Source organism: Crossiella cryophila, assembly GCF_014204915.1.
Classification (GTDB): domain Bacteria; phylum Actinomycetota; class Actinomycetes; order Mycobacteriales; family Pseudonocardiaceae; genus Crossiella; species Crossiella cryophila.
The window spans coordinates 9,597,908-9,655,076 of the sequence record NZ_JACHMH010000001.1 but is presented as its reverse complement, the minus strand read 5'-3'; the positions used below and the strand labels follow the sequence as shown (position 1 = coordinate 9,655,076).

Annotated in this window: 53 protein-coding genes (1 of these 53 only partly in view); 41 read left to right on the top strand and 12 right to left on the bottom strand. The window is 71.0% G+C overall.

Annotation, left to right across the window (positions count from 1 at the left end):
- Positions 1–81 precede the first annotated feature (81 nt).
- From HNR67_RS41460 to HNR67_RS41450, 3 genes are read left to right on the top strand one after another with little or no spacing between them, the layout of a single operon-like run.
- Positions 82–861: a lysophospholipid acyltransferase family protein gene (locus tag HNR67_RS41460; RefSeq protein WP_312989301.1), complete on the top strand. Its 780-nt coding sequence runs from the start codon at positions 82–84 to the stop codon at positions 859–861.
- Positions 861–1,868, top strand: a complete 1,008-nt coding sequence (locus HNR67_RS41455) for an NAD(P)H-dependent glycerol-3-phosphate dehydrogenase (protein WP_185009203.1) — start codon at positions 861–863, stop codon at positions 1,866–1,868. Before HNR67_RS41460 ends, HNR67_RS41455 begins: the two co-directional genes overlap by 1 nt.
- Positions 1,865–2,992 carry a cystathionine gamma-lyase gene (locus tag HNR67_RS41450; protein ID WP_185009201.1) on the top strand — a complete coding sequence of 376 codons (1,128 nt, stop codon included), beginning with the start codon at positions 1,865–1,867 and terminating at the stop codon, positions 2,990–2,992. The genes HNR67_RS41455 and HNR67_RS41450 overlap by 4 nt, the downstream gene beginning before the upstream one ends.
- A gap of 19 nt (positions 2,993–3,011) precedes the next feature.
- Here HNR67_RS41450 and HNR67_RS41445 read toward each other — a convergent pair whose 3' ends face one another.
- Positions 3,012–3,671 carry a type 1 glutamine amidotransferase domain-containing protein gene (locus HNR67_RS41445; protein WP_185009199.1) on the bottom strand — a complete coding sequence of 220 codons (660 nt, stop codon included), beginning with the start codon at positions 3,669–3,671 and terminating at the stop codon, positions 3,012–3,014.
- Positions 3,672–3,778: 107 nt separating this feature from the next.
- On the opposite strand from HNR67_RS41445, the gene HNR67_RS41440 reads away from it, so the two are divergent.
- Together HNR67_RS41440 and HNR67_RS41435 are read left to right on the top strand one after the other, a co-directional pair.
- Entirely contained in the window at positions 3,779–4,687 is a 909-nt protein-coding gene (locus tag HNR67_RS41440; protein WP_185009197.1) for a LysR family transcriptional regulator, read from the top strand.
- A 219-nt stretch (positions 4,688–4,906) separates the two neighbouring features.
- Complete coding sequence (locus HNR67_RS41435) at positions 4,907–5,386, top strand: cysteine dioxygenase (protein WP_185009195.1); 480 nt, start codon at positions 4,907–4,909, stop codon at positions 5,384–5,386.
- On the opposite strand, the gene HNR67_RS41430 is transcribed toward HNR67_RS41435, so the two are convergent.
- Complete coding sequence (locus tag HNR67_RS41430; protein ID WP_185009193.1) at positions 5,359–6,054, bottom strand: pyridoxamine 5'-phosphate oxidase family protein; 696 nt, start codon at positions 6,052–6,054, stop codon at positions 5,359–5,361. The two genes, HNR67_RS41435 and HNR67_RS41430, sit on opposite strands and share 28 nt — an antisense overlap.
- A gap of 43 nt (positions 6,055–6,097) precedes the next feature.
- Here HNR67_RS41430 and HNR67_RS41425 point away from each other — a divergent pair, with 43 nt between their 5' ends.
- The gene (locus tag HNR67_RS41425) at positions 6,098–7,492 is read left to right on the top strand and encodes an aminotransferase-like domain-containing protein (RefSeq protein ID WP_185009191.1); all 1,395 of its coding nucleotides are present in this window, start codon (positions 6,098–6,100) and stop codon (positions 7,490–7,492) included.
- Positions 7,493–7,677: 185 nt separating this feature from the next.
- The gene (locus tag HNR67_RS41420) at positions 7,678–8,778 is read left to right on the top strand and encodes a D-alanine--D-alanine ligase family protein (RefSeq protein ID WP_185009189.1); all 1,101 of its coding nucleotides are present in this window, start codon (positions 7,678–7,680) and stop codon (positions 8,776–8,778) included.
- Between the two features lie 4 nt (positions 8,779–8,782).
- On the opposite strand, the gene HNR67_RS41415 is transcribed toward HNR67_RS41420, so the two are convergent.
- Together HNR67_RS41415 and HNR67_RS41410 are read right to left on the bottom strand one after the other, a co-directional pair.
- On the bottom strand, positions 8,783–9,370 hold the full coding sequence (locus HNR67_RS41415; RefSeq protein WP_312989295.1) for a DUF3515 domain-containing protein: 588 nt from the start codon (positions 9,368–9,370) through the stop codon (positions 8,783–8,785).
- A gap of 80 nt (positions 9,371–9,450) precedes the next feature.
- Positions 9,451–9,687: an Lrp/AsnC family transcriptional regulator gene (locus HNR67_RS41410; protein WP_185009185.1), complete on the bottom strand. Its 237-nt coding sequence runs from the start codon at positions 9,685–9,687 to the stop codon at positions 9,451–9,453.
- 96 nt (positions 9,688–9,783) lie between these two features.
- Between HNR67_RS41410 and HNR67_RS41405 the strand changes: the two genes are divergently transcribed.
- The 5 genes from HNR67_RS41405 to HNR67_RS41385 all read left to right on the top strand — a co-directional run bounded on the left by HNR67_RS41405 (position 9,784) and on the right by HNR67_RS41385 (position 13,349).
- Positions 9,784–10,755 carry a thiamine-phosphate kinase gene (locus HNR67_RS41405; protein ID WP_185009183.1) on the top strand — a complete coding sequence of 324 codons (972 nt, stop codon included), beginning with the start codon at positions 9,784–9,786 and terminating at the stop codon, positions 10,753–10,755.
- A gap of 67 nt (positions 10,756–10,822) precedes the next feature.
- A complete protein-coding gene (locus tag HNR67_RS41400) occupies positions 10,823–11,314 on the top strand; it encodes a GNAT family N-acetyltransferase (RefSeq protein ID WP_185009181.1) in 492 nt (163 codons plus the stop codon).
- A gap of 15 nt (positions 11,315–11,329) precedes the next feature.
- Positions 11,330–11,851 carry a gamma carbonic anhydrase family protein gene (locus HNR67_RS41395; RefSeq protein WP_185009179.1) on the top strand — a complete coding sequence of 174 codons (522 nt, stop codon included), beginning with the start codon at positions 11,330–11,332 and terminating at the stop codon, positions 11,849–11,851.
- 122 nt (positions 11,852–11,973) lie between these two features.
- Positions 11,974–12,630, top strand: coding sequence for a hypothetical protein (locus HNR67_RS41390; protein ID WP_185009177.1), 657 nt, complete (start codon positions 11,974–11,976; stop codon positions 12,628–12,630).
- Positions 12,631–12,674: 44 nt separating this feature from the next.
- On the top strand, positions 12,675–13,349 hold the full coding sequence (locus HNR67_RS41385; protein WP_185009175.1) for a uracil-DNA glycosylase: 675 nt from the start codon (positions 12,675–12,677) through the stop codon (positions 13,347–13,349).
- Between the two features lie 962 nt (positions 13,350–14,311).
- Here the strand turns inward: HNR67_RS41385 and rpmB are convergent.
- A complete protein-coding gene (rpmB, locus tag HNR67_RS41380; protein WP_185009173.1) occupies positions 14,312–14,503 on the bottom strand; it encodes a 50S ribosomal protein L28 in 192 nt (63 codons plus the stop codon).
- Between the two features lie 200 nt (positions 14,504–14,703).
- Here rpmB and HNR67_RS41375 point away from each other — a divergent pair, with 200 nt between their 5' ends.
- Both HNR67_RS41375 and recG read left to right on the top strand, forming a co-directional pair.
- Positions 14,704–16,305, top strand: coding sequence for a DAK2 domain-containing protein (locus HNR67_RS41375; RefSeq protein WP_312989294.1), 1,602 nt, complete (start codon positions 14,704–14,706; stop codon positions 16,303–16,305).
- A gap of 28 nt (positions 16,306–16,333) precedes the next feature.
- A complete protein-coding gene (gene recG, locus HNR67_RS41370) occupies positions 16,334–18,544 on the top strand; it encodes an ATP-dependent DNA helicase RecG (protein WP_185009171.1) in 2,211 nt (736 codons plus the stop codon).
- Here recG and HNR67_RS41365 read toward each other — a convergent pair.
- On the bottom strand, positions 18,541–18,993 hold the full coding sequence (locus HNR67_RS41365) for a hypothetical protein (RefSeq protein WP_185009169.1): 453 nt from the start codon (positions 18,991–18,993) through the stop codon (positions 18,541–18,543). The genes recG and HNR67_RS41365 overlap by 4 nt on opposite strands.
- Before the next feature lie 235 nt (positions 18,994–19,228).
- Here HNR67_RS41365 and HNR67_RS41360 point away from each other — a divergent pair, with 235 nt between their 5' ends.
- Positions 19,229–22,606: a pyruvate carboxylase gene (locus tag HNR67_RS41360; protein WP_185009167.1), complete on the top strand. Its 3,378-nt coding sequence runs from the start codon at positions 19,229–19,231 to the stop codon at positions 22,604–22,606.
- 594 nt (positions 22,607–23,200) lie between these two features.
- On the opposite strand, the gene HNR67_RS41355 is transcribed toward HNR67_RS41360, so the two are convergent.
- The gene (locus tag HNR67_RS41355) at positions 23,201–23,617 is read right to left on the bottom strand and encodes a helix-turn-helix domain-containing transcriptional regulator (protein ID WP_185009165.1); all 417 of its coding nucleotides are present in this window, start codon (positions 23,615–23,617) and stop codon (positions 23,201–23,203) included.
- 82 nt (positions 23,618–23,699) lie between these two features.
- Between HNR67_RS41355 and rsmD the strand changes: the two genes are divergently transcribed.
- The 3 genes from rsmD (at position 23,700) to coaD (ending at position 26,481) form a co-directional block, all read left to right on the top strand.
- Positions 23,700–24,254: a 16S rRNA (guanine(966)-N(2))-methyltransferase RsmD gene (rsmD, locus tag HNR67_RS41350; protein ID WP_185009164.1), complete on the top strand. Its 555-nt coding sequence runs from the start codon at positions 23,700–23,702 to the stop codon at positions 24,252–24,254.
- 240 nt (positions 24,255–24,494) lie between these two features.
- A complete protein-coding gene (locus HNR67_RS41345; protein WP_185009162.1) occupies positions 24,495–25,859 on the top strand; it encodes an RNA polymerase sigma factor in 1,365 nt (454 codons plus the stop codon).
- A 121-nt stretch (positions 25,860–25,980) separates the two neighbouring features.
- Positions 25,981–26,481 carry a pantetheine-phosphate adenylyltransferase gene (gene coaD / locus HNR67_RS41340; protein ID WP_185009160.1) on the top strand — a complete coding sequence of 167 codons (501 nt, stop codon included), beginning with the start codon at positions 25,981–25,983 and terminating at the stop codon, positions 26,479–26,481.
- On the opposite strand, the gene HNR67_RS41335 is transcribed toward coaD, so the two are convergent.
- Positions 26,478–26,939, bottom strand: coding sequence for a GNAT family N-acetyltransferase (locus HNR67_RS41335; RefSeq protein ID WP_185009158.1), 462 nt, complete (start codon positions 26,937–26,939; stop codon positions 26,478–26,480). The genes coaD and HNR67_RS41335 overlap by 4 nt on opposite strands.
- 74 nt (positions 26,940–27,013) lie before the next feature.
- On the opposite strand from HNR67_RS41335, the gene HNR67_RS41330 reads away from it, so the two are divergent.
- From HNR67_RS41330 to mutM, 6 genes are all read left to right on the top strand, one after another.
- Positions 27,014–27,433 (top strand): ribonuclease domain-containing protein, encoded by a 420-nt coding sequence (locus tag HNR67_RS41330; RefSeq protein WP_185009156.1) that lies wholly within the window; start codon positions 27,014–27,016, stop codon positions 27,431–27,433.
- A 108-nt stretch (positions 27,434–27,541) separates the two neighbouring features.
- A complete protein-coding gene (locus HNR67_RS41325) occupies positions 27,542–28,297 on the top strand; it encodes an SPFH domain-containing protein (RefSeq protein WP_185009154.1) in 756 nt (251 codons plus the stop codon).
- Between the two features lie 82 nt (positions 28,298–28,379).
- On the top strand, positions 28,380–28,958 hold the full coding sequence (locus tag HNR67_RS41320) for a YceD family protein (protein ID WP_185009152.1): 579 nt from the start codon (positions 28,380–28,382) through the stop codon (positions 28,956–28,958).
- A 2-nt stretch (positions 28,959–28,960) separates the two neighbouring features.
- The gene (rpmF, locus tag HNR67_RS41315; protein WP_185009150.1) at positions 28,961–29,143 is read left to right on the top strand and encodes a 50S ribosomal protein L32; all 183 of its coding nucleotides are present in this window, start codon (positions 28,961–28,963) and stop codon (positions 29,141–29,143) included.
- 14 nt (positions 29,144–29,157) lie between these two features.
- Positions 29,158–29,952 carry a ribonuclease III gene (rnc, locus tag HNR67_RS41310; RefSeq protein WP_185009148.1) on the top strand — a complete coding sequence of 265 codons (795 nt, stop codon included), beginning with the start codon at positions 29,158–29,160 and terminating at the stop codon, positions 29,950–29,952.
- Positions 29,953–30,191: 239 nt separating this feature from the next.
- The gene (gene mutM / locus HNR67_RS41305) at positions 30,192–31,061 is read left to right on the top strand and encodes a bifunctional DNA-formamidopyrimidine glycosylase/DNA-(apurinic or apyrimidinic site) lyase (RefSeq protein ID WP_185009146.1); all 870 of its coding nucleotides are present in this window, start codon (positions 30,192–30,194) and stop codon (positions 31,059–31,061) included.
- 155 nt (positions 31,062–31,216) lie between these two features.
- Here the strand turns inward: mutM and HNR67_RS46050 are convergent, their stop codons facing one another.
- On the bottom strand, positions 31,217–31,543 hold the full coding sequence (locus tag HNR67_RS46050) for a LysR family transcriptional regulator (protein WP_086787003.1): 327 nt from the start codon (positions 31,541–31,543) through the stop codon (positions 31,217–31,219).
- A gap of 259 nt (positions 31,544–31,802) precedes the next feature.
- On the bottom strand, positions 31,803–33,641 hold the full coding sequence (gene asnB / locus HNR67_RS41295; RefSeq protein ID WP_185009144.1) for an asparagine synthase (glutamine-hydrolyzing): 1,839 nt from the start codon (positions 33,639–33,641) through the stop codon (positions 31,803–31,805).
- A 160-nt stretch (positions 33,642–33,801) separates the two neighbouring features.
- Between asnB and HNR67_RS41290 the strand changes: the two genes are divergently transcribed.
- From HNR67_RS41290 to HNR67_RS41260, 7 genes are read left to right on the top strand one after another with little or no spacing between them, the layout of a single operon-like run.
- Positions 33,802–34,044: a hypothetical protein gene (locus HNR67_RS41290; RefSeq protein WP_185011826.1), complete on the top strand. Its 243-nt coding sequence runs from the start codon at positions 33,802–33,804 to the stop codon at positions 34,042–34,044.
- Entirely contained in the window at positions 34,041–34,139 is a 99-nt protein-coding gene (gene kdpF, locus HNR67_RS41285; RefSeq protein WP_185009142.1) for a K(+)-transporting ATPase subunit F, read from the top strand. Before HNR67_RS41290 ends, kdpF begins: the two co-directional genes overlap by 4 nt.
- Positions 34,139–35,800: a potassium-transporting ATPase subunit KdpA gene (kdpA, locus tag HNR67_RS41280; protein WP_185009140.1), complete on the top strand. Its 1,662-nt coding sequence runs from the start codon at positions 34,139–34,141 to the stop codon at positions 35,798–35,800. Before kdpF ends, kdpA begins: the two co-directional genes overlap by 1 nt.
- Positions 35,797–37,938 (top strand): potassium-transporting ATPase subunit KdpB, encoded by a 2,142-nt coding sequence (gene kdpB, locus HNR67_RS41275; protein ID WP_185009138.1) that lies wholly within the window; start codon positions 35,797–35,799, stop codon positions 37,936–37,938. The genes kdpA and kdpB overlap by 4 nt, the downstream gene beginning before the upstream one ends.
- An 11-nt stretch (positions 37,939–37,949) precedes the next feature.
- Positions 37,950–38,561: a potassium-transporting ATPase subunit C gene (locus HNR67_RS41270; protein WP_185011720.1), complete on the top strand. Its 612-nt coding sequence runs from the start codon at positions 37,950–37,952 to the stop codon at positions 38,559–38,561.
- Entirely contained in the window at positions 38,561–41,152 is a 2,592-nt protein-coding gene (locus HNR67_RS41265) for a DUF4118 domain-containing protein (RefSeq protein WP_185009136.1), read from the top strand. The genes HNR67_RS41270 and HNR67_RS41265 overlap by 1 nt, the downstream gene beginning before the upstream one ends.
- Entirely contained in the window at positions 41,149–41,829 is a 681-nt protein-coding gene (locus HNR67_RS41260; protein ID WP_185009134.1) for a response regulator, read from the top strand. The genes HNR67_RS41265 and HNR67_RS41260 overlap by 4 nt, the downstream gene beginning before the upstream one ends.
- A gap of 81 nt (positions 41,830–41,910) precedes the next feature.
- Here the strand turns inward: HNR67_RS41260 and HNR67_RS41255 are convergent, their stop codons facing one another.
- Positions 41,911–42,465, bottom strand: coding sequence for a PIN domain-containing protein (locus HNR67_RS41255; protein ID WP_185009132.1), 555 nt, complete (start codon positions 42,463–42,465; stop codon positions 41,911–41,913).
- Position 42,466: 1 nt separating this feature from the next.
- Positions 42,467–42,925 carry a helix-turn-helix domain-containing protein gene (locus HNR67_RS41250; protein ID WP_185009130.1) on the bottom strand — a complete coding sequence of 153 codons (459 nt, stop codon included), beginning with the start codon at positions 42,923–42,925 and terminating at the stop codon, positions 42,467–42,469.
- Positions 42,926–43,439: 514 nt separating this feature from the next.
- Between HNR67_RS41250 and HNR67_RS41245 the strand changes: the two genes are divergently transcribed.
- The 10 genes in view from HNR67_RS41245 to HNR67_RS41200 are tightly spaced (at most 17 nt apart) and all read left to right on the top strand, a layout consistent with a single transcriptional unit that may run on beyond the window.
- Complete coding sequence (locus HNR67_RS41245) at positions 43,440–45,332, top strand: phage tail sheath family protein (RefSeq protein ID WP_185009128.1); 1,893 nt, start codon at positions 43,440–43,442, stop codon at positions 45,330–45,332.
- An 8-nt stretch (positions 45,333–45,340) separates the two neighbouring features.
- Positions 45,341–45,865, top strand: coding sequence for a phage tail protein (locus HNR67_RS41240; protein ID WP_185009126.1), 525 nt, complete (start codon positions 45,341–45,343; stop codon positions 45,863–45,865).
- A 4-nt stretch (positions 45,866–45,869) separates the two neighbouring features.
- Positions 45,870–46,589: a hypothetical protein gene (locus HNR67_RS41235; protein WP_185009124.1), complete on the top strand. Its 720-nt coding sequence runs from the start codon at positions 45,870–45,872 to the stop codon at positions 46,587–46,589.
- Positions 46,582–47,262 (top strand): hypothetical protein, encoded by a 681-nt coding sequence (locus tag HNR67_RS41230; protein WP_185009122.1) that lies wholly within the window; start codon positions 46,582–46,584, stop codon positions 47,260–47,262. The genes HNR67_RS41235 and HNR67_RS41230 overlap by 8 nt, the downstream gene beginning before the upstream one ends.
- The gene (locus HNR67_RS41225; protein WP_185009120.1) at positions 47,259–48,479 is read left to right on the top strand and encodes a DUF4255 domain-containing protein; all 1,221 of its coding nucleotides are present in this window, start codon (positions 47,259–47,261) and stop codon (positions 48,477–48,479) included. The genes HNR67_RS41230 and HNR67_RS41225 overlap by 4 nt, the downstream gene beginning before the upstream one ends.
- A 17-nt stretch (positions 48,480–48,496) precedes the next feature.
- Positions 48,497–50,389, top strand: a complete 1,893-nt coding sequence (locus HNR67_RS41220) for an ATP-binding protein (protein ID WP_312989281.1) — start codon at positions 48,497–48,499, stop codon at positions 50,387–50,389.
- Entirely contained in the window at positions 50,380–50,628 is a 249-nt protein-coding gene (locus HNR67_RS41215) for a hypothetical protein (RefSeq protein ID WP_185009118.1), read from the top strand. The genes HNR67_RS41220 and HNR67_RS41215 overlap by 10 nt, the downstream gene beginning before the upstream one ends.
- Positions 50,625–56,459, top strand: coding sequence for an eCIS core domain-containing protein (locus HNR67_RS41210; RefSeq protein WP_185009117.1), 5,835 nt, complete (start codon positions 50,625–50,627; stop codon positions 56,457–56,459). Before HNR67_RS41215 ends, HNR67_RS41210 begins: the two co-directional genes overlap by 4 nt.
- On the top strand, positions 56,456–57,055 hold the full coding sequence (locus HNR67_RS41205; protein ID WP_185009115.1) for a HEAT repeat domain-containing protein: 600 nt from the start codon (positions 56,456–56,458) through the stop codon (positions 57,053–57,055). Before HNR67_RS41210 ends, HNR67_RS41205 begins: the two co-directional genes overlap by 4 nt.
- Positions 57,052–57,169 carry the 5' portion of a hypothetical protein gene (locus HNR67_RS41200; protein WP_185009113.1) on the top strand. The gene runs 521 nt beyond the window's last position, so 118 of the gene's 639 nt are visible here — the first part of the coding sequence; it begins with the start codon at positions 57,052–57,054; its stop codon lies beyond the right edge, outside the window. Before HNR67_RS41205 ends, HNR67_RS41200 begins: the two co-directional genes overlap by 4 nt.

The following is a 57,169-nucleotide window of genomic DNA, read 5'->3' as shown; positions in this document are numbered from 1 at the left end:
CCTCCCAACTGGACCTTCACCACCCTCGCGGGGAAGACTCACGGCGGCAACACGCACCGGTGAGACGAAGGAGACAACAGGGTGGCCAAGAAGGAGAAGGGCGGCTTCTGGGTCGGGCTGGCCGCGGCGATCTTCTTCCCGATGACCAGGATCCTGGCCAGGCGGAAGTTCGTCGGACTCGAGCACATCCCGTTCGACCGGCCGGTACTGGTGGTCGCCAACCACATCTCCTACCTGGACCCGGTCTACAGCGCGGTGTTCGTGCGCAGCGCCCGCCGGGTGCCCCGGTTCCTGGCCAAGGCCAGCCTGTGGAAGATCCCGGTGCTCGGCCAGATCCTCAAGGGCTCCGGCCAGATCCCGGTGCACCGCGGCTCGGTGGACGCCCGGCGCAGCCTGCAGTCCGGCCTGGAGGCCCTCGGCGACGGCAAGGTCGTGGTGATCTACCCCGAGGGCACCATCACCAGGGACCCCGAGGTCTGGCCGATGCACTCGCACGTCGGCGTCGGGCGGCTGGCGGTGGACCACTGTGTCAACGGCGAGGCGATCTGCGTGCCGATGGTGCACTGGAACACCCACCTGGTCTTCGACAAGTACAAGAAGAAGCTGAGCCTGTTCCCCCGCAAGAACGTCACCATCAAGGCCGGGCCGCCGCTGGACCTGTCCCGGTTCCAGGGCCGTGAGGTGGACGCCGACCTGCTGCGCGAGGTCACCGATCACCTGATGGGCGAGGTGCGCACGCTGCTGGCCGAGGTGCGCCAGGAGACCGCGCCGACCGAGTTCTACACCGTGCGCAAGAAGAAGGACGCCGAGCCGGGCGAGGCCGCCGACAAGAACGCGACCCAGAAGGACGGCGAGCAGTGATGCCGCAGCGGATCGCGGTGCTGGGCGCCGGGTCCTGGGGCACCACCTTCGCCAAGGTGCTCGCCGACGCCGGCCGCGACGTGGTGCTGTGGGCCCGCCGCCCCGAGGTGGCCGCGGCCATCACCGACCGCGGTGAGAACCCCGACTACCTGCCGGGCATCCCGCTGCCCGCCACCCTGCGCTCCACAGTGGACCCGCTGGCCGCGCTGGACGGCGCGCAGGCGGTGGTGCTGGCCGTGCCCAGCCAGACCCTGCGGGAGAACCTGGCAGGCTGGCGGCCCGCGCTGCCCGCCGGCGCGACCCTGGTGAGCCTGGCCAAGGGCGTGGAACTGGGCACGCTCAAGCGGATGAGCGAGGTGGTGGCCGAGGTCGCCGGCGTCCCGGCCGGACAGGTCGCGGTGGTCTCCGGACCGAACCTGGCCCGCGAGATCGCCGCCGAGCAGCCCACCGCCAGCGTGGTGGCCTGCCCGGACGCCGAGCGCGCGGTGGCCTTCCAGCGCGCCTGCTTCACCAACTACTTCCGCTCCTACACCAACACCGACGTGGTGGGCTGCGAGCTGGGTGGCGCCTGCAAGAACGTGATCGCGCTGGCCTGCGGCATGGCAGGCGGACTCGGCTACGGCGACAACACGATGGCCGCGCTGATCACCCGCGGCCTGGCCGAGACCGCCCGGCTGGGCGTGGCCCTTGGCGCGGACCCGCTCACCTTCTCCGGTCTGGCCGGACTCGGTGACCTGGTCGCCACCTGTGCCTCGCCGTTGTCCCGCAACCGCTCCTTCGGCGACCGCCTTGGCCGCGGGGAGACCCTGGTGCAGGCCCAGGAGGCCACCAACGGGCAGGTCGCCGAGGGCGTGAAGTCCTGCTCGTCCATCCGCGAGCTGGCCGCCAGGCACGGCGTGGACATGCCGATCACCGACGGCGTGTACCGGGTGTGCCACCAGGGCCTGGAACCGTTGAAGATGGCGGCCGAGTTGCTGGGGCGGGCGCAGAAGGACGAACGCCAGTGAACGAGGAGTGGGGCGACGGCACCCGCTGCGTGCACGCCGGGAGCGTCAAACCCGTGCTGGGTCAGCCGTTGGTGTCCGGGCCGGTGTTCGCCTCGGTCTACCACCTGCAGGACGGCCCGGCCGCGCCGGCCGCGCTCGGCAACACCTACGGCCGCGCGGAGAACCCGACCTGGGAGGTCCTGGAGGAGGCCATCGGCGCGCTCGACGGCGGCCGCGCCCTGGTCTACCCCTCCGGCATGGCCGCCATCGCCGGACTGCTGCGCGCCACCCTGCGTTCCGGCGACACGGTGATCGTGCCCGCGGACGGCTACTACGCCACCCGGCAGCTCGTGCGCGAGGAGCTGGGGCAGTTCGGCGTGCGGATGCGGGAGATCGCCACCCCCGGCCCGTGGACCCCCGAGGTGTTCGACGGGGTGCGGCTGGTGCTGGTGGAAACCCCGTCCAACCCGCTGCTGGACGTCTGCGACCTGATCGCGCTCAGCGATGCCGCGCACGAGCGGGGCGCGATCGTGGCCGTGGACAACACCACCGCCACCCCGCTCGGCCAGCGCCCGCTGGACCTGGGCGCGGACGTGGTGGTGGCCAGCGACACCAAGGCGCTGTCCGGGCACAGCGATCTGTTGCTGGGCCACGTCTCCACCAACGATCCCGAGCTGTACGCCCGGCTCGCCAAGGGCCGCAAGCTCAGTGGGGCCATCCCCGGTCCGTTCGAGACCTGGCTGGCGCACCGCGGACTGGGCACCCTGGACCTCCGGCTGGCCCGGCAGGCGCAGAACGCCGAGGCGCTGGCCACCGCGTTGCGCGCGCACCCGGCCATCACCGACCTGCGCTGGCCGGGCCTGCCCGGCGATCCCGCGCACGAGATCGCCAAGCGGCAGATGACCCGGTTCGGCGGGGTTCTTCGGTTCACCCTGCCGGACAAGGAGACCGTGGCCCGGTTCATCGACGCCAGCGAACTGGTCTCGGCCACCACCAGCTTCGGCGGCCTGCACACCACCGCGGACCGGCGCGCCCAGTGGGGCGACGCCGTGCCCGAGGGGTTCGTGCGGCTGTCCGCGGGGTGTGAGGACACCGCGGATCTGGTCACCGACATCGTGGTGGCGCTGGAGACCGCGGTCCGCTGAGACGGTCCACTGTGGACAATCAGACCAGCTTGGCCACGACGGCCGCAGCGGTGTCCACAGTGGACTGCGGGTTCTGTCCGGTGACCAGTTTCCCGTCCACCACAACGGTGTTGCTCCACGGCTCGCCCGCCTCGATCACCGCGCCGCGCTCGCGCAGCTCGGACTCCACCCACCACGGGGTGTTCTCGCCGAGGGCCTGGCGTTCCTCGGCGTCGGTGAACACGGTCAGCCGCCGCCCGGCGAAGGCGTTGCCCGCGCTGAGCAGTCCGGCCAGGCCGTGGCAGAGCGCGCCGATCACCTTGTCCTGGGCCAGTGCCTCGGTCAGCAACGCGGCCAGGTGCTTGTCGGTGGCCAGGTCGGTCATCGGGCCGTGGCCGCCGGGCAGGTAGATCGCGTCGTAGCCGGCCAGGGACACCGTGGCCAGGTCCAGCGGCTTGGTCAGTTCCTCGCCGAGGCTGTCCAGGTAGGCGACCAGCTCGTCCTGGTCCGCCTTGCTGCCCGGGTCCGCGGTCGGGGTGACGCCGCCGGGGGTGGCGATGTCCACCTCGATGCCCGCCGCGCGGAAGGTACGGTGCGAGGCGGCGGCCTCCTCGACCCAGTAGCCGGTGGGGTGGGCCGAGCCGTCGGCCAGGGTGAGCGAGTCGGCGCCGCTGAGCACCAGCAGGATCTTCTTCGTCATGGCCGCAAAGCTAGGCCCGTCCGGGCTGGTCACGCACATCGTCGCCATCACCTAAGTTATGGCGGCCGTGGAATAGTTCCAGGGTCCGCTGATGACGAGGAGGAGCCGTGCCCGAGCTGGACCTGCTCGCCACCTTCCTGGAGATCCACCGCACCGGCTCGCTCACCGCGGCCGCGGCCCGGCGTGGGCTGTCCCAGCCCGCGGTCAGCGGCCAGCTGGCCCGGCTGGAGCGTCAGCTCGGCGAGGAGCTGTTCACCCGCACCAACCAGGGCGTGCGGCCCACCCCGCGGGCGGACACCCTGGCCGCCCAGGTCGCCTCGCACGTGGACAAGCTGCGCAGTGCCTTCGACCCCGAGGACGAGCAGTGCCTGGTCCGCCAGGGTCAGCTCCGGCTGGGCGGACCGGCCGAGCTGACCACGCTCCGGGTGCTGCCCGCGCTGACCCCGCTCACCGCCTGCGGGCTGCGGCTGCGGGTGCAGTTCGGACTGGCCGAGGACCTGCTCACCGCACTGGTCGAGGAGCGCCTCGACCTGGTGGTCTCGGCGATCCGGCCGACCCAGCGCGGGGTGGCCGCCACCCCGTTCCTGGACGAGGAGTTCCTGCTGCTGGGCGCGCCCGCCTTCGCCCGCACCGTGCGGGCCGAGCTGCTGGCCACCGACCCGGTGCGCGCGCTGGCGCACCTGCCGCTGGTGGCCTACGCCGAGGACCTGCCGATCATCCGCCGCTACTGGCGCACCGCGTTCGGGCGCAGGCCGTCGAACGAGCTGGCCGTGGTGGTGCCGGACCTGCGCGCGGTGCTGACCGCGGTGATCGCCGGGATGGGCGTGTCCGTGCTGCCCCGCTATGTGGCCGAGCCCGCGCTCGCCGCCGGGTCGGTGGAACTGCTGCACGAACTGGAGGTGCCGCCGCTGAACACCGGGTTCCTGGCCACCAGGGTGGGCGGGCTGGCCGATCCGGTGGTGGCCAGGGCGCACGCGCACCTGCTCGAACGAGCGAAGAGCTGGCCCACGCTGTGAGATTCTGCCGGTCGACTTGACCGCCTCCGAGCAGGCTGCTTCCATTCTCTGCGTGTCCAGTCGCGCATCCTCGTGCCAGAGGGGTCCTGTCGGCCTCCTGCGAGTTGCCAGCGCGCTCTGTTGTCCTTCCTGCTGAAACACCCCGCCGCAGTGCATTTTCGGCGTTGCTCCCGGCTGTCCGCCGCGCGCCGACCACCCTCAGCTCGAAGGACCCTCGTCATGTTCGCCGTTCCGCCCAACACCATCGCCGTTGACGCCACCAGGGCCGCCGCCCACCCCGCCCGCATCGCCATGAACGTGGCCGCGGACCGCTCCCGCTGGGGGCACCTGCTGCGCTACGACCCGGCCGAGCGCTACACCGCGCTGCTGGAGCGCACCCCCGACCACGAGATCTGGCTGATGAGCTGGCTGCCCGGCCAGCGCACCGAACTGCACGACCACGGCGGCGCGACCGGCGCCTTCGCCGTGGTCTCCGGCGTGCTGGCCGAGCGGGTCGCCCGGCTCGGCGAGAACGGCCGCCCGGTCGAACTGGTGCACGCCCTCACCGCCGGTCAGACCAGGGTGTTCGGCCCGCACTACGTGCACCAGGTGATCAACGAGGGCCCGGACCCCGCGGTGAGCATCCACGTCTTCGACGGCGAGCGCCGGGACATGCCGCGCTACCGGATGGACTACGCGGTCGGCCCGGTCCGCGACTGAACGTGCGCCGGCGCTTCGGCGTCGGCCGGCAGCAGCGGGCAGGGCTCCGGCTCGCCCCAGGTCCGGCGCAGCGGCAGCACCCCGGCCCACACGCCGGGCGTGCCCAGGTCGGCCTCGTCGTCGCTGGGCGGACCGGTGCGGATCTTCACCGCGGCCTCGGTCAGATCCAGCGCGAGCACCCTGGTCGCGGCCAGTTCCCGCTTGTCGGGCCGGCGGGCATGGTCCCAGGAACCGGGGGCGAGGTGCTCGGTCAGCGTGCGCAGGCCGTGCAGCCGGGCTTCGTCGCCGACCACCGGGACGGCCCGGCCGTGGATCACCGCGCTGCGGTAGTTGACCGAGAAGTGGAACACCGAGCGGGCGTAGACGATGCCGTCCAGCTCGGTCACGCTCACACACACCTCGGTGCCTGCCGCCGCCCGCAGACTGGCCGCGCCGGAGGATCCGTGCAGGTAGAGCGTGTTCCCGTCGCGGCCGTAGCCGGTGGGCAGCACCAGCGGCACGCCGTCGAGCACCACGCCGAGGTGGCACAGCATCGCGCTGTCCAGCAGCGCGTGCAGTTCGGCGCGGTCGGTGCGGGCTCGGTCCTTGCCGCGGCGGATCGTGCTGCGGCCGGTCGGGGACAGCGCGTCAGTGGTCACGGCACCTAGTATTCGAGTGGCAACTGGCATTCCCACAGTGCCAATACCAGGTGAACCTGAGAGGCCACTCACCGTGCTCGACGCCGCGCTGCCCGCCGAACTGCCCATCCTGCTCGACCGCGGCAACGGAACCCCGCTGGCCGTTCAGCTCGCCGACGCGCTGCGCAGGGCCGCGGCCAGCGGTCAGCTCCGGCACGGCGACCGGCTGCCCTCCACCCGCGCGCTGGCCGGGCGGCTCCAGGTCAGCCGGACCGTCACCGCGGCCGCCTACGAACAGCTGCACGCCGAGGGCTGGATCGGCGGCAGGCGCGGCTCCGGCACCTACGTCACCACCACCCCGCCCGCGGTCACCCCCAGCGCCGGACCGGCCAAGCACACCGAGTCCGAGGACACCGGCCTGATCGACCTGATCCCGGGCGCATCCCTGGCCGGTGGCGTGGACCGGGCGGCCTGGCGCCGGGCCTGGCGGGCCGCCGGTGACGTGCCTGCCATGCCCCGCCCGGAACGCGCGGGGCTGCCCGCCTACCGGGAGATCGTGGCCGAGCACCTGCTCCGGCACCGCGGCCTGGTGGTCGGCGCGGGCGCCACCCCGGCCGAGGCGGTGCTGGCCACCCTTGGCACCTCGGCCGCGGTCACCGAACTGGCGGGCGCGCTGTTCCAGCCCGGCGACACGGTGGCCATCGAGGAACCCGGCTACCAGCGCGCGGTCGGCGCGCTGCGCGCCGCGGGCATGCGGGTCATCCCGGCCGAGATCGACGCCGACGGCCTGGTGGTGGACGCACTGCCCAGCGGGATCCGCGCGGTCTACTGCTCCCCGGCGCACCAGTACCCGCTCGGCGGCAGGCTGCCCGCCGCGCGCCGGGTCGAGCTGGTCCGGCGGGCCAGGGCCGAGGGCTGGCTGGTCATCGAGGACGACTACGACGGCGAACTGCGCTACGACGTGGCCCCGCTGCCACTGCTGGCCGCGCTGGCCCCGGACGTGGTGGTGCACCTCGGCACCACCAGCAAGATCCTCTCCGCCAGCCTCGGCGTCGGCTGGATGGTGGCCCCGCCCGAGGTCGCCCGCGCCGTGCTCGACCACCGGCACCGCTGCGGGGTCAGCCCGGCCGCGGCCGGACAGCAGGTCATGGTGCAGCTGGCCCGCAACGGCGATCTCGGCAGGCACCTGCGCCGGCTGCGCCGGGAACTGGCCGAGCGGCGCGAACTCGTGGTCTCCGCACTCTCCGTGGCCGGGGCCCCGGTCTTCGGCGACTCCGCCGGCGGGCACGTGGTGGTGCTGCTGGACTCGCTGGAGACCGAGCGCGCGGTGATCGCCGCCGCCCGCGCCCGCGGCCTGTCCGTGGACGGCCTGGCCCGCCACCACCAGGCCACCCCGCGCTGGCACGGCCTGGCCGTCGGCTACACCAACTGCACCCGCACCCAGCTCACCACCGCCCTCCCCACCCTGGTCGACCTGCTCACCCCCTGACCGCGTGTTGGCCGATCTCGTACCGTGTGTTGGCCGAAATGGGACGGTGTGTTGGCCGAAGTGGACGCCGTGTTGGCCCGAACGGCCGTACAAGTTCGGCCAACACGGCGTACGAGATCGGCCAACACGGCGTACGGGTTTGGGGCGGAATGGTCGCCGTGCGTGCGCGGGTAGGGTCGGGGCCCATGACGCAGCGCAAGACCAGGGTGGCGGTCGTCTTCGGCGGTCGCAGCACTGAGCACACCATCTCCTGTGTGTCCGCAGGCAGCATCCTGACCCACCTGGACCGGGACCGGTTCGAGGTCATCCCGGTGGGCATCTCCCGGGACGGCGCCTGGGTGCTCGGCGCCAGCGACCCCAAGGCGCTGGAGATCCGCGACCGCGTGCTGCCCGAGGTGGACGGCTCCACCGGCGCGCTGGCCCTGCCCGCCGACCCGACCCGGCCGGACCTGGTGCACCTGGGCGCGGACCGTGGCGGCGAGGTGCTCAGCGCGGTCGACGTGGTCTTCCCGGTGCTGCACGGCGCCTACGGCGAGGACGGCACCATCCAGGGCCTGCTGGAGATGGCCGGGCTGCCCTACGTCGGCGCAGGCGTGCTGGCCAGCGCGACCGGCATGGACAAGGAGTTCGCCAAGAAGCTGCTCGCCGCCGAAGGCCTGCGCAACGGCGACTTCGTGGTGCTGCGCCGCGGGGACAAGACCCTCACCGACGCCCAGCGCGAGCGGCTCGGGCTGCCGGTGTTCGTCAAGCCCGCCCGCGCGGGCTCCTCCATCGGCGTCTCCAAGGTCACCGACTGGGACCAGCTCGACGGGGCCATCGCACTGGCCAGGCAGACCGATCCCAAGGTGCTGGTGGAGGCCGGGATCGTGGGCCGGGAGATCGAGTGCGGCGTGCTGGAGTTCCCGGACGGCCGGGTCGAGGCGTCCCTGCCCTCGGAGATCCGGGTGGTCGGCGACACCGAGTTCTACGACTTCGAGTCCAAGTACCTCGACGCCGACGAGGTCTGCGAGTTCGACTTCCCGGCCAAGGTCGACGACGAGGTCTCCGAGGAGATCCGCCGCCAGGCGGTGGCCGCCTTCCACGCGCTGGACTGCCAGGGCCTGGCTCGGGTGGACTTCTTCCTCACCGAGGACAACCAGCTGATCGTCAACGAGGTCAACACGATGCCGGGCTTCACACCGGTCTCGCAGTACCCGCGGATGTGGGCGGTCACCGGGGTGGACTACCCGACCCTGCTGAGCACCCTGATCGACACCGCGATCGCCCGTGGCACCGGCCTGCGCTGATCGACTACTTCGGGGCGGTGCCGGTGTCGACCTTCTGCTGCGGCAACGTGGCGCGGATCGACTCCGACACCCCCTGCAGCGGGCCGGTGCCAGAGGCGGACGGCACGGTGAGCACCACGTAGATCTCCCGGTCCACCGCGACCCAGCTGCTGGCGCCCTGGCCCGGCAGCTCCAGCCACTGCACGCCGGAGATGTCGGCCAGCCTGCTGTCCGGCTTCAGCTCGTCCGGACGGCCGAGGCCGCAGCGCAGGATGACCGGATCCCGTTTCTCGTTGCCCCACACCATGGTGCCCTCCGGTGCGGGCGCGACGATCTCCCTGCGGCCGATCTGCTCGCCGCTGGAGGTCAGCTCCTTGGGCAGTGCCTGGATCAGCCTGCCGCAGGCCGGTGAGGTGGACTGCTCGGCCGGGATCGGCGGCAGCGCGACCGGTCCGGTGCGGATCGGCGCGGGCGTGCTCGAGGTCGGCGCGGCCCCGGAACTGCCGGAGCCGTAGAGCAGACCGAGCGTGCCGACCCCTGCCACCAGCAGCAACGGCAGCGCGATCAGCGCGATCAACAGCGGACGCGGGATGGATCGGTCGTTCGGTGCCACGGAACTAGCCAACCACGACATGCCACCGCGCCCGTCCCCCGGGTCGGGACGGGCGCGGTGGCAGGCCTTCGGTATAGCGCTTACTTGATGTGCACCACAGGGCAGGTCAGCGTGCGGGTGATGCCGTCAACCGCCTGCACCTGGGCGACCACGAGCTGGCCGAGGTCGTCAACGGTGTCCGCCTCCGCGCGCACGATCACGTCGTAGGGCCCGGTCACGTCCTCGGATGTGATCACCCCGGGTATCCCGCCGATGCGCTCGGCCACGGCGGCGGCTTTGCCGACCTCGGTCTGGATGAGGATGTAAGCCTGGACCACGGCGTGCCCCTTCGTCTCGACCGCTGTGCTCGGGGTAGGAATCGTGGGCAGAACTTACCCCAGAGGTGGAAGCAAAGCTCGGAACTGGAGGTCCCTTTGTGCCCGGAGCCGCCGCAGAGTGCGGACACCGTCGCCGATCTGGGTGAGTTCGGGCTTATCCGCCGAGTGACCGATGGCCGTGTGCAACCACCCAGCACCCTGCTCGGTCCGGGCGACGACGCGGCGGTGGTGGCGGCGCCCGACGGACGGGTGGTCGCCTCCACGGACGTGTTGGTCGAGGGCGTGCACTTCCGATTGGACTGGTCCACTCCTGAGCAGGTCGGACGCAAGTCGGTGGCGGTGAACCTGGCCGATGTGGTGGCCATGGGCGCGGTGCCCACCGCGGTGCTCGTCGGCCTGGCCTGCCCGCCCGGCACACCGGTCGCGGTGGCCGAGGGACTGATGGCCGGGATGTGGGAGGAGGCCCGGCTCGCCGGGGCCGGGGTGGTGGGTGGCGACATGGTCACCGCGAAGGAGTTGGTGATCTCCGTCACCGCGCTCGGACACCTGGACGGACTGGACCCGGTGACCCGTTCCGGGGCGCGCCAGGGCGATCTGCTCGCGTACTGCGGACGGCTCGGCTGGGCCGCCGCCGGACTGGCCGTGCTGGGCAGGGGGTTCCGCTCGCCGGTGGCCGTGGTCGGCGCGCAGCGGGTGCCGGAACCGCCGTACGCGGCCGGGGCGCAGGCCGCGCGGGCCGGGGCCACCTCGATGATCGACATCTCCGACGGCCTGCTCGCCGACCTCGGGCACGTGGCCGAGGCATCCGGGGTCGGCCTGGACGTGCGCAGCAAATCCCTTGAGGTGCACCAGCGGCTGCTGGACGTGGCCTCCGCGCTGGGTGCCGATCCACTGCACTGGATGCTCACCGGCGGCGAGGACCACGCGCTGGCCGCCACCTTCCCCGGCGCCGAGGCGGTGCCCGAGGGCTGGACGGTGATCGGGTCGGTGGTGGCCGGTCCGGGGGTGACCGTGGACGGCAGGCCGTACGAGGGCGCGGCGGGCTGGGAGCACTGGCGCCGGGACTGACCTGCGGTGATTGGTCATACAGAAATATGTATTTCCATTCACTCGCGCGGGACGTAAATTGCTTCCCGTGGAACTGCGCACCCTCGCCTACGACCATCCCGACGCCAAGGCGCTGATCGCCGAGGTGCAGCAGGAGTACGTGGTGCGTTACGGCGATGAGGACATCACCCCGGTCACCCCGGCCGAGTTCGCCCCGCCGCGCGGGCTGTTCCTGGTCGGCTACCTCGACGGGGTGCCGATGATCTGCGGCGGCTGGCGCGCGCACGATTCCGACGAGCCCGGCTTCGCCGACGGCGACGCCGAGCTGAAGCGGATGTTCGTGGTGCAGGCCGCCCGTGGCCGGGGCCTGGCCAGGGTGCTGCTGGCCGAGCTGGAACGCACCGCGCTGGCCGCCGGGCGGCGCCGGATGGTGCTGGAGACCGGCACCGAGCAGCCAGAGGCGATCGCCCTCTACAGCTCCAGCGGATACGCCCCGATCGCCAAGTTCGGCGTGTACGCCGGGTATGACAACAGTCGCTGTTTCGGCAAGCGGATCGCCGTTCCGGCGACGGCCGAGTGAACGTTAGAGTTCCGTATGGCCGTCTACGCCCTCGGTGACCTGGAACCGGTAATCCACGAGACCGCCTACGTGCATCCCGATGCCGTGGTGATCGGCAACGTGACGCTCGGCGCGCACGTCTCGGTGTGGCCCACCGCCGTGCTGCGCGGGGACTACGGGCGGATCGAGGTGGGGGAGCGGACGAGTGTGCAGGACGGCACGATCGTGCACTGCACGCACATCCACCCGACCCTGATCGGCGCAGGCTGCGTGGTCGGGCACAACGTGCACATCGAGGGCGCGGTGATCGGCGACGGCTGCCTGATCGGCTCCGGCTCGGTGGTGCTCAACGGTTCGGTGGTCGAGGAAGGCGCGATCGTCGGCGCGGGCGCGGTGGTCTCCAACAACGGCCACGTCCCGGCCCGCAGGCTCGCCGTGGGGGTGCCCGCGAAGATCAAGGAGAACTTCGAGGTGCCGGAGAACGCGGTGCAGCCGGGGGTCGAGCTGTACGTGGCCAACATCAAGGTCTACAAGGACGGGCTGCGCAGGCTCGACTGACAGCCGTACGGGTGACCCCGGCTCCGGTCACCCCCAGAGTGTCGGCCCTCGGCGTAGGCTTGATCGCGGGCGGGCAGTTGTCTGCCCGGACACAGGTGTTCGATGTTTCTGGGGGCAGGAACATGTTGTCGAGGTTCCACGCGCGCTGTGCCGCGCCACTACGGAGTACCGAGTCCAGACCCGCGCTCGCGCTGCAGCGGTTCACCGCTCGCGGTGAGCAGGTGCTGGCCGAGGTGGTGCTGGCCGATCCGACCACCGCCGCGCCACTGGCGTCATTGCCGATCGGCGCGGTCAACGAGGCATTGCCGGTGCACCGGGCGGTGCCGGTGACCATGCACGGCGTTCCCGAGGCAGGCGCGCGGATCAGCGTGCGGCTGGCCGACGGCGAGTCGTTGCCGGCCTGTACCGCGGTGCGGCCCAAGCGGATCCAGCCCAGGCTGGTCGAGTTCAACCCCGGCTACCCGCCCCGGCCGCCTGCCGACGGCAGGCGCTGGGAGGCCGCCTACGCCGTGCCGGTGATCGGCAGCCACGGCCGCTCGCTGGTGCTGGGCGACCCGGTGACCGGCAGCCCGCTGGTCGCGGCCGCGCTCTGCGATGTGGCGGCCCGGCAGCTGGTGGCGGCCGAGGCGGTGCTGGTGGGGTACGACCCGGCCGAGCACACCGACGTCATCAGCGCGGTCACCGAGGACGCCGCCGCGCTGTTCCTGCGGGCCTGGCCACGGCCGTTGCCGTTGCGCCACCGGCAACTCCGGCTGCGGCGACGCACGGTGAGCGCCTGACCCGCTGGTCCGCGCCTGGCGGTACGTCGCTAGGGTCACGTTCCGTGGTTGGACGTCCGCTACACGAGATCATGGAAGCCGGTTGGGCCAAGGCGCTCGACCCGGTTGCCGACCGGATCGGCTCGATGGGGGAGTTCCTCCGGGAGGAGATCGCCGCTGACCGGCGATACCTACCCGCGGGGGAGAACGTGCTACGCGCGTTCAAGCAACCCTTCGACGAGGTGCGCGTGCTCATCGTCGGGCAGGACCCCTACCCGACCCCCGGCCACGCCATCGGCCTGTCCTTCTCGGTGGCCGCCGACGTACGCCCCCTGCCGAAGAGCTTGATCAACATCTACCGCGAGTACGGCGAGGACCTGGGCCACCCCCCACCCCCCAACGGCGACCTGTCCCCCTGGACGGAGCGCGGCGTCCTGCTGCTCAACCGGTCTCTCACGGTGGCCCCCGGCCGCCCCGCCTCCCACCGAGGCAAGGGCTGGGAACAGGTGACCGAACAAGCCATCGTCGCCCTGGCAGGCCGAGGCACCCCCCTGGTAGCCATCCTCTGGGGCCGAGACGCCCGAGAACTCAAGCCCCTCCTGGGCGGCGTCCCCTGCATCGAGTCGGCCCACCCGTCCCCGATGTCAGCAGACCGAGGCTTCTTCGGCTCCCGCCCCTTCACCCGCGCCAACACCCTGCTCGAAGAACAGGGCGCGGCCCCCATCGACTGGAAGCTCTGACCCACAACGGCCAACACACCGTCCCGCAACGGCCAACACGCGCAGAGCTTCCGGCGTGTTGGCCGTTGTTGTACGGAGTGTTGGCCGTTGTGGGACACCACGTTGGCCGTTCTTGTACGCCTTGGGCGATTGCGGCCGGGCGAAGCCCGAGGACAGGCGGCCGGGGTGGCTTTTCAACACTCCCCGAGCGGTTCCCCCATCCCCGTCAGCCTGGAGAGGACACACCACATCCCGGGTGCGCAGACCGCAACCTGCCGCCGCCCTAGCTTCCCAACCGCAACGGTCTGCGTGCCCGGGATGTGGTTTGGTATCGGAGGGCTGACGGGGATGGGGGAACCGTACGAGCACTGCTCTTGCTCTTCATCTCTGCCCTTGTTCTTGATTTCCCCCCCATCCTTTGATTTCTGCCCGTCCGGCGAGGACGATCTTGATCTTGACTTTGGGTTTTAGATCAAGATCAAAAGACAAAGGATGGCCTCGCCGGCCGGGCAGACCACCGGAGGGGGGAGGGCAGATCAAGAACCGGGATGAGCAGGTTGCGGGGCGGGGTTTGGGCTGCCGGGGCCGGTTCCAGCGTGGCTCCGAGGGCTCGCGTGTTCTCCGCACGGCCTTCCGCAAGCCAACCACACCTCACCGAGCGGCCCCCGTCACGATGGGAAGCTAGGGCGGAAGCAGGTTGCAGGGGCCACTCGGCGAGGCGCGGTCAGCAAGCTCCAGGCCGTACGGAGAACACGCGAGAACCCTCGTCGTGGGGGTTTACCCCCAACCCCAAACCCCAACCCCCGGCCTGCGGCCGTACAACAACGGCCAACGACCCGTCCCACAACGGCCAACACTCCGTACAAGAACGGCCAACACTCCGTACGACAACGGCCAACACTCGGGATGATCTTGCTCGGCAGACAGCGAGAGGCCCGGACCACTGATGTGATCCGGGCCTCTCGCCGAAGCTGCGGCCGAACTCAGCCGCGGGCGACCTTGCCCGCCTTGAGGCAGGAGGTGCACACGTTCAGGCGCTTGCGCTGCGACAGGCCGATCTTCGCGCGCACGGTCTGAATGTTCGGGTTCCACCGGCGGTTGGTCCTCCGGTGGGAGTGCGAGACCGACTTGCCGAAGCCCGGCCCCTTGCTACAGACGTCGCAAACGGCAGCCACGTCAGACACTCCTTACACGTTGTTCTACAGAGTCCGCGATGCCAGCTGGCAAAAACGGGCGCACGTACCCGGGTGCGGATGCGTGCATGAGCCCAGGCCGAGCCGGGCAACCCCGACAGCGTATCTGGTGCACGCACGCCCAACCAAACCGGCCCTACCGACTAGTCTCGCGTGCAACATCTAGAGGGAGGCGGCCGCAGGTGTTGCAGGTGCTCGACGCGGTCGCGGTGCGGGGGTGGGCCGCGGCCTGCGTGCAGGCGCTGACCGCCGACCGCGAGGCGATCGACCGCATCAACGTCTTCCCGGTGCCCGACGGGGACACCGGCAGCAATCTGCTGCACACCATGCGGGCCGCGCTGGAGGCCCTGGACCAGGTCATCGCGGTGGACGGCGGGTCGGCACTGGCCGCGCTGGCCAAGGGCGCGCTGGCGGGGGCGCGCGGCAACTCCGGGGTGATCCTGTCCCAGGTGTTGCGTGGGCTGGCCGAGGCGTTGCGCCTGGACGGCACGCTCACCGGGCCCGCGCTCAAGGACGGACTCCGGCTGGCCGATCGGCTGGCCACCGCCGCGGTCAGCGAACCGGCCCCTGGCACCGTGCTCAGCGTCATGCACGCCGCCGCCGAGGCCGCCGCCGTGGCGGGCGAGACCCTGGACCAGGTGGCCTTCGCCGCCAGCACCGCCGCGGCCGACGCCCTGGCCCGCACCCCCAGCCAGCTCCCCGCACTGGCCCGCGCGGGCGTGGTCGACGCGGGTGGCCGCGGGTTGCTGGTGCTGCTGGAAACCCTCACCGCCGTGGTCACCGGCCTGCCTCTGCCCTCATCCGCCCGGTTCGACGCCCTGGTCCGGCGTGGCAAGGCCGAACTCCAGGCCACCCGCGAGGCGGGTTCGGCCGAGTACGACTACGAGGTCATGTACCTGCTGGACAGCACCGACGACACCCGCTGCGCCGCCCTGCGCGCCCGGCTGAGCGAACTGGGCGACTGCGTCTCCGTGGTCTCCGACGGCGCGGGTCTGTGGACCGTGCACGTGCACTGCCAGGACGTGGGCGCGGCCGTCGAGGCGGGGGTGGAGGCGGGCAGGCCGCACCGGATCACCGTGATCCGCTTCGCCGACCAGCTGCCCACCGAGCCCACCGGCCTGCTGCGCGACCGCGCGGTGGTGGTGCTCGCCGACGGGGACGGGCTGGCCGAGCTGTTCCGCGGCGAGGGCGCGGTGGTCTGCCAGTGGACCGGGCAGCGGCCCGCCGCGGCCGAACTGCTGGCCACCCTCACCGGTGCCGGCGCCAAGCACATCGTGGTGCTGCCCAACGATCCCGAGCTGACCATGATCGCCGAGGACGCCGCCGAGCACGCCATGCGCTCCGGCTACGACGTGGTCGTGGTGCCCACCGCCTCCCCGGTGCAGGGCCTGGCCGCGCTGGCCGTGCACGACCCGCAGCGGCGGCACGGCGACGACGTGGTGGCGATGGCCGAGGCCGCCGCGGCCACCCGGCGCGGCGAACTGGCCGTCGCCCAGGCCGAGGCGATCACCTGGGCCGGGCGCTGCCGTCCTGGCGACCTGCTCGGCATGATCGACCGCGAGGTCGTCCTGATCAGCGCCGATCCGGCCCCTGCCGTGTGCGAGCTGCTGGACCGGATGCTCTCCGCGGGCGGCGAACTGGTCACCCTGCTGCTCGGCGCGGCCGCGCCGCCGGAGCTGGTCGGCGAGGTCGAGGAACACCTGCGCCGCGCCCACCCCGAGGTCGACCTGGCCGCGTACTCGGGTGGTCCGCGCGGCGCGATGGTGTTGCTGGGCGTCGAATAGTCAGTGCCACGCGGTTGAATGGACGGCGATGACCACCTTCGACGACCGGCTGGACCACGTGCTCGGGGCCAAGACCGCCGAGGCCCTGGACAAAGGCCTGAACCTGCGCACCGTCGGCGACCTGCTCCGGCACTACCCGCGCCGCTACGCCGAGCGCGGCGAGCTGACCAGCATCGCCGGACTGGAGATCGGCGAGCACGCCACCGTGCTGGCCGAGGTCCGCTCCACCACGGTGCGCCGGATGAAGACCAAGTACGGCTCGATCGTGGAGTCCACGATCACCGACGGCCAGCGGGCTATGACCATCGCCTTCTTCAACCAGCCGCACCGGGCCAAGGACCTGGTGGTCGGCAAGCGCGGGCTGTTCGCGGGCAAGGTCACCTCCTTCAACGGCGCGCTCCAGCTCGCCCACCCCGACTACAAGCTGCTCGGCGCGGACGAGGACGACTCGGTCGCCGACGAGTTCGCCCGCGGCCTGATCCCGGTCTACCCGGCCAGCAAGGGCATCGAGACCTGGGTGGTGGAGAAGTGCGTGCGCCAGGTCCTGGACCTGTGGGACGGCACCGAGGACCCGCTGCCGGAGGTGGTGCGCGCCCGGCACGGCCTGGCCGACCTGTCCGGCTCGCTGCGCAAGGTGCACCGGCCTGCCGACTGGGCCGAGGTGACCAGCGCGCGCAACCGGCTCAAGTGGGATGAGGCGCTGGCCGTGCAGCTGGTGCTGGCCCAGCGCCGGATCGTCTCCGGCGCCCGGCCGGCCCCGCGCTGCGCGCCCCGCCCGGACGGCGTGCTCGCCGACTTCGACAAGCAGCTCCCGTTCCAGCTCACCGCCGGTCAGCAGGAGGTCGGCGAGGCGGTCGCGACCGACCTCTCCGGTGAGCACCCGATGAACCGGCTGCTGCAGGGCGAGGTCGGCTCCGGCAAGACCATCGTCGCGCTGCGGGCGATGCTGCAGGTGGTGGACGCGGGCAGGCAGGCGGCCATGCTCGCCCCGACCGAGGTGCTGGCCGCCCAGCACGCCCGCTCACTGGCCGAGATGCTCGGCGACCTGGCCCGCGCTGGCGAACTCGGCGCGCCAGGCCACGCCACCAGGCTCACCCTGCTCACCGGCTCGATGAGCACCAAGGAACGCAGGCAGGCGATGCTGGACATCGCCTCCGGCACGGCCGGGATCGTGGTCGGCACGCACGCGCTGATCCAGGACAAGGTCATCTTCGCCGACCTGGGCCTGGTCGTGGTGGACGAACAGCACCGCTTCGGCGTGGAGCAGCGGGACGCGCTGCGCACCAGGGCCGGCGAGGGCACCAGCCCGCACGTGCTGGTCATGACCGCCACCCCGATCCCGCGCACGGTGGCCATGACCGTCTACGGCGACCTGGAGGTCTCCGCACTGCGTGAGCTGCCCCGCGGCCGCTCCCCGATCAGCACCAACGTGGTGCCGACCGCGGAGAAGCCGGCCTGGCTGGACCGGGTCTGGCAGCGCATCACCGAGGAGGTCCGCGCAGGTCACCAGGCATATGTGGTCTGCCCGCGGATCGGTGAGGCCGAAGCCGAGGACGACATCGACGGCGCCGACGACCCGAGCCTGGAGCCGCCCAAGGAGGACAAGGGCGGCAAGGGCGACCGCCGCCCGCCGCTGGCCGTGCTGGACGTGGCCCCCGCACTGGCCGCCGGACCCCTGGCCGGCCTCAACGTCGGCATCCTGCACGGCCGCCTGGCGCCGGAGGACAAGGACACCGTGATGCGCGGTTTCGCCGACGGCAAGGTCCAGGTCCTGGTGGCCACCACCGTGGTCGAGGTCGGCGTGAACGTGCCCAACGCCACCGTGATGGCGATCATGGACGCGGACCGCTTCGGCGTCAGCCAGCTGCACCAGCTGCGCGGCCGGGTCGGCCGGGGCAGCGCGGCCGGGCTCTGCCTGCTGGTCTCCGAGGCCCCCGGCGGCACCGCGACCAGGGAACGCCTGGACGCGGTCGCGGCCACCACCGACGGCTTCGAGCTGGCCCAGATGGACCTGGAACTCCGCCGCGAGGGCGACATCCTGGGCACCACCCAGTCCGGCGCCAAGTCCACCCTCAAGATGCTGTCCCTGCTCCGCGACGAGGACGTCATCGCCACCGCCCGCACCGAGGCGGTGGCCCTGCTCACCGAGGACCCGGAACTACGCGCCTACCCCGGCCTGGCCGGGCTGCTGCAGTCCCTGGTCGACGCGGAGAAGGCCGAGTACCTCGAGAAGGCCTAACCCACCGGCCAGATCCGGATCACCCAGTTCTCCACCCCGTGCGCGTAGGACCCCGGCCCGAGCGCCTGGATGTCCGCCCGCCCGCGGGAGGCCGCGTCGATCCGGTACCGCCCCGGCACCGGCAACGACAGCCGCGCGGTCTCGCTCACCGTGACCACCGGTCCGAGCACCAGCTCCGCGCTGCCCGCCAGCACCTCCACCGCGCCCTTGGCGTCCCAGCCCTCGGCGGTGGAGCGCAGCGGCTCGCCGTCCCACAGCTCCACCCGCACCGCCGCGTAGTGCGTGCTCGCGGCGCTGCGGAAGACCGCGTGGCCCAGGTCGGCGTGCACCAGGTCGCGGTCCACCGGGTCCGGTGGCAGGCTGGGCGCCGGGCCGCGGTCGTCGTGCAGCGTGAAGTGGTCGTTCTCCACCAGAACCGACTGGGCGATGCTGGACACGACTCTTGCCATCACGACCTCTGCTCGTCCGGCCCCCCTGCGTACGGGGGGTCACTGTGCGCGACGGACCTGGTCGGGTCAACGTCGCACCCGTCCACCGGAGGTTTTGCGCGATCGAACGACCCAGTTGGGGGCCGGTTGCGCACATCAGGGGAGACGCCCGTCACCTGGGATGGTTCTCCCGACTGGCGGGAGTACCGCGATACGGTGCTTCGGCTGGCCTGTCCGCCACCAGGAGGAGCTGGTTATGTTCCGGAAGGTCCTTGTCGCCAACCGCGGCGAGATCGCTATCCGCGCGTTCCGCGCGGCATACGAACTCGGCGCTGGCACTGTGGCCGTGTTCCCCCATGAGGACCGCAACTCCCTGCACCGGTTGAAGGCCGACGAGGCCTACGAGATCGGTGATCCGGGGCACCCGGTGCGGGCATACCTGTCCGTGGAAGAGGTGATCAAGGCCGCGCGCAAGGCGGGCGCGGACGCGATCTACCCCGGCTACGGCTTCCTCTCGGAGAACCCCGACCTGTCGCACGCCTGCCGGGAAGCCGGGATCACCTTCGTGGGGCCGACCCCCGAGGTGCTCCAGCTCACCGGCAACAAGGCCCGCGCGATCGCCGCGGCCAAGGCGGCCGGCCTGCCGGTGCTCGGCTCGTCCGCGCCATCGGCCGACGTCGAGGAGCTGCTGGCCGCGGCAGAGGGGGTCGGGTTCCCGGTCTTCGTCAAGGCCGTCGCCGGTGGCGGCGGACGCGGTATGCGCCGGGTCGAACGGCCGGAGGGGCTGCGCGAGGCCCTGGAGGCGGCGATGCGGGAGGCCGAATCGGCCTTCGGCGACGCCACCGTGTTCCTGGAGCAGGCCGTGGTCGAACCACGGCACATCGAGGTGCAGATCCTCGCCGACGCCGCCGGCAACGTGATCCACCTCTACGAGCGCGACTGCTCGGTGCAGCGGCGGCACCAGAAGGTCATCGAGATCGCCCCCGCGCCCAACCTTGACCCCGAGCTGCGGGCCAGGATCTGCGCGGACGCGGTCGCCTTCGCCCGCCAGATCGGCTACGTCAACGCCGGCACGGTCGAGTTCCTGCTGGACCGGCAGGGCAAGCACGTCTTCATCGAGATGAACCCGCGCATCCAGGTCGAGCACACGGTGACCGAGGAGGTCACCGACGTCGACCTGGTGCAGGCCCAGATCCGGATCGCCTCCGGGGAGACCCTGGCCGACCTCGGTCTGACCCAGGAGTCGATCGTCCTGCACGGCGCGGCGCTGCAGTGCCGGATCACCACCGAGGACCCGGCCAACGGCTTCCGCCCGGACACCGGCCGGATCACCGCCTACCGCTCGCCCGGCGGCTCCGGCGTGCGCCTGGACGGCGGCACCACCTTCGCCGGCACCGCGATCTCGGCGCACTTCGACTCGATGCTGGTCAAGCTGACCTGTCGCGGGCGCAACTTCGCCATCGCGGTGGCGAAGTCCCGGCGCGCGGTGGCCGAGTTCCGCATCCGCGGTGTGTCCACCAACATCCCGTTCCTGCAGGCGGTGCTCGACGACGTCGACTTCCAGGAAGGCAGGGTCACCACCTCCTTCATCGAGCAGCGCCCGCACCTGCTGACCGCCCGGCACTCCGCCGACCGCGGCACCCGGCTGCTCACCTACCTCGCCGACGTCACCGTCAACAAGCCCAACGGCGTCCGGCCGAGCACGGTGGACCCGGCGCAGAAGCTGCCCTTCGCCGACCTCAACGCCACCCCGGCCGCTGGCACCCGGCAGAAGTTGATCGAACTGGGACCACGCGGGTTCGCCGGCTGGCTGCGCAGCAACGCCGCGGTCGGCGTCACCGACACCACCTTCCGGGACGCGCACCAGTCCCTGCTGGCCACCCGGGTCCGCTCCAAGGACCTGCTGGCGGTGGCCCCGCACGTGGCCCGGCTGACCCCGGAGCTGTTCTCGCTGGAGTGCTGGGGTGGCGCGACCTATGACGTGGCGCTGCGCTTCCTGGCCGAGGACCCGTGGGAGCGGCTGGCCGCGCTGCGCGAGGCGGTGCCCAACATCTGCCTGCAGATGCTGCTGCGCGGGCGCAACACGGTCGGCTACACGCCGTACCCGGAGGCGGTGACGCAGGCCTTCGTGGAGGAGGCCACCGCCACCGGCATCGACATCTTCCGCATCTTCGACGCGCTCAACGACGTCGAGCAGATGATCCCGGCGATCCGCGCGGTGCAGGACACCGGAACCGCGATCGCCGAGGTCGCGCTCTGCTACACCGCGGACCTGTCGGATCCGAACGAGAAGCTGTACACGCTGGACTACTACCTGCGGCTGGCCGAGCAGATGGTCACCGCAGGGGCGCACATCCTCTGCGTCAAGGACATGGCCGGACTGCTCCGCCCGCCCGCCGCGGCCACCCTGGTCTCGGCGCTGCGCAAGGAGTTCGACCTGCCGGTGCACCTGCACACCCACGACACCCCCGGTGGCCAGCTCGCCACCTACACCGCCGCGATCGCGGCCGGGGTGGACGCGGTGGACGGCGCGGCCGCGTCCATGGCGGGCACCACCTCGCAGCCCGCGCTGTCCGCGATCGTCGCGGCCACCGACCACACCGAGCGCGAGACCGGTCTGGACCTGCGCGCGGTGTGCGACCTGGAGCCGTACTGGGAGGCGGTGCGGCGGATCTACACCCCGTTCGAGTCCGGCCTGCCCTCGCCGACCGGCCGGGTGTACAGCCACGAGATCCCCGGCGGCCAGCTCTCCAACCTGCGCCAGCAGGCCATCGCACTGGGCCTCGGCGAGAAGTTCGAGCAGATCGAGGCCACCTACGCCGCCGCCGACCGGATGCTGGGCCGCCTGGTCAAGGTGACCCCGTCCTCCAAGGTCGTCGGCGACCTGGCGCTGCACCTGGTCGGCGCCGGGGTCGCGCCGGAGGAGTTCGAGGAGGAGCCGGGCCGTTTCGACATCCCGGACTCGGTGATCGGCTTCCTCTCCGGCGAACTGGGCGACCCGCCCGGCGGCTGGCCGGAACCCTTCCGCACCAAGGCCCTGGCCGGCCGCAAGGAACCGCGCCGGGTAGCCGAGCTGACCGACGACGACCGCCGTGGCCTGGAAACCGACCGCAGGCAGACCCTGAACCGGCTGCTCTTCCCGGCCCCCGCCAAGGAGTTCACCACCCACCGCGAGGCATACGGCAACACCAGCGTGCTCCGCAGCAAGGACTTCTTCTACGGCCTGCGCCCGGGGGAGGAGTACTCGGTCGACCTGGAACCCGGCGTCCGCCTGCTCATCGGCCTGGAGGCCATCGGCGAGGCCGACGACCGCGGCATGCGCACGGTGATGGCCACCCTCAACGGCCAGCTCCGCCCGATCGCGGTCCGCGACCGCTCGGTCGCCGCGGACGTCCCGCAGGCGGAGAAGGCCGACCGCGGCAACGCCGACCACGTGCCGGCGCCCTTCGCCGGCGTGGTCACGCTGACCGTGGGCGAGGGCGACGAGGTGGAGTCCGGCCAGACCGTGGCCACCATCGAGGCGATGAAGATGGAGGCCGCCATCACCTCGCCGAAGGCAGGCACGGTCAAGCGCCTGGCCATCGGCAAGGTCCAGCAGGTCGAGGGCGGGGACCTGCTGATCGAACTCGGCTGAGGCGGCTCCCGCTGAACGACTGCTCTCCCCCGGTCAGGCTCTGCTCGACGGAGTCCGGCCGGGGGAGAGCTTTGTACCGGGACACCGCAGGCCGAGTGTTGGCCGTTGTGGACACCGGGCGGGCGGGCGAAGCCCGGAGCGGTGAGCGTTGGGGGCAGGCGGGCGAAGCCCGGGAACACTGCGGCTAGGCGGTTCGAACGCGCCGCGACCGGGCGGAGCCCGCACCAGCAGCCGGGGTGGCTTTTCAAACCCCACCCGAGCGGTTCCCCATCCCCGTCAGCCTGGAGAGGACACACCGCATCCCAGCCAGCGGCCCCGCAACCTGCCGCCGCCCTAGCCTCCCAACCGCAGGGGGCCGCTGGCTGGGATGTGGTTTGGTATCGGAGGGCTGACGGGGATGGGGAACCGCACCTGAGCACTGTTCTCTGCTCTTGATTTTCTCCCCCCATCCTTTGATTTCTGCCCGTCCGGCGAGGACGCCCTTGATCTTGATCTTCCGCTCGTGCACCAACCCGCCCACAACGGCCAACACCCCGTACAACAACGGCCAACACGCCGTACCAGAACGGCCAACACGCCGGATGGGGTGGCCCGTCAGCAGCAGACCGCGTCCTGCTGGGCGCGGCAGGTGCGCATCTCGGTCAGCCGTTGCGCCGCCCGCCGCGCGTCCGTGGCCTCGCCGGTGCGCAGCGGGTCGGTGATGATCTCCCGATCCGACTCCGGGATGGGTTCCAGCGTCAGGCGTAGGCCGAGTACGGCCGCCACCTCGGCGACCGTGCCCAGCGTGGGGTTGACGTTGCGGGCCGACAGCAGCCGTCGCACCGTCGCGGGTTGCGTGCCGATCGCCCTGGCGAGGTCCGCCTTGGACAGGCGTTCCCGGCGCAGGGCCTCGTCGACCGTGTTGATGATCGCGTCGACGGTGGCGATCCGCACGGACTCGGTGACGTATTCGCGCAGGAACTCCGGATCCTTCAGGTCCTCAGCCAGATCCGCCCAGAACTGTCTACTCATCCGGACCACCTCCATCTCCGCCTGACCGTACCATAAATGTTACGCGTGTGGCCTGATCGGCCTGGTCAGCGATGATGGGCCCGTGACGCGGATTGTGGCTGGGGTGGCGGGTGGGCGGCGGCTGGCCGTGCCGCCCAAGGGGACGCGGCCGACCTCCGAGCGGGTGCGGGAGGCGTTGTTCAGTGCGCTGGAGGCGGCGCTGGACCTGGACGGGGCGCGGGTGCTCGACCTCTACGCGGGGTCGGGGGCGCTCGGGCTGGAGGCGCTTTCCCGGGGGGCGGGGCACGCGTTGTTCGTGGAGTCCGATCGGCGGGCCGCGGACGTGCTGCGGGCCAACGTCGCCGCCGTCGGGCTGGGTGGCGCCGAGGTCAGGGCCACCGCGGTCGGCTCCGCGCTGGCTCTGCCCGCGAGCGCGCCCTACGACGTGGTCTTCGCCGACCCGCCCTACGCCGTGGACGGGGCCGCGCTGACCGCGGCGCTGGCGGCGCTGGTGGCTAACGGATGGGTCACGAACGGGGCGCTGGTGCTGGTCGAGCGGGCGGCTCGGGACGGCGGCGTGGACTGGCCGGAGCCGCTGGTGGGGCTGCGCACGCGCAAGTACGGCGACACCGCCGTGCACTGGGCGGAGTGGGCCTGACGCAGGGTGGCGTGCGAAGAATCATCCGCCATCTAGCAGGGATAACGCTGGCGAACCGGGGCTTGGTCGTGACGGCGCGCAACAACCGGGCCCGACCGTCGCTACAATGGAACGCGTGCCAAGGGTCGAGGCCCGGGATTGAACCCCCCGAGCTCCTCCGGCCTCAGGCTCTCCCCCGAATCCTGACGGCTGTGGCTTCGTGCCCCCGCCGACTGTGATGACCGTTGCGAAAGGGCGTACGTGGCAGCCGCAGAAACCGCAACTCAACGCTCCAGCGTCGCCAAGGCGAGCAAGTCCGCTTCAGCCCAGGCTGCTGACGCCGAGGAGACTACCACGCCGGGCACGGCGCGGAAGAGCGCTGCGAAGCCGGCCGCGGCCAAGAAGCCAGCGGCCAAGAAGCCAGCAGCCGGGGCTAAGGCTCCGGCGAAGAAGACCGCGGCCAAGCCCGGTCCGGCAGCCAAGGGCGCCAAGGGCACCGGCAAGCCCGGTGAGGGCGAGGAGCCTGGCGACCTCGAGGAGATGCCCGGCGACGAGGAGTTGGTGGACGAGGCCGATCTCGTCGTCGTCGACGAGCCGGTCGAGGAAGAGCCCGCCGAGGAGGAGCCGCAGAAGTCCGGCGACTTCGTCTGGGACGAGGAGGAGTCCGAGGCGCTGCGGCAGGCCCGCAAGGACGCCGAACTCACCGCCTCCGCCGACTCCGTCCGCGCCTACCTCAAGCAGATCGGCAAGGTCGCGCTGCTCAACGCGGAGGAGGAGGTCGAACTCGCCAAGCGGATCGAGGCCGGTCTCTACGCGGTGGAGCGGCTGCGCAAGGCCGAGGAGGAAGAGGAGAAGCTCGCCGCCCAGATGCGGCGCGATCTCCGCTGGATCGTCCGGGACGGCGAGAAGGCCAAGAACCACCTGCTCGGCGCGAACCTCCGCCTGGTCGTCTCGCTGGCCAAGCGCTACACCGGCCGCGGCATGGCCTTCCTGGACCTGATCCAGGAGGGCAACCTGGGCCTGATCCGCGCGGTGGAGAAGTTCGACTACACCAAGGGCTTCAAGTTCTCCACCTACGCCACGTGGTGGATCCGGCAGGCCATCACCAGGGCCATGGCCGACCAGGCCCGCACCATCCGCATCCCGGTGCACATGGTGGAAGTGATCAACAAGCTCGGCCGCATACAGCGTGAGCTGCTCCAGGACCTGGGTCGCGAGCCCACCCCCGAAGAGCTCGCGAAGGAAATGGACATCACGCCAGAGAAGGTCCTGGAGATCCAGCAGTACGCGCGAGAGCCGATCTCGCTGGATCAGACCATCGGCGACGAGGGTGATTCGCAGCTCGGTGACTTCATCGAGGACTCCGAGGCCGTGGTGGCCGTGGACGCGGTCTCCTTCACGCTGCTGCAGGACCAGCTCCAGTCGGTGCTGGCCACGCTGTCCGAGCGCGAGGCGGGCGTGGTCCGGCTGCGCTTCGGGCTCACCGACGGCCAGCCGCGCACCCTGGACGAGATCGGCCAGGTCTACGGCGTGACCAGGGAACGGATCCGCCAGATCGAGTCCAAGACGATGTCCAAGCTGCGGCACCCGTCGCGTTCCCAGGTGCTGCGCGACTACCTCGACTAGAGCACACCACATCGCCTGTGCAGGGCCCACCGCCGATCGTCGGGGTGGGCCCTGTGGCATTTCCCACCAACCCCCGCACGACCGGTGGCACACGGCGAGTGGGCTGCTACGGTCCGGCCTTATGAGGCGTGCCGTGTGCCCCGGCTCCTATGACCCGGCCACCAACGGACATCTGGACATCATCGAGCGGGCCGCCGGCCAGTTCGACGAGGTCACCGTCGCGGTCATGATCAATAAGAGCAAGCGCGGGCTGTTCACCGTCGAAGAGCGGATGGACATGCTCACCGAGGCGACCGCGCACCTGACCAACGTGCGGATCGACATCTTCCACGGCCTGCTCGTGGACTACTGCCGCACCCATGACATCCGGGCGATCGTCAAGGGCCTGCGCGCGGTCAGCGACTTCGACTACGAGCTGCAGATGGCCCAGATGAACCACCAGCTCTCCGGCGTGGACACGCTGTTCGTCTCCACGAACCCGCTCTACAGCTTCCTGTCCAGCTCGCTGGTCAAGGAGGTCGCCACCTACGGCGGCGACGTCTCCCACCTGCTCCCGCCGCTGGTCAACGAGGCGCTCACCAAGCGCCTGGCCGAGCGGCGGGCGGAGAAGGACCTGGACTAGTCCAGCGCCAGCTTCATCCCGATGTGGCTGCCGACGAACCCGAGCCGCTCGTAGAAGCGCTGCGCGTGCTCGCGACTGGCGTCGGTGGTCAGCTGGACCAGACCGCAGCCACGCCGCCGGGCCTCGGCGATGGCGAACTCCACCATCCGCTGGCCAAGGCCGCCGCCGCGCTGGTGCTTGTTCACCCGGACCGCCTCGATCAGCGCCCGGCTCATGCCCAGCCTGGACAGCCCGGGGATGAAGGTGAGCTGCAAGGTGCCCACCACCTCGCCGTCGGCCTCGGCGACCAGCAGCAGCTGGTGCGGGTCCTCATCGATCGCCTTGAACGCGTTCAGGTAGGCCGGATCGCCCGGCCGTTCCCGGCCGGCGCCCAGCTTGTCATCGGCCAGCATGGCCACGATGGCGGCCACGTCGGCCTGCACCGCCCGCCGGAACTCCGGCTGTACCCCAGAAGTCATGGCCCCAAGCCTGCCATCGAAGGTTCAACTCGATGTCTGTTGACGATCATTCGCAATCGTTAGCTTCGAGGCTCATGAGCCAGATCACATCTCGTGCAGTGAAAACCCTGCTCGCCGCCCTGATCACGCTGGCCTCCCTGCTCGTGCCCGTCGCGGGTTCCGCCGTCGCCGACACGCTGTCGGTGAGCGCGGCCTGCGGGGACACCTCCGGGTTCCGGCGGTCCAACCTGTCCACCCTGCCCGCACAGGCCAGGGACACGGTGAACCTGATCAAGAAGGGTGGGCCCTACCCCTACCCGCAGGACAACACCGTCTTCCAGAACCGGGAGCGGCTGCTGCCGCTGTGCTCGGGCGGGTACTACCGCGAGTACACCGTGAAGACCCCCGGCGTCAGCCACCGCGGCGCCCGCCGGATCGTCAAGGGCAACGCCAACGAGTTCTTCTACACCGCCGATCACTACCGCTCGTTCGTGCTGGTCAACATCAACGCCTAGGCAACCTCCCGGACAAACCTCGGTGGACACGCCCCCGGCTGCGTCACCCGCAAGGCCGGACACGGCACACTGAAGGGGTAACCGTGGTCCAGGGGCGAGGAGTGCGACGTGTACCGGGTGTTCGAGGCGCTCGACGAGCTGGTCACCATCGTCGAGGAGGCACGGGGAGTCCCGATGACCTCCGGTTGCGTGGTGCCGCGCGGCGACGTCCTTGAGCTGTTGGACGACGTGCGCGACGCCATTCCGGCGGAACTGGACGACGCGCAGGACGTGCTGGACCACCGGGACGAGGTGCTGACCAAGGCCCGTACCGAGTCCGAGCAGTCCGTCGGCTCCGCGCGGGCCGAGGCGGAACAGACCGTGTCGCAGGCGCGGGCCGAGGCCGAGCACATGCTCGCCGAGGCCCGCGCCCGCGCGGAGCGGATGGTCTCCGAGGCCCAGGCCGAGGCCGAGCGCACCGTCACCGCTGGCCGCCGCGAGTACGAGGACCTGGTCGGCCGCTCCCAGGACGAGGCCGACCGGATGATCCAGGCCGGGCGCACCAGCTACGAGCGGGCCGTGGAAGAGGGCCGCGCCGAGCAGGCCCGCCAGATCGAGCAGACCGAGGTGGTGCGGGCCGCGCACGCCGAGGCCTCCCGCCTGGTCGACAGCGCCAACGGCGAGTCCGACCGGCTGCGCAGCGAGTGCGACGCCTACGTGGACAGCAAGCTGGCCGATTTCGAGGAGCTGCTCGGGCGCACCCTGCGCACCGTGACCAAGGGCCGCCAGCAGCTGCGCGGGCCCATCGGCGGGCCGGCCCCGGTGCCATTCGACTACCAGGACGGCTACCGTGAGGAGGAGGTCGGCGGCCGCACGCGCCGCTGATTTCCGTCTGCGCGGGCTTGTCCCGTACGCTGTTCAGGCTGCACGAGTCACGTGTGGCGAGACTCGTATGAAGACTGTGAGCATGTCCAAGCACCACTCAGCCGAACTTCGGCGCACCCCGTCCGGGCCCTGGGTCATCGACACCAGGGACCTTGGCCGTCGCGCCGGCCTCAGCCGCAGGTACCACCGCACGGTGACCACCGAGGGCGATTTCGGCCTGGACCTGATCCGGTTGGCCCCTGGCGAGGAAGTCGAGGTCGACATCCTGGCCGAGGCGGTCGTGGAGGGTGTGCTGATCACCGGGAGCGTGGCCGGTCCGACCACGGCCGAATGCTCCCGCTGCCTCGACGCGTTCACCGGCGAGGTCGAGATCAGGGTCACCGAGCTGTTCGCCTACCCGAACAGCGCCACGGACGAGAGCACGGACGAAGACGAGGTCAGCCGGGTCGTCGACGACCTGATCGACCTCGAACCGGCGGTGCGCGACAGCCTGTTGACCGCGCTGCCGTCCTCGCCGCTGTGCGCGCCGGACTGCAAGGGATTGTGTCCGGAGTGCGGCGGCAAGTGGGCCGATCTCGGCCCGAACCACACGCATGAGACGATGGATCCTCGCTGGGCCGCGCTACAGAAGCGGTTCGGCGGGACCGAGGAGGAGAACTAGTCGTGGCCGCTCCGAAGCGCCGTATGTCGCGGTCCAACACGCGTTCGCGGCGGGCCCAGTGGAAGGCCACCGCGCCGACGCTGGTCGCCTGCGAGAACCGTGCGTGCCGCAAGCCGAAGCTCCCGCACACCGCATGCCCCACCTGTGGCCAGTACGACGGCCGCCAGGTCGCCCGGCCGGCCTGACCGGGCGGGCAGGCATGGGAAGCAAGGGATCCCGAGGCCAGCCAAGTGACCGCAGCCTGCTGCTGAAGGCGCTCGGCGTCGATCTCGACGCCGAGCTGTTCACCCTCTCGCTGACCCACCGCTCGTACGCGTACGAGAACGGCGGGTTGCCCCCCAACGAACGGCTTGAGTTCCTGGGGGACGCGGTGCTCGGACTGGTGATCACTGATCACCTGTACCGCACCCACCCGGATCTGCCGGAGGGCCAGCTCGCGAAGCTCCGGGCCAGCGTGGTGAACATGCACGCGCTGGCCGGGGTGGCTCGTGAGCTGGGCCCCGGCGGGCTGGGTGCGCACCTGCTGCTGGGCAAGGGCGAGGAACTCACCGGCGGCCGGGACAAGGCGAGCATCTTGGCCGATGGGCTGGAAGCCGTGATCGGCGCGGTCTACCTGCAACACGGGGTGGAACCCGCGCGGGACCTGGTGCACCGGTTGTTCGACCGTCCACTGGCCGAGGCCCCGCTGCGGGGCGCCGGTCTGGACTGGAAGACCAGCCTCCAGGAACTGACCGCGGCGGCCGCGCTCGGCGTGCCCGAGTACCGGGTGGACGAGTCAGGGCCGGACCACCGCAAGGAGTTCGTGGCCACCGTGCTCGTTGGCGGGCGCGGACTGGGCAACGGCGACGGCCGGACCAAGAAGGAAGCCGAGCAGAAGGCCGCCGAGGCGGCCTGGCGCACGCTCTCCGAACAGGTTCGGGTGGCCGCCGAGGAGAAGGCGGCCGCCGCCGAGTCCGCAGGCAAGGCGGAGGGCAACGGCAAGGCCGGGGGCTAGCTCCCGGCTGGTCGTTCGCACTGCCGCTCCCAAGTTCACATCGACTTCACTCAAAGACGCGTCAAGGGCACTTGACGCGTCTTTGACGTTTTCCCTAGGTGCCTGAACCCGTCGCCCGACTTCGCTCGTCCACGGGCCTCTCAGGGGCCGTTACGGGCTTCCTGGTGGCATCCGGGTGAGTTTCTAAACAGCGTTGTCAACGACTCGGCCGGTTGGCGGAGTGTGCGGAGGGAGTCGGCGTGCCTGAGTTGCCCGAGGTGGAGGTTGTCCGGCTCGGTCTGGACCGGCATGTGGTCGGCCGCACCATGGCCGCGGTCGAGGTGCTGCACCCCAGGGCGATCCGGCGGCACGAGCCGGGTCCGCTGGATTTTGCCGGTCGGCTGGCCGGGCGCGGGCTGGTCGCGGCGGTGCGCAGGGGCAAGTACCTGTGGCTGGAACTCGACGGGCGGACCGAGGCGCTGCTGACCCACCTCGGCATGAGCGGGCAGATGCTGGTGCAGCCGGTGGGGACGCCGGATGAGAAGCACCTGCGGGTGCGGATCAGCTTCGCCGACGGCGGGCCGGAGCTGCGCTTCGTCGACCAGCGCACCTTCGGCGGGCTCGCGGTGACCGAGCTGGCCGAGGTGGACGGCACCTTGTTGCCGGATCCGGTGGCCCACATCGGCCGGGATCCGATGGATCCTGCCTTCGACCCGGAGCGGGCGGTGGCCGCGCTGCGGGCCAAGCGCACCGAGCTGAAGCGGGCGCTGCTGGATCAGACCCTGGTGTCCGGCATCGGCAACATCTACGCGGACGAGGCTCTCTGGAGATCTCGGCTGCACTGGGCCCGTCCGACCGCCGGCCTGACCCGTCCGGCTGCCCGCCTGGTCCTGGCCGCCGCCACCGAAGTCATGGCGGAGGCATTGGGTGCTGGTGGGACGTCCTTCGATTCACTCTACGTAAACGTGAACGGACAGTCGGGATACTTCGACCGTTCGCTCGCCGTTTACGGAAAGACTGGGCAGCCGTGCCCGCGCTGTGGGACGCTGATCGCGCGTGAGCCGTTTATGAACAGGTCTTCGTATTTCTGCCGGGTTTGTCAGCGGCCCCCGGTTAGCGGTCAACGTTAAATCTATCCCAAGTTTCTCTGGGAGAAACGTCAACTTACGCCAAAGTAGTTTACGCCACGCTGTTTCATTTTGTGAACTGCTTAGTCTCGTGAACAAAAAAAGTGGGCGAGTCCGAGAGCCGGACCGCCCACCCGATGGTGCAGTTGATCTTGTTGTCAGCCGGACTTCAACTGGCTGCGAAGCTGGCTGGTCGCCCACTCGAAGCTGGTCGCGGGGCTGGGCTCACCTGGGCGAACCGACAGCTCCTTGATGCTGTCGATCAGCATCAGGACCGCCCGGACCGACGGGAGGATCATCTGACCCTCCCTGGTCAGCCGTGCGCCCGCGGGATCGCGGGTGAACAGCTTGGTCCCGAGGGACTGCTCTAGAGACTTGATCTGGTAACTGATTGCGGGCTGTGAATACCCGAGGGACTTCGCCGCCAGGTCCATACGGCCGAGGTCCGCAATCGAGACGAAAGCCCGGAACTCCCGCTCGTGCATTGTTTCTCCCCAGTGTCGCGCTGCGCTAAGGGCCCCACGTGCCCGGGAGAAGTGCCCCGGATCACGCCATAATGAGGACATTACCAACGGCTCATGTGGAAGTCCACCGTTTGGGTACCCGTACCTCCGAGCGGAGTACAAAGTTACTCCCGGTTCACTACTGTGCGCCGTGAGACGCCGCTAAGTAGTGAGCAGATCGGGCATAGCACCGGACAACCGGCTGCGGGGAACGCCGAACACTCGTTCGCCTAGTACGTCATCACAGTCGCATCTCGGGGCGGTATATGTCCAGCCACATCGTTATGTCGAGCAGTCGCTCCAGGAACGCTCTGGTAGCGCGGTCGATCAGCGCGGGGTCGGTGGTGGCCACCGCGCGCACCCAGTCCCGCTCGATGATCTCGAACACGGTGGCGTCCCGGCGGCTCAGCAGCTCGTGCAGCTGGTCCTGCACCGCGAGCAGGTACTTCACGTCCTGGGTGGAGGGGTAGGGGCTCTTGCGGCGCTCCAGCACGGTGCTGGGCAGCAGGCCCCGCGCGGCCCCGCGCAGCAGGCTCTTCTCCTTGCCGTCAAAGGTCTTCAGCGCCCACGGCGCGTTGTAGACGTACTCCACCAGCCGGTGGTCGCAGAAGGGCACCCGGACCTCCAGCCCGACGGCCATGCTCATCCGGTCCTTGCGGTCGAGCATGTTGGTCAGGAACTGGCTCAGGTGCACGTGGCAGATCCGGCGCAGCCGCTGCTCGCGCGGATCGTCGGTGTCCAGCACCGGGGCCTGGGCCAGCGCGTCGGCGTAGCCGCCCACCAGGTGGCCCGGGATGTCCATCCGCGCGGCCAGTCCGGCGTTGATCATCGGGCGGGTCTGGCTCTGCGCGCCGCCGATGCCGGCGATCCACGGGTAGATCGGCGCCTGCTGGGCCGCCGGGTCGTGCTGCCACCAGTACCCGGCGAAGACCTCGTCAGCGGACTCGCCGGAGAGCGCGACCGTGGAGCGGGCCCTGGCGGCCTGGAAGAGCAGCAGCAGCGACACGTCCATCTCGCCCATGCCGGTGGGCAGATCGCGTGCGGTGACCGCGGCCGCGCGGTTGTCCGGGTCGGCCAGCGCGGTGTGGTCGAGCACGATGTCGGTGTGCTCGGTGCCCACGTGCCGGGCGACCTGCCGGACGAACGGCGCGTCCAGGCTGTCCTGCAGCACGTGCGGCACGAAGCCGTCCTGCTCGCCGGCGAAGGAGACCGCGAAGGTGCGCGGGATCTCGCCGCGCTCGTGCAGCACCTCGGCGGCCAGCGCGGTGAGCACGCTGGAGTCCAGGCCGCCGGAGAGCAGCACGCACTGCGGCACGTCGGCGACGAGCTGGCGGCGCATGATGTCGTGCAGCAGCTCGCGCACGTGCTCGACGGACTCGGCCGCGTTGTCCGGGTGCGGCATCGCCTCGACCCGCCAGTACACCCGCTCGCGCAGTCCGTTGTGGTCGAGCACGGCCAGCGTGCCGGGTTTCAGCTCGCGCATGCCGTGCCAGATCGCGGAGCCGGGCATCTTGACGAAGCCGAAGATCTCCCGCAGCCCGTCCTCGCCCAGCGCCTTGCGGGCCAGCGGATTGGCCAGGATGGCCTTGGGTTCGGAGCCGAAGAGCAGGCCGTCGGCGGTGGGGTAGATGAACATCGGTTTGACCCCGAGCCGGTCCCTGACCAGCAGTAACCGTTCGGTTCGGTCGTCCCAGACGGCGAAGGCGTACATGCCGTTGAGGTGCTCGACCAGGTCCTCGCCCCACTCCAGGTAGGCGGTGAGCACGACCTCGGTGTCGCTGGCGGTGCGGAAGCGGTGGCCGCGGCGCTGGAGTTCGGCGCGCAGTTCGCGGTGGTTGTAGACCTCGCCGCTGTAGGAGAGCGCGATCGCGCCGGCCGGGGTCTCGGCGACCATCGGCTGCGCGCCGCCGGGCAGGTCGATCACGGCGAGGCGGCGGTGGCCCAGCCCGGCGTGCCGGGCGGTCCATACGCCTTCGCCGTCGGGGCCGCGTGCGGCCAGGGTCGCGGTCATGGCACGGAGGGTGACCGTGTGCGCGGTCAGCTCCCGGTCGTAGGAGACCCAGCCGGTCACTCCGCACATGACGCGCCTCCTCGCGCTTGTCCCCCAGCCTTGGACTGGGAAGTTACCCACTTCTGAGACGGGTTGGTTCCGCCGAGCAGACCCGTTGCCAGACGAGTGAGTCGGCCACTCGCATGTATGCGCTACGTAACCGCATCCGACCATCGGATCCCCTCGAAGGGTGGAAAACGGGCGAGAGGTGGCTCACCGGGCGCGTAAAGATCACGTCAATGCGACCGTCGGTGGCGTCAAGGAGTCATCAGGCCCGGTCAGCGCCCTGAAACCGGCATGCACGCTGACGCCCGATGTCGAACGACCTAGTCGAGAGGGGAGCGCGCAGATGGCCGACCTGGCCTTCGCGGTGCTGCTGATCGGTGGCTTTCTGGTGCTGGCGCTGACGCTGCGCGGATTGGAGCGGTTGTGACTACCGCCGCCGTGTTCAACCTGGTGGGCGGGGTGGTCGCGCTGTTCCTGCTCGTCTACCTGTTCGTCGCCCTGATCCGACCGGAGAAGTTCTGATGACCTCCCTGTGGACCGGCCTGATCCAGGTCGTGCTCCTGCTCGTGCTGCTGGCGGCCGCCTACCGCCCGCTGGGCGACTACATGGCCCGGGTGTACGAGGACGAGAAGCACTGGCGCCTTGAGCGTGGCATCTACGCGATCGTTCGGGTGGACCCGGGCGCCGGGCAACGGTGGACCACCTACGCCGCCGCTGTGCTCGGCTTCTCCTTCGCCTCGGTCGCGGTGCTGTACCTGATGCAGCGCTTCCAGGGCTGGCTGCCCTTCGGCTTCGACCGGGAGATCAACCCGGCCACCGCGTTCAACACCGCGGTCAGCTTCGTGACCAACACGAACTGGCAGTCCTACGTGCCAGAGGCGACCATGGGCCACTCGGTGCAGATGGCCGGGCTGACCGTGCAGAACTTCGTCTCCGCCGCGGTGGGCATGGCGGTCGCGGTGGCCGTGGTGCGCGGGTTCACCAGGGCCAAGACCGACCGGCTCGGCAACTTCTGGGTGGACCTGGTGCGCGGCAGTGTGCGCATCCTGCTGCCGCTGTCCATCGTGGCCGCGATCGTGCTGCTCGCCTTCGGCGCGGTGATGAGCCTGTCTTCCGGCGTCACCGTGACCACCCCGGACGGCCAGCAGCACGTGCTGGCGCTGGCCCCGGTGGCCAGCCAGGAGGCGATCAAGGAACTGGGCACCAACGGCGGCGGCGTCCTCAACGCCAACTCCGCCCACCCGTTCGAGAACCCGAACTCCTGGACCAACCTGTTCCAGATCTTCCTGATCCTGCTCATCCCGGTCGCGCTCACCCGCACCTTCGGCAAGCTGGTCAAGGACGTCCGGCAGGGCTACGTGCTGCTCAGCGTGATGGGCCTGCTGTTCGCGGTGCTGACCACGGTGGCCTGGTGGGCGGAGAGCAACCCCAACGGGGTCGCCTCGCTCGCCGCGGGCGCGGCCATGGAGGGCAAGGAGGTCCGCTTCGGCATCCCCGGCTCCTCGCTGTTCGCGGTGGCCACCACCGGCACCTCCACCGGCGCGGTCAACTCGCTGCACGACAGCTTCACCGGCCTCGGCGGCGGGGTGACCCTGCTGAACATGCTGCTCGGCGAGGTCGCGCCGGGCGGGGTCGGCGCCGGCCTGTACGGCATCCTGGTGCTCGCGGTGATCGCGGTCTTCCTGGCCGGACTGATGGTCGGCCGCACCCCGGAGTACCTCGGCAAGAAGCTGGGACGCCGGGAGATCACCGCCGCGGCCATCGCCATGCTGGCCATGCCGACCATGGTGCTGATCGGCGCCGGGACCGCGTTGTCGCTGCCGGGTGAGCTGAAGGTGGCGCTGACCAACTCCGGCTCGCACGGGCTCTCCGAGGTGCTCTACGCCTTCGCCTCGGCGGCCAACAACAACGGCAGCGCCTTCGGCGGGCTCACGGCCACCAGCGACTTCTTCCAGGTCGCACTGGGCATCGCGATGCTGTTCGGCCGGTTCGTGCCGATCCTCGCGGTGCTCGCGCTGGCCGGCTCGCTGGCCCAGCAGAAGCGGCATCCGGCCACCGCGGGCACCTTGCCCACCTCCGGACCGCTGTTCGCCGGGATGCTCACCGGCACCGTCATCCTCGTCGCCGCGCTGACCTTCCTGCCCGCGCTGGCCCTCGGTCCCATTGCGGAGGCCCTGTCATGACCGCCCCCACCAAGGAAAACCCCCAGCGCACCCCGGCGCAGGCACAGCACGTGCACGCCGAGCGCACCGGGCGGATCTCCGCCGGTGTGTTCAACCCCAGGCAGCTGCTGACCTCGCTGCCGGACGCGCTGCGCAAGCTCGACCCCCGCCACCAGCTGCGCAACCCGGTGATGTTCGTGGTGTGGATCGGCTCGGTGCTCAGCACGGCCTTCGCCGTGGCCGAGCCCAGCGGGTTCAGCATCGCCACCGCGGCCTGGCTGTGGTTCACCGTGCTCTTCGCCAACCTGGCCGAGGCGGTGGCCGAGGGCCGGGGCAAGGCGCAGGCCGAATCGCTGCGCAGGATGAAGACCGACACGGTCGCCTTCCGGCTGCTGCCGGGGCTGAACGTGACCGGCGCGGCCAAGGCCACCAGCCTGACCGTGGAGGAGATCGCGGCCAACAAGCTGGCGCCGGGTGACCTGGTGCTGGTCGAGGCCGGTCAGGTCATCCCGGGCGACGGCGACATCGTGGACGGCATCGCGACCGTGGACGAGTCGGCCATCACCGGTGAGTCCGCGCCGGTGATCCGCGAGTCCGGCGGCGACCGGTCCGCGGTGACCGGCGGCACCACCGTGCTCTCCGACCGGATCATCGTGCGGATCACCTCCAAGCCGGGGGAGACCTTCGTCGACCGGATGATCGCGCTGGTCGAGGGCGCCGAGCGGCAGAAGACGCCGAACGAGGTCGCGCTGACCATCCTGCTCTCCGTGCTCACCATCATCTTCCTGCTGGTGGTCGTGGCACTGCAGCCGATGGCGGCCTACTCCGGCTCGCAGCAGTCGGTGATCGTGCTGGTGGCGCTGCTGGTCTGCCTGATCCCGACCACGATCGGCGCGCTGCTCTCCGCGATCGGCATCGCGGGCATGGACCGGCTGGTGCAGCGCAACGTGCTGGCCAAGTCCGGCCGCGCGGTGGAGGCCGCCGGCGATATCGACGTGCTGCTGCTGGACAAGACCGGCACCATCACCTTCGGCAACCGGCGGGCCACCGAGCTGCTGCCGGTGCCAGGGTCCACTGTGGACGAATTGGCCGCGGCCGCGCGGCTGGCCAGCCTGGCCGACCAGACGCCGGAAGGCCGCAGCATCGTCGAGCTGTGCGTGCGGGAGTTCGGTCTGGCCGCGGAGGCATCGGCGGTGGAGGCGGCGGCCGAGTCGGTGCCGTTCACCGCGCAGACCCGGATGAGCGGGATCGACATCGGGGACCGGTGGGTGCGCAAGGGTGCGGGCAGCGCGGTGCGGGCCTGGGTGGCCGAGCACGGCGGCGCGATCCCCGAGGACGTCCAGGTGATCGTGGACCGGATCTCCGCCGAGGGCGGCACGCCGCTGGTGGTGGCCGAGGTCGAGGGCGGGAAAGCGTTGGTGCGCGGGGTGATCCGCCTCTCCGACGTGGTCAAGCCCGGCATGAGCGAGCGGTTCGCCGAACTGCGCGCGATGGGCATCCGCACCGTCATGGTCACCGGCGACAACCCGTTGACCGCCAAGGCGATCGCGGCCGAGGCGGGCGTGGACGACTTCCTCGCCGAGGCCAAGCCCGAGGACAAGATGGCCCTGATCCGCAAGGAGCAGGAGGGCGGGCGGCTGGTCGCGATGACCGGCGACGGCACCAATGACGCGCCCGCGCTGGCCCAGGCCGACGTCGGGGTGGCGATGAACACCGGGACGGCCGCGGCCAAGGAGGCCGGCAACATGGTCGACCTGGACTCCGACCCGACCAAGCTGATCGAGATCGTGGAGATCGGCAAGCAGATGCTGATCACCCGCGGCGCGCTGACCACCTTCAGCATCGCCAACGACCTGGCGAAGTACTTCGCCATCCTGCCCGCGATGTTCATGGCCATCTACCCGCAGCTGGACTCGATCAACATCATGCGGCTGGCCACCCCGCAGTCGGCGATCATGTCCGCGGTGATCTTCAACGCGTTGATCATCATCGCGCTGATCCCGCTGGCGCTCAAGGGCGTCCAGTACACCCCGTCCAGCGCCTCCGCGCTGCTGCGGCGGAACCTGCTGATCTACGGCGTCGGCGGCATCATCACGCCGTTCCTCGGCATCAAGCTGATCGACCTGCTGGTCGCTCTCATCCCTGGATTCGGGGGCTGAACGTGCACACCATCTCCACCCTCTGGAAGCAGACCATGGCCGGGCTGCGCGTCCTGCTCGTGCTGACCGTGCTGCTCGGCGTGGTCTACCCGCTGGCCATCTGGGGCATCGGGCGGCTGCCTGGCCTCTCGGCCAACGCGGAGGGCTCGCTGATCTACCAGAACGGCCGGCCGGTCGGGTCCGAGCTGATCGGCATCGACCTGGTGGACGAGCGGGCCAAGAACGATCCGACCCAGGACCGCTGGTTCCACAACCGGCCCTCGGCGCTGACCAAGGACGAGCCGAGCCCCGGCGACACCGCCAGCTCCGGCGGTTCCAACCGGGCGGGCGACAACGAGGACCTGCTCAAGGCCGTGCAGGACCGCAAGACCGCGATCGCCGCCCGCGAGCAGGTGGACGCGGGCAAGATCCCGGCGGACGCGGTCACCGCCTCGGCCTCCGGGCTCGACCCGCACATCAGCCCGGCCTACGCCGGACTCCAGGCACCTCGGGTGGCCAGGGAGAACGGGGTCGACCCGGCCACCGTGCGGCGGCTGATCGAGGAGAACACGGTCAAGGGCGTCGGCGAGCCCGGTGTCAACGTGCTCAAGCTCAACCTCGCCGTGCAGGCCGCACGGCGTTGATGCCCAGGATCAGGCTGGTCCAGGTGCAGACTGAGGACGTGAGCGAGCACTACGGCAAGCGGCGGCGCCGAGGTGAGTTGCGCATCTACCTCGGCGCCGCGCCGGGCGTCGGCAAGACCTACGACATGTTGTGCGAGGCGCACCGGCGGGTGGAGCGTGGCACGGATGTGGTGGTCGGCTACATCGAGACGCACGGCCGGGAGAAGACCGCGGAACTCGTGCGCGGGCTGGAGGTGTTGCCACGCAAGGAGATGAGCCATCGTGGGGTCGAGCTGACCGAGCTGGACATCGACGGGCTGCTGGCGCGCGCGCCCGAGGTGGCGGTGGTGGACGAGCTGGCGCACACCAACGTGCCCGGCTCGCGCAACACCAAGCGCTGGGAGGACATCGAGGAACTCCTGGACGCCGGGATCGATGTGCTCTCCACGGTGAACGTGCAGCACCTGGAGAGCCTCAACGACGTGGTGCAGCGGATCACCGGGGTGCCGCAGCGGGAGACCGTGCCGGATGAGGTGGTGCGGCGGGCCGAACAGGTCGAGCTGGTCGACGTCACCCCGGAGGCACTGCGGCGGCGGATGGCGCACGGCAACATCTACCCAGCGCACAAGATCGACGCGGCGCTGGGCAACTACTTCCGGCCGGGCAACCTGACCGCGTTGCGCGAGCTGGCGCTGTTGTGGGTGGCCGATCAGGTCGACGTGGCGTTGCAGCGTTACCGGGCCGAGCACGAGATCACCGACACCTGGGAGACCAGGGAACGGGTGGTGGTCGCGGTGACCGGCGGACCGGAGAGCGAGACGCTGATCCGCCGGGCCAGCCGGATCGCCAACCGGGCTGGCGCGGAACTGCTGGCACTGCACATCCTGCGCAGTGACGGGCTGGCCGGCGCGCCCGCGCAGGCGGTGGCGCGCTGCCGCAAGCTCGCCGACGACGTGGGCGCGACCTTCCACACCGTGGTCGGCGACGACGTGCCGACCGCGTTGCTGGACTTCGCCCGCGGCGTCAACGCGACCCAGCTGGTGCTGGGCACCTCCCGGCGCAGCTGGCTGGCCCGCGCCTTCGACGAGGGCGTCGGCTCGCGCACCGTGCAGGACTCCGGGCCGATCGACGTGCACATGGTCACCCACGACCACGCGGGCGGTGTGCTGCGGCGGCACCACGGGCCAGCGCGGGGCGTGCTGAGCCCGTGGCGCAAGACCTTCGGCTGGTTCGCCGCGGTGCTGCTGCCCGCCTCGGTCACCGCGATCGGGCTGCTGGCCGAGGAGACGCTGAGCATCTCCACCGACGTGGTCGGCTACTTCCTCGCGGTGGTGGTGGTCGCGCTGATCGGCGGCCTCGGCCCGGCGGTGCTGACCGCGGTGCTCAGCGGGTTGCTGCTGAACTTCTTCTTCAGCCCGCCGCTGTACACCCTGGACATCGCCAACGAGGAGAACGTGATCACCATCATCGCGATGGTGCTGGTCGCGGTGCTGGTGGCGCTGGTGGTGGACCGGGCTGGGCGGCGGGCCGAACAGGCGGCCAAGGCGCGGACCGAGGCGGCGCTGCTGGCTTCCTACGCGCGCACCGTGCTGACCCATCGCGAGCCACTGCAACGGTTGCTGGAGAAGATCACCGAGAACTTCGGGCTCAGCTCCGCGGCCATGCTGGAGGAGCGCGAGGACGACGAGTGGTACGTGGTCGCCGCGGTCGGTCCCGATCCGGCCACCGATCCGGACCAGGCCGATGTGGACGTGGTGATCAGCAGTGAGGTGCACCTGGCGCTCAAGGGCCGGGCGCTGCCCGCGGCGGACCGGGGGCTGCTGGAGGCGGTGGCCGGGCAGGCGTTGCTGGCGTTGCGGCAGCAGCGGCTGACGGTGAAGACCGCGGCCGCCGAGCAGAAGGCGGCCACCACCGAGTTGCGCACCGCGCTGCTGTCCGCGGTGGGCCACGACCTGCGCACCCCGCTGACCTCGATCAAGGCCGCGGTGAGCAGCCTGCGTGACCCCGAACTCCGTCTGTCCGAAGTGGACACCGCGGATCTGCTGGCCACGGTGGAGGAATCGGCGGACCGGCTGGTCGGGCTGGTGGACAACCTGCTCGACTCCTCCCGGCTGGCCACCGGCGCGGTGCAGCCGCAGCTGCGCGCGGTGGGCTACTACGAGGTGGTGGCCAGGGCGCTGCGCAGTGTGGACGACCCGTCGAAGGTCGAGGTCGACGTGGACGAGAGCCTGGTCCCGGTGTGCGCCGACGTCGGCCTGCTGGAGCGGGTGATCGCGAACGTGGTGGACAACGCGCTGCGGCACGGCCGAAAACCGGGCCGGGACGGGTTCGTGGTCGCGGTGCGGGCCAGCGCGCACGCCGAACGGGTCGAGCTGCGCATCGTCGACCAGGGCGCCGGCCTGCCCAAGGGCGCCGCCGCCACCGTGTTCCAGCCCTTCCAGCGTTTGAACGATCGCGACACCCGGGGCGTGGGCCTGGGGTTGAGCGTGGCGAAGGGATTCACCGAGGCGATGGGTGGCAGCATCCACGCCGAGGACACCCCCGGGGGCGGGCTCACCGTGGTGATCTCGCTGCCCGCGTACCGGATGGCCGAAGAGGAGAGCGCCGGATGACCAAGGTCCTGGTCGTCGACGACGAACCGCAGATCGTGCGGGCGTTGCGGATCAACCTGACCGCCCGTGGCTACCAGGTGCTGACCGCACACGACGGCGCCTCCGCGCTGAAGGCCGCGGCCGAGGGCAAACCCGACGTGGTGGTCCTGGACCTCGGCCTGCCCGACATCGACGGCACCGAGGTCATCTCCGGCCTCCGCGGCTGGACCAGGGTCCCCATCCTGGTCCTCTCCGCCCGCACCGACTCCACCGACAAGGTCGAGGCCCTGGACGCCGGCGCCGACGACTACGTCACCAAGCCCTTCGGCATGGACGAACTCCTGGCCCGGCTGCGCGCCGCGGTCCGCCGCGCGAGCAACTCCGGCGAGGAGGAACAGCCGGTCGTGCAGACCGCCTCGTTCTCGGTGGACCTGGCGGCGAAGAAGGTGCTCAAGGACGGGGCGGAGGTGCACCTGACGCCGACGGAGTGGGGGGTGCTGGAGGTCCTGGTGCGGGGGCGGGGACGGTTGGTGGCGCAGCGGCAGTTGTTGCAGGAGGTGTGGGGGCCGAACTACGCGACGGAGACGCACTACCTGCGGGTGTACCTGGCGCAGTTGCGGCGCAAGCTGGAACCGGAGCCCGCGCACCCGCGGCATCTGTTGACGGAGCCGGGGATGGGGTACCGCTTCGAGCCCTGAGCCGCGCGTCCCATAACGGCCAACACGGCGTACGAGAACGGCCAACACGGGGTACGAGAACGGCCAACACGCGCGGTCGGGTCAGGCGCGGTGGAGGGCGGCTACTGAGCGGATCAGGCCGTTGCGTTCCAGGGCGAGCAGGGTGTCCTCGGGGCGTTCCGGTGGGCGGCGGCGCGCGTCGGCGATCTGCTGGACGCAGTTCCACACGACCTTGGCGTCGAGGTCGATCTGGTCCAGCACGAAGTCGTCGGCGGACTTCGCCTCTATGTCCCACTGCCCGACCTGGCCCGGCGGGAAGTCCTTGAGGTTGTTGGTCACGATCACCTGCGCGCGGGCCTTGATCGCGGCGGCCAGCACGTGCCGGTCGTCGGGATCGGGGAGTTCGAGTCCGGCTTCGAGCGGTTCGTAGTTGGTCACCAGGCAGTCCCTGACCGCGCACACCATGAGCTTGCGGGTGCGGGCGAGCGCGTCCGGGGCCAGGTCGGGCCGGTGCGTGCGCAGGCTGTCGAAGACCTCGTCCAGGATCCGGTTGGTCCACTTCGCCTGCACCAGGCCGGCGCGGGCGATGCGGATCAGCAGGTCGCGCAGTGTGCTGGGGTAGAGCACACACGCGTCGTAGACCACGACGAAGGACAACTCAGGTCAAACCCATCTCCTGGGTCAACGCGGTCAGCTCGTCGGCCGCCTCGCGTCGACGTTGGTCGTCACGCCGCAGGTACCCCAGCAGCGAGGTGACCCGGATCCGGCGGTGTTTGCCCACCTTGCGGTAGTCGATCTCGCCGGCGTCGAGCAGGCCGATCAGGTACGGGCGGGAGACGTTCAGCAGGTCGGCGGCCTGCTGGGTGGTCAGTTCGGCGTTGGTGGGCACCACTGAGACGCCCTGGCCCGCGGCCATGTGCGCCAGGATCCGGGCGAACAGTTCGACCGCGGCGCGCGGCACGATCAGCTCCTCGCCGTCCTCGGCCACCCGCAGGCGGATCTCGTTGGGGCCGTCGGGATGACTGGCCAGGTAGTCGGTGACCCTGGCCAGGGCGGCGTCCGCGGTCCGGACGTCGCCCTCGTCCGGTTGCACCTGGTCGTTCGCCAGTGTCGTCATGGATGCCTCCTCCGCTAAACGCAGTATCCGCAACAAACGCAGTGAACGCAACCTCGGGTGGGGGCGTGGGGGCGGCTGCCGGCCCGGTCCAGGGGGTGTTCGGCCGGACGGGCCCGCGGGCTGGGCTGAGCCCGGCGGGCCTGGTGTGTGCTGCCGGGAATTCGCCGGGGTAACCGCATGATCGGCTGTCCGGGACTTACTTGATTAAGTACCCGGGAATGGGCCGAATGGTCCTGGTTGTGGCTTGGTTGGGCCGTTCGAGTCATCCTCTGCTCTTCCGGGCACCATAAGCACAGAAGCGGTTGACACCTGTCCGCGGGCGGCACAAAACTGGGCGACGGTCCTTGTGTGGCCGTTGTGTGAGGGGAAAAGGGGTGGGGATCCCGGCACGTACCGCGTTCTGACGTGATCAATTGCTCGTGGCGGTTGGTCCGGCGTTGGCGTGGTTTCTGGGGGTCTTATTCGGCATGTGCTCTTTTCCTTGAACGCCGCTGTTTCGAGGAATGGAGGTGGCATGCCCGTCACGCCGACCTATCCAGGCGTCTACATCGAGGAGCTGCCCAGCCGGGTCCGCACGGTCGCCGCGGTCTCGACCTCGGTGACCGCCTTTGTCGGCTACACCAGCCGCGGCCCGGTCAACGAGGCCGTCACGATCACCAGCTTCGCCGACTTCGAGCGTCGCTTCGGCGGCCTGGCCGGCGCCAGCGCGGTCAGCTACGCCGTACAGCAGTTCTTCCTCAACGGTGGCACCGTCGCCGTGATCGTCCGGGTCGCCAAGGGCGCCGGGCACGCCACCGCCGGCATCTACAGCCGGGCCGACGCCGGGAAGAAACGGGTGCTCACCTTACGTGCCCGCGAGCCCGGGACCTGGGGAAACGGGCTTCGAGTCAGTGTCGATCACGGTACTCCGACGCCGGATGCCACCTTCAACCTCCAGCTCAGCCACCCCAGTGGGCAGCGGGAGAGCTACGCCGACCTGTCCATGGACGCCGACCACGAACGGTACGTCGCCGCGGTGGTCAACGGCAGTTCCCGGCTGGTCACCCTCACCGTGGACAACGACCCCGAGCCCATCCAGCGGCCGGACCCGGTCGGCACCAACTCGGCCAAGTTCGCCGGCACCGTGCCCGACCCCTCCGGTGAGCTGGAGGTCTCCGTGCTCGGCGGGTCGACGGTGCACAAACTGACCCTGCTCAAATCCGGCGATCCCAAGCCCGCCAACCTGATCGAGCTGGCGTTGCTGCTGGAGAACAAGCTGCGCACGCTGCCGGACACCCCCGGCGATCGCACCTACGGCGCGGCCACCGTCACCGTGCGCGGGCACCGGCTGCAGGTCGTCGCGGGCACCTCCGACGCCGGGGTGGTGCTCAAGCTGGAGGGCTCGGTCGGCAACAACCTCGGCTTCGGCGCCGGCCGCAACGTCACCGCCTACGCCTTCGGCGGGGTGGACACCGAGGCCCAGGCCCCCGGCAGGCCCGGCGAGGACGGCGCGCTGCCCGGACACACCGAGCTGATCGGCAACGAGGGCGCCAAGACCGGGCTCTACGCGTTGCGCGATGTCGACGACGTCGGCCTGCTCGCACTGCCCGAGGCCGCCGCGCTGCCCGGCGACACCGACCTCACCAGGATGGTCGACGTGCTCGGCCACGCCACCAGGCTGTGCCGGTCCAAACGGATGTTCCTGCTGGTGGACGCCCCGGCCGCGTGGTCGAGCGTGGACGCGGTGCGGGCCAACCTGCACCGGCTCGGCTCGGTCCGCAGCGATCACGCCGCGCTCTACTTCCCCCGGCTGCAACTGCTCGACCCGCTCAGCGGCCGGCTGCGTGCCTTCCCGCCCTCGGGCGCGGTGGCAGGCGTGATGGCCCGCACCGACGCCGAACGCGGCGTGTGGAAGGCCCCCGCCGGCACCGAGACCAGGCTCAACTCGGTGCAGGGCCTCACCGTGCCGATGACCGATCCGGAGAACGGCCTGCTCAACCCATTGGCCGTGAACTGCGTCCGGTCCTTCCCGGTGATCGGCCCGGTGGTCTGGGGCGCGCGCACCCTCGACGGTGCGGACGCGACCCCATCGCAGTGGAAGTACGTGCCGGTCCGGCGTACCGCGCTGATGATCGAGGAAAGTCTGTATCGCGGCACGAAGTGGGTGGTTTTCGAACCCAACGACGAACGGCTCTGGGCGCAAATTCGACTGAATGTCGGCGCATTCATGCACTCGCTGTTCGAACGCGGCGCATTCCAGGGCACCTCGGCCAGGGACGCCTACTTCGTGAAATGTGACAAGGACACCACGACGCAGAACGACATCAACAGCGGCGTGGTGAATGTCCTGGTCGGCTTCGCCCCGTTGAAACCGGCGGAGTTCGTGATCATCAAGATCGAGCAGCTCGCCGGACAGATCGAGGTCTAGGGGTACTCATGGCCGAGTTCACCGTCAACCCGCAGCGGTTCGACCCGTACAAGAACTTCAAGTTCCTGGTGGTCTGCGACGGCCGCGTGGTGGCAGGCGTGTCCAAGATCAGTCCGCTCAAGCGCACCACCGAGGTGGTCAAGCACCGCAGCGGCGGCGACGCCAGTTCACCGCGCAAGTCCGCGGGCCGCACCGAGTTCGAGGCGATCACGCTGGAACGCGGGGTCACCCACGACCCGGACTTCGACCGCTGGGCCAACAAGGTCTGGCTGGTCGGGCAGGGCCGCGGCGCGGAGATGTCGCTGCGGGACTTCCGCAAGGACATCGTCATCCAGGTGCTCAACGAGTCCGGGCAGGTCGCGCTGGCCTACAAGGTCTACCGGGCCTGGCCGAGTGAGTACCAGGTGCTGGGCGAGCTGGACGCGAACGCCAACGCGGTCGCCATCCAGAGCCTGAAGCTGGAATGCGAGGGCTGGGAACGGGACTACGAGGTCGCCGAACCAGAGGAACCGTCGCTGAGCAACCCGGCCTGAGCCGATGGCGGCCGCGAGCGAGCTGCTGGATGCCTGGGAGCGCGGGCTGGCGGCCGGACACACCCAGCGCGCGCTCCTGCTGCACCGGCTGGCCCGCCCGGCGGCCGGTGCCACCGAACTGCTCGCGGCCCCGGTGGGGCAGCGGGACCGCGAGCTGTTCGGGCTGCGCCGGGAACTCTTCGGCGACCGGCTCAACGGGCGGCTGTCCTGCCCGGACTGCGCCGAGGAACTGGAGTTCGACTTCACCGCGGGCGCGGTGCTGGCCATCGGCTCGACCGCCGAACCGGTGTGGGTCGAACACGAGGGCTACCGGGTGCGGGTGCGCCCGCCGACCCCGGCCGACGTGCTCGCCGCCGGCGCGGCCGGCCGGGACGCGCGGACCGCGCTGCTGCGGCGGATCGTGCTGACCGCCACCTGGGACGGCCACCCGGTCGGCGCCGACGACCTCCCGCCGTCGGCGCGGACCGCGGTGGCCGCGGCCGCCGCCGGACTCGACCCGGCCGCCGAGGTGCTGCTCGACGTGCCCTGCGTGGCCTGCGGCAGCCGGGCCAGGGCACTGCTGGACATCGCCGCCTACCTGTGGGCCGAACTCGACTCCTGGGCCCGCGGCCTGCTGCTGGACGTGCACGCCCTGGCCGGGGCCTACGGCTGGACCGAGCCGGAGGTGCTCGCGCTGAGCCCCACCCGCCGCCGCTACTACCTGGAGCTGGTGGGACATGACTGAACCCGACTTCCTCGACCGCCTGCTCGCCCGCTGCCTGCCCGGCGCGGGCCTGCCCACCGACGCCACCCCGGTGCGGCCAAGGCTGAACCAGCTCTTCGAGACCTCCGTACCCGCGGCGGCGGAACCCGACTCCGCCGAGGCACCGCGGGCCACCACCCCGGCCGTCGCAGGTCCGGGGAGCCCGGCGGCAGCGCCGCGCGCCGTCCCACCACCGGCCGCCGCACCAGCGGCGGAACCGGCTCCGGTGCACTCACCGACGGCAGGCCCGCCGGTGACCGCGTCCACCTGGGCCGAGCCGGTGTCGACGCCGGCGCTGCTGCCGGTGCGCACGGTGGTTGAACCCGTGCGCCAGGAGATCCGTTCTGTCAACGAGACCATCACGGAGCGGCGGATCCCGGTTACCGCCGCTCCACCCCACGGGCCGGCCGATGTGGAATCCCCAGCCGCATCGGTCGGCCCCGCAGCCCCACCGCGGCCTGGGCCTCGACCCCAGGCCGCGGTGACTCCCCGGCGGCGGCGCGGGCCGGAACCCGCGCCGCCGGCGGTGACGGTCAGCATCGGCAGGCTCGAGGTCACCGCCACCGCACCGGATCCCGTTGCCCGGCAACGCGATCGGTCGCGGCGGGCGGAACCGGGGCTGGGACTGGCCGAGTACCTCGGCGGTGACCGATGAGCAACACACTGGCCATCGCCACCGTCACGCACGCCCTGTGCGGCTACCTGGCCCGGTCCCTGGACGTCGGGATCGCGGTCAACGTCAACCCGCAGAAGCCGCCGGCCGATCCGCCGTCGGACCCGATGATCTCGGTGTTCCTCTACCAGGTCACCCCGAACGGCTCGTTGCGCAACGCGGACGCGCCCACCCGCGGCCCGGACGGCGCGGTGCTGCGCAAACCGCAGGCCGCGCTGGACCTGCACTACCTGATCAGCTTCTACGGCGAGGAGGCCAGCGCGCTGCCGCAGCGGCTGCTGGGCAGTGTGGTGCGGGCGCTGCACGAGGACCCGATCCTGGCCCGCAAGGACATCGAGGACGCGGTGCTGTTCCACCCGCACCTGGCAGGCAGCGATCTGGCGGCCAGTCCGCACAAGGTCCGGTTCACCCCGGCCCAGCTCGACCTGGACGATCAGTCGAAGCTGTGGTCGATGCTGTTCCAGACGCCGTACGCGGTGTCGCTGCACTACCTCGCCTCGCTGGTGCTGGTGGACGGCCGCAGCACCCCGCAGGCCGGGAAACCGGTGCTGCGCAGGCACATCCACGTCGAGCCGTTCGTCCGGCCGGTGGTGGAGCAGGTGCTCTCGCTGCCGCCGGGCGCGGATCAGGGCACGCCGCCGGACACCGGGCCGATCACCGCGGACCGGGATCTGGTGCTGATCGGGCTCAACCTCGGCCGCCCGGACCCGGTGGCGCTGGTCGGCGGGCTGGTCGCGCCGGTGCGCCGGATCTCCGACGCCCAGGTGGTGCTCGGCCAGCCCCCCAACCTGCCGCCAGGCGTGCACACCGTGCAGCTGCGTTACCCGGTCCAGCTCGACCCGGCCGGCGAGCCGCGGCCACTGCTGGAATCCACGGCCGCGCCCTATGTCCGGCGGCCGAGGGTGCTGCGCGCGGAACGGCGCGGGCAGGGCGTGTGGCTGCGGCTGGACATCCCGGTCGAGGCCGACCAGCGCGCCCAGCTGCTGCTTGACGGCACCGGGGCGCGGGCCCGCAGCTACCAGTTCACCGCGCCGTTCCCGCTGGTCGGGGTGCCCGAGCCGGTGCGGGAGCTGATCGTGCCGATCAAGAACGTGGTGGCAGGCCGCTACCTGGTGCGGGTGCAGGTGGACGGCGCGCAGAGCCCGCTGGACTTCGCGGGCGGCGCGTTCACCGGACCCAGCGTGGAGATCACCGGCTGAGGAGAGGGGGTCGGCGGGTGCACCAGGACGCGGTGGTCACTGCGGTGCGCCGGGTGCTCGCGCGCCTGGACGCGCATGCCGCCGGCCTCGATCAGGCCGCGGAAGGCGTTGCGGCGGCCGGGGAACTGACCGCATTGGACGCGCTGTGCGTGTGCTTCGGGCTGTCCGGCTTCGAGCGCGATGTGCTGCTGCTGTGCGCGGCGATGGAACTCGACCCCAGCACCGCGGCCCGCTGCGCCGCCGCGGCCGGTGACCCCGAACGCGGCTACCCGACCTTCTCCCTGGCCCTGGCCGCGCTGGCCGAACCGCACTGGAGCGCGCTGCCGCCGATCGCGCCACTGCGCCGCTGGCTGCTGCTGGAACCCGAACCCGGCGGGCTGACCACCGCGCGGCTGCGGATCAGCGAGCGGGTGCTGCATTTCCTGGTCGGACTGCCCTATGTGGACACCCGGCTGCACGGGCTGGTGCGCCGGGTGCGCGCCGAGGCCGAGCTGCCGGACTCGCAGTGGCGCTCGGCGCAGGCACTGCTCGCGCACTGGCACGAGCCGGACGGCCTGCCGCAGGCCGAACTGGCCGGGGCCGACGAGCGCACCCGCTGGGAGGTGGCCGCGGCCGCCGCCGATCAGGGCGGGCTGGCGCTGCACGTGCTGCGCGCCGAGGACCTGCCGACCGATCCGGCCGAACGGGAGCTGCTCGGGCGGCTGTGGGAGCGGGAGGCGCTGTTGCTGCCCGCGGCGTTGCTGATCGAGGTCACCGAGGCCACCCCTGCGCAGCGGGCGGCGGTGGAGCGGTTCACCCACGGGCTGGGCGCGCCGGTGGTGGTCTCCAGCACCGATCCGATCTCCGGCGACCCCAGGGGCCGGGCCCGGATCAGCGTGCCCGCGGCGAGTGAGGACGAGCAGCGCGGGCTCTGGGCCGGGGCGCTCAACGGGTCCGGCGCGGCCATGTCCGAGACCGACCTGCGCCGGCTGACCGCCCAGTTCTCCTTGCCCGGCCACGTGATCCGGGCCGCCGGCGAGTCGGTGCGGCGGGGTGCGGGCGAGGGCGGCGACCCGGCCGCGCTGGCCTGGCAGGCCGGTCTGGCGCACGCCAGGGTGGCCCTGGAGGAGCTGGGCCGACGGGTCGAACCGCGGGCGGAGTGGGCGGATCTGGTGCTGCCCCAGCCGCAGCAGACCATCCTGCGGGAGATCATCGCGCACGTCCGGCAGCGCGCGGTGGTGCACCAGGACTGGGGCTTCGAGAAGGTGCTGCGGCGCGGGCTCGGCGTCACCGCGCTCTTCGCCGGGGGCAGCGGCACCGGCAAGACCCTGGCCGCCGAGGTGCTGGCCGGACGGCTCGGGCTGGACCTGTTCGTGGTGGACCTGTCCCAGGTGGTCAGCAAGTACATCGGGGAGACCGAGAAGAACCTGCGCCGGGTCTTCGACGCGGCCGAACGCGGTGGCGCGCTGCTGCTCTTCGACGAGGCCGACGCCCTCTTCGGCAAGCGCAGCGAGATCAAGGACAGCCACGACCGCTACGCCAACATCGAGGTCAGCTACCTGCTGATGCGGATGGAGTCCTACCGCGGCCTGGCCATCCTGACCACCAACATGAAGAAGGCGCTGGATTCGGCGTTCCTGCGGCGGATCCGGTTCGTGGTCGACTTCCCGTTCCCCGGCCCGGCCGAACGCGCCGAGATCTGGCGCCGGGTCATCCCGGCCAGCACCCCCACCGACGGCCTGGACATGCGGAAGCTGGCCCAGCTCACCGTGGCTGGCGGCAGCATCCGCAACGTCGCGCTGTCCGCGGCCTTCCTGGCGGCGGAGGCGGGTCAGGCGCTGTCCATGCGGCATCTGCTGGCCGCCGCGCGCACCGAGTACCTGAAGCTGGAGCGCGCGCTCACCCCGCCGGAGGTGGCCGGATGGGTGTGAACATCGAGATCGGCGAGCTGGCGCTGACCGGCTTCGGCTCGATCAACGCCGACCGGGTGGCCGAGTCCTTCCAGCGGGAACTGACCCGGCTGCTCACCGAACATCCCGTTCCGTTCACCGGACGGGAAATCGACCTGGTGGGCGGGGCGCCGCCGCTACCGCCCACCAGGTCGGCCCGCAGGCTCGGTCAGGCACTGGCCAGGGCGGTCCACAGTGGACTGCTGGAGGCGGGTCCATGACCAGATCCGTCGAGCGCCGCCCGGCCGGGCCGCCGGAGCGGAAGAAGCCGGAGGCCACCGCGGCCAGGGCCCCGCGCGAACTCCGCGAGGTGCTGGCCGCCCCCGGCCACCCGGTCGACCCCGGCCTGCGCCGGGAGCTGGAAACCAGGCTGGGCCACGATTTCAGCCGGGTCCGGGTGCACACCGACCAGGACGCGGCCACCGTTGCCGAGCTGGTCGGCGCGGAGGCGGTCACCGTCGGCCAGGACATCTTCTTCGCCAAGGGCCGCTACCGCCCGGAAACCGTCGACGGCCGCCACCTGCTGACCCACGAACTGCTGCACACCATCCAGACCCCGCACCCCATGGGCGAACTGGCCGCGGGCCGTGACCCTGGCGCGGTCAGCACCCCAGAGCAGCCGGCCGAACGCGAGGCCGAGGCACTGGCCGAACAACCGGGCGAGGTCAGGGAGAAGGCCAGGACGGCCGGCTGGATGCGCTACGCCACGGTCACCGCCGACCACCTGCGCACCGAACGCCTCGACCCGGCCACGCTGGTGGATCGCCTGGTGGCGGCGGTGTTGCGGAGCCTGCGCGGGGACCCGACGGATGCCTCCGGGCGGGTGCGGTTACAGCTGGGGCGGTTCACGCCGGAGCTGCGGGAGACGGTGCTGGCCCGGTTGGAGCGACGGCTGCCGTCGGCGGAGTACCTGCGGGTGCTGGCGCTGATGGCCGAGGTCGACCAGACCGCGGCCGCGCCGGAGGTGGAGAACGCCGTCGTGCCCGAGCCGGTGGTGGAAACGCCCACGCCGGAACCCGAACCGGAACCCGAGCCCGAGCCGGAACCCCAGCCACAGCCGCAGGAACCGGAAACCGAGCCGGAGGCGCCGGAACCCCAGCCCGAGCCGGAGCCGGAGAAACCCGAGGAACCGGAGCCGGAGAAGAAGGAAGCGGAGGAGGAGAAGCCCGAAGAGCAGCCGCGGCCGGAGCCGGGGCAACCCGCTCCGGAACAGGCTGCCCAGGAACCCGTCGCCCAGCCCGCAGCCCAGTTGCCGGGCGCGCCCACCGCGGCGGGCCCACCGGCCGGTGCGACCCCGGAACCACTTGCCGCACGGGCTGATCCACGCGAGCCAGCGGTGCAACCGGAACGCGTCGAGGCCGCCGTCACCGGCCCGGAAAGCCCACTGGCCCGCCACGGCCTGCTGGAACGCGAGCAACCCACCGAGGAACCCCCGGAACAGGAGCAGCCACTCGGCCTGGAGCCCGGCGCGGAGTCCGAAGTGGACACTCCGGACCCGGAGCCGCCGGAGCAGCCCGCCCAGCCGGAACTGACGGCCGCGGACCACCTCCCGGCTGGGGACCTGGATGTCTCGCGGGTGCCGACCGCGGATCAGCTGACGCTGCCAGCAGGGGGCACGCCACCGGCTCCGGCGCAGGCGCCGAGTTTCCCCGCGCCACCACCGACCAAGGCCGAGCAGACCCCGGAACAGCCGGAGCTGGACGACCCGGAACCCGAGGCCCCGGCCGCCGCCGAACCGGCCCCCGCCCCCGGATCGGGCACCGCCGTCGAGCCGGAGTCAGCCCCGGCGGAAGCCGCACCGCCCCCGCAGGCCACTCCGGCGGAACCGGCCGCGCTCGGCGTCGCTGACCCCGTCCCGTCCGCCGAATCGGCCGGGATGCCCGGCACCGCAACGGAATCCGGTCCTGCTCAGGAGCCGATGTCCGGTGCGGGCGGCGGTGTCCAGGACGGCCTCGGCAGCCAGCCCGATCTGGGTGCCCCCGGCGGCGCCGGTCCTGACGCTTCCGGCCCGGACACCCCCGGCCTCGGCGCTCCTGGCCCCGACACCACCGCCGCCCCCGGTCCCGAGGCGTCGCTCGAACCCGGCGGCGGCGCCTGCGCCGGAGCCCCCGAAGCCACAACCACGGCCGCCGCCCCCGAATCCGCCCCGGCCGGCGGAGGCGGCGCTCCGGCCCCCGCCGCAGCCCCGGCCGAACAGCAACCCGCCACCCCCGACGTCTCCGGCCAGCCCCCGGAAGCCGCGCTCGCCGCCGTGGGCACGCTGCCCATCGACCGCATGCAGACCTCGCTGTCCCAGGTCGACGCCTCGATCACCCGCAGCGTCGGCGAGGAGCAGTCCGCGCTGCAGGCGGCGCCGCCCAGCATGCAGCGACCGGTCGGTGCGCCGCAGACCCTCGACGGGCCGCCGACGGTGGCGCCGCAGGGTGATCCGGAGCGGGCCAGGCTGGAGCGGGCCCAGGCCGAGGAGGCGGATCGGCAGCAGCAGGTCAAGGCGGAGCAGGTCCGCAGCGAGCAGCAGCCGGTGCCGCGGCCGCACCTGGCCGGGGACACCCAGGGCAAGGTCACCCCCGGCGATGTGCAGAACGTGCAGCAGGCCGTGCGGAATGTGCCGACCACCGATCCGGCGATGAACACCACGGTCGCGCCGCCGCCGAAGGTCGAACTGACCGGACAGGCCGATCCGGTGCGCACCGACGAGCAGCAGCACAAGCTCGCCGAGCAGTCCGGTCAGCTGCACAACGACGGGCGCGCGGAGTCGGTCAAACCCCTTGGCGAGGACCAGATCTTCCCGAACGTGCCGGTGGAAACCCTGGCCGCCGAGGTGCCAGCGCCCGCCGGTGGCCAGGCCGCGCCCGGTCCCGGTGGCCCCACGGCGAACCAGGGCATCGCCGTTGTCGCGCAACAGGAACGCGGTCCGCAGGTGCAGGCCGCGGTGTCCCAGGGCCAGGGACAGCTGGGCGCGGAACGGCAGGGGCATCAGCAGTCGGTGGCGCGGGAGAACGCCAGGCACGAGTCCGAGGTGACCCGCACCGTCGCGGAGAACTCGCAGGCCCAGGCCGCCGAACGGGGCAAGGTCGCCACCGACGCCGCGGCCAAACGGGAGGAATGGCGGGCCGAGCAGGACCAGAAGATCGAGGAGAACAACGAACAGGCGGTCAAGGAGCACGGCAAGGCCAACGGCGAGGTCGTCAAGCGCAAGACCGAGACCGACGAGGCCAACGCGCGCCTGGAGACCGAGGAGAACGACAAGATCCAGCGCGAGCGCCGGGACGCCGAGCGCAAGGCCGAGGAGGAGAAGCGGCGCAAGGAGAAGGAGGCCGAGGGCGGCGGCTTCTTCAGCTGGCTGGCCGCCAAGGTCACCTCCTTCTTCAACGACCTGCTCGACGCGGTCACCGGCTTCTTCAACGCCGCCATCCAGGCGATCAACAACATCGTCCGGACCTTCACCGACCTGGTCACCAAGGCCATCGACTTCGTCCGCGACGCCATCGTCACCCTGATCAACACCCTGGCCGACGTGCTGATCGCGCTCTGCGACGTGCTCGCGGTGTTCTTCCCCGAACTGGCCGCCCGCATCCGCAAGGGCATCGAGGACCTGCGCGACGCCGCCATCGCCACCGTCAACGCACTGGCCGACACCCTCAAGGCAGGCGTCAAAGCCCTCCTGGACCTGCTCGCCAAGGCCCTCACCGGCCTGCTCCGCCTGCTGGAAACCGCGCTCAAGGCGGCGATCGAGGCGGTCCGCGGCGCGGTCAACGCCGCCATCGAGTTCGCCAAAGCTGCCATCCAGCTGCTCGGCGAGTTCGCCGCGATCATCGCCGACATCGCCGCCGACGGCGTCGGCACCTGGCTCGGCAAACTCGGCGGCGGCGCCCGCGACGGCGTGCAGAACCATTTGTGGGGCGCCATCCAGACCGGCGTCAAGGAGTGGTTCAACGGCAAGGTCGAAGAAGTCCTCGGCCTGGGCAAAGCCATCATGGACACCCTGGTCCGCGGCTGCCTGTCCATCGGCAAGATCGCCAAAATGGCCTGGGACGGCATCATCGCCGCCCTCCCCACCATCATCATCCAGGTAGTAGTCGAACGCCTGGTCTCCCTGATCATCCCCGCCGCCGGCGCCATCCTGGCCATCGTCCAGGGCCTCATCGCCGCCTGGGGCACCGTAAGCCGAATCCTGGCCGCCATCGGCGCCTTCATCGCCTTCCTCAAGGCCGTCCGCGCCGGCCCGGCAGCAGCCCTGTTCGCGAAGGCGGTCGCGGCGGGTGTGGTGGCGTTGCTGGAGTTCATCACCAACTTCCTGATGACGAAGTTGAAGGGGGCGGCGAAGGGGGTTGGCAGCACGCTCAAGGGGATCGCGGCCCGGATCGGGCGTGGGCTGGGGCGGGCTGCGCGGGGGACTCGGCGGGTGGCGGGGAACGCGGTCAACTCGGCTCGGCGGGGGCTTCGGTCGGCTAGTCAGGCGTTGCGGGCGCCTCGGCGGGGGGCGGCGCCGGTGGGGCGGCGGCGGCCGGGTGGGCCGGTGGCGGGGACCAGGGGACGGCCGGGGGGTGTTCGGCGACCGGCTGTGCCGGGGCGGCGACCGTCCATGGTGGACAGAGCGAAGGGGGCGGTGCGGACCGGGCTGAACCGGGTTCGTAACGCGGCCAAGGCGTTGGGGACGCGGCTGCGGAACAGCCGGGTCGGCCGGGCACTGGCCAACGGGGCACGCCGGATGCGCGAACGCTACAACCGGCTCCGGAACCGGTGGCGGGAACGCAGGCGGCAGCGGCAGGAACAGCGGAGGAAGCGGGCGGACCAGCGCAATTCACCGCAGGCCAAGCAACAGCGGCTCGCTCTGATCGTGGCCAGGCTCCGGCCCAGACTGGCCCGGCTGCTGAACCGGGGTGTCGGCTCACTGGTGCTCCGGACCACCCTGGCCGTGTTGCGCGCCTGGTACCGGCTCACTGGACTGGCCGCCGAGGGCGCGAACAGCTTCAACATCCGCGCCTGGCTCAACCCGGTCGACAACGTCATCAATGGCGTCAAGTTCGACATCCGCGAGTTCGTCACCTACCTGGACGCGCTGGGCAAGGCGGTGGTCGCCGCGGGTGAGCAGACCGCCTCGCCTGACGTCCGACGCGGAGAGTTCGACTTCAAGAGCAAGGACCGGTCCATGCTCAGCCCGGCCGCCGCCGCGCAGCTCCCCGCGGATCGCCGGCGAGCAGTCGTGGAGGTGTTGCCCGGTGCTCGTGGCCACGACGTGCAGGCCGAGTTGACCAGGGACAAGCGTGGAAACGTGGGCAGTCTCAACATCGTTCGCTTCCTCGACCAAAGCCAGCGGTACCGGGCCGACGCGCCTCGTATTCAGGGCGGCCGCTGGGTGAAGGCGGCCGGCAGCGGAAAGACCTTCCCGGTCGGCTGGAACACGCCCAACCAGATTGTGCACCTCACCGATCCGGTGACCGGGAAAACGAAGGGCTGGTCCTACGCGGAACTGGACAAGAAGCTCGCCGAAATGACACCCAAGCAGCAACGGACACTGGCCGCTGCCGCACTGCAACGCCTTGGCGGGCAGACCCCGATCGGCCCGCAGGGACCGCTGGCCGACCAGTTGACCACCTGGATCGTGCAGCAGGAGGGGCGGCGCAACCCCGCCGCGATGGTCACCTCGGCCCTGGCCCTGGAGGCGTCGGCCAGGAAGCCACGCAGCGGCGCACCTGACTCGCGGCTATCCGACGCGATCGCCGACCTGCCGATGCGCAGCGACGCCGACCGGCCGGACCAGCCCAGTGCCGGCGCGCAGCAACGTGCGCGTGAACTCGACAAGTTCATCGAGAACAAGCGCACTCCGTCCGAGCGGATGACCGAAGGCGCGCAACGGCTGGCCAACCAGCAGTTCAACCTCGTGCGGCTGTGGGTGCAGCAACTCGACATTCTCGCGGGCACCGGATCGGACGAGGCAGCCATCAGAAAGCGTGTCTACGAACAGATTCGGGCGCATATTTTCCGGATCTACAATCTCACCGCCCAGGAGAAAGCCTTTGTCAACGCGCGGGTGAGGATTCCATCATGATCTTCGGTGACGACATTTCCCGGCCGCGGGTGCTTCGGGTGCTGCCCGGCGAGGACGAGGTGGCCGCCTACGCCGCTGAACAGGAATGGGATCCGATCAGCTTCCGCCAGGCGGACCCGGCACAGGGGGTCAACTATGAGGTGGTCTGGCTGACCGAGGACAACCTGACCCTGCACTACCGCCAGGATTACGTTTCCCGTTCGGCCTGTTTCCTCTTCGCCGGTGACGACCCGGAGCTTGCCGAGCACCTTGCCGCGGAGATGGACACCGCGCTGGACGCCTATTCGGTCGAGGAACTCATCGATGCGGCGACAACCACGACCGAGCCGCCGGAACGTGGCCGGGCGTTGCTGCGCCTGGGATTCGGTTCCCCGCCCACGGCCGATGACCGGATCCTGCCGGTAATCACGGCGGGGCTGCGCGACCCGGATCCGGACCTGCGGCGCACCGCGATCTGGGCCACGACCTACGCCCCCTGGCCGCAGTACCGCGCACCCCTGGCTGAACTCGCCACCGGCGAGCCAGTACCGGATGTGCGTGATCTCGCGCAGGCCACGCTGCAGATCCTGGAGAGACGGGAGCAGGACGACACATGACCAGATATCTCGACATCCCCAAACCCATCCGCTCCGGCATAGTCGTCGTCGACCCCGACCGAGGCACCCCGCAACGCGTCATCGTCATGCAGTTCAACCCAGACACCCTCGAAC

Coding starts and splice junctions, on each gene's coding strand:
- HNR67_RS41435 (WP_185009195.1), top strand. CDS start 4,907: ATGTTCGCCGTTCCGCCCAACACCATCGCCGTTGACGCCACCAGGGCC.
- HNR67_RS41335 (WP_185009158.1), bottom strand. CDS start 26,939: ATGACTTCTGGGGTACAGCCGGAGTTCCGGCGGGCGGTGCAGGCCGAC.
- HNR67_RS41225 (WP_185009120.1), top strand. CDS start 47,259: ATGAGCAACACACTGGCCATCGCCACCGTCACGCACGCCCTGTGCGGC.
- kdpB (WP_185009138.1), top strand. CDS start 35,797: ATGACCGCCCCCACCAAGGAAAACCCCCAGCGCACCCCGGCGCAGGCA.
- HNR67_RS41215 (WP_185009118.1), top strand. CDS start 50,380: ATGGGTGTGAACATCGAGATCGGCGAGCTGGCGCTGACCGGCTTCGGC.
- HNR67_RS41355 (WP_185009165.1), bottom strand. CDS start 23,617: ATGAGTAGACAGTTCTGGGCGGATCTGGCTGAGGACCTGAAGGATCCG.
- HNR67_RS46050 (WP_086787003.1), bottom strand. CDS start 31,543: ATGCACGAGCGGGAGTTCCGGGCTTTCGTCTCGATTGCGGACCTCGGC.
- HNR67_RS41205 (WP_185009115.1), top strand. CDS start 56,456: ATGATCTTCGGTGACGACATTTCCCGGCCGCGGGTGCTTCGGGTGCTG.
- rnc (WP_185009148.1), top strand. CDS start 29,158: ATGGGAAGCAAGGGATCCCGAGGCCAGCCAAGTGACCGCAGCCTGCTG.
- HNR67_RS41250 (WP_185009130.1), bottom strand. CDS start 42,925: ATGACGACACTGGCGAACGACCAGGTGCAACCGGACGAGGGCGACGTC.
- HNR67_RS41260 (WP_185009134.1), top strand. CDS start 41,149: ATGACCAAGGTCCTGGTCGTCGACGACGAACCGCAGATCGTGCGGGCG.
- HNR67_RS41320 (WP_185009152.1), top strand. CDS start 28,380: ATGTCCAAGCACCACTCAGCCGAACTTCGGCGCACCCCGTCCGGGCCC.
- HNR67_RS41390 (WP_185009177.1), top strand. CDS start 11,974: ATGTTGTCGAGGTTCCACGCGCGCTGTGCCGCGCCACTACGGAGTACC.
- recG (WP_185009171.1), top strand. CDS start 16,334: ATGACCACCTTCGACGACCGGCTGGACCACGTGCTCGGGGCCAAGACC.
- kdpA (WP_185009140.1), top strand. CDS start 34,139: ATGACCTCCCTGTGGACCGGCCTGATCCAGGTCGTGCTCCTGCTCGTG.
- HNR67_RS41430 (WP_185009193.1), bottom strand. CDS start 6,054: ATGCCAGTTGCCACTCGAATACTAGGTGCCGTGACCACTGACGCGCTG.
- HNR67_RS41360 (WP_185009167.1), top strand. CDS start 19,229: ATGTTCCGGAAGGTCCTTGTCGCCAACCGCGGCGAGATCGCTATCCGC.
- HNR67_RS41365 (WP_185009169.1), bottom strand. CDS start 18,993: ATGGCAAGAGTCGTGTCCAGCATCGCCCAGTCGGTTCTGGTGGAGAAC.
- HNR67_RS41395 (WP_185009179.1), top strand. CDS start 11,330: ATGGCCGTCTACGCCCTCGGTGACCTGGAACCGGTAATCCACGAGACC.
- asnB (WP_185009144.1), bottom strand. CDS start 33,641: ATGTGCGGAGTGACCGGCTGGGTCTCCTACGACCGGGAGCTGACCGCG.
- HNR67_RS41245 (WP_185009128.1), top strand. CDS start 43,440: ATGCCCGTCACGCCGACCTATCCAGGCGTCTACATCGAGGAGCTGCCC.
- HNR67_RS41420 (WP_185009189.1), top strand. CDS start 7,678: ATGACGCAGCGCAAGACCAGGGTGGCGGTCGTCTTCGGCGGTCGCAGC.
- HNR67_RS41230 (WP_185009122.1), top strand. CDS start 46,582: ATGACTGAACCCGACTTCCTCGACCGCCTGCTCGCCCGCTGCCTGCCC.
- HNR67_RS41330 (WP_185009156.1), top strand. CDS start 27,014: ATGAGCCAGATCACATCTCGTGCAGTGAAAACCCTGCTCGCCGCCCTG.
- HNR67_RS41240 (WP_185009126.1), top strand. CDS start 45,341: ATGGCCGAGTTCACCGTCAACCCGCAGCGGTTCGACCCGTACAAGAAC.
- HNR67_RS41455 (WP_185009203.1), top strand. CDS start 861: ATGCCGCAGCGGATCGCGGTGCTGGGCGCCGGGTCCTGGGGCACCACC.
- HNR67_RS41445 (WP_185009199.1), bottom strand. CDS start 3,671: ATGACGAAGAAGATCCTGCTGGTGCTCAGCGGCGCCGACTCGCTCACC.
- HNR67_RS41210 (WP_185009117.1), top strand. CDS start 50,625: ATGACCAGATCCGTCGAGCGCCGCCCGGCCGGGCCGCCGGAGCGGAAG.
- HNR67_RS41265 (WP_185009136.1), top strand. CDS start 38,561: ATGCCCAGGATCAGGCTGGTCCAGGTGCAGACTGAGGACGTGAGCGAG.
- HNR67_RS41235 (WP_185009124.1), top strand. CDS start 45,870: ATGGCGGCCGCGAGCGAGCTGCTGGATGCCTGGGAGCGCGGGCTGGCG.
- coaD (WP_185009160.1), top strand. CDS start 25,981: ATGAGGCGTGCCGTGTGCCCCGGCTCCTATGACCCGGCCACCAACGGA.